This window comes from Streptomyces sp. NPDC045287, assembly GCF_056432325.1.
In genome coordinates this window covers 58,456-107,266 of sequence record NZ_JBWKJG010000006.1, presented here as the reverse complement: position 1 = coordinate 107,266, position 48,811 = coordinate 58,456, and the positions used below count along the sequence as shown (strand labels likewise).

Sequence of the window (48,811 nt, the reverse complement as noted above, 5' to 3'; positions counted from 1 at the left end):
CGCGGGCCGCGGCCCCCCACCCCCCCCGGCCCCGGGGGGCCCAACCTCTGCGCGGGGACCCCCCGGGGCGGGGGGGGCGGCCGGCCGCCCGGCCGGGCCCCCCACCGCCCGTGCCGCCGGGAGCGGCGGCGCCCACGCCGCCGTCGGGGGCGGCCGGCCCGTCGCGCGACCCGTCCCGCCCGGGGCGCCACCGGCGCCGGGCCCGTGCCGGCCGGGGACGAACGGCGGGCCTCCCGGGGCCGGCCGGGGCCGGCCGGGGCGGGGCGCGGTGCTTCCGGCCGGTGGGGTCCGGCCCGGCGGTGCGGACGCGGACCGGCGGCGGGTTCGGGCCGGCGGCCGGCTCGGTCAGGGCGCGGCGGCCCGTGCTTCCCGCGCCCTGCCCCCCCCGCACGCCGTAGCCGTCCGCGCGCCGTGGCCGTTCGGACGCCCTGCTCGACGACGACGCCGACGTCCCCCGCCCCGACGTCCCCCGCCCCGGCGGGCCCGCCGGGGCCGACGCGCGCCCGCACCCGTGCGCGGGGGCCACGGCGATGCGGCCCGGCGACGAGGCCCGGCGGGGCGCGGTGCCGCCCCGCGGGACGGCGCCCGCGCCCCGTGCGTCCCGTAGGACGCCACCGACGCCGACGCCGACGGGGCGTCACCCCGCAGCGGGGAGGAGAGCGTCCGCGCCTCCTCGCCCCGGCGGTCCTTCCGCGTCGGCGCGGGAGCCGGGGCCGGAGCCCGGGCCGGTGCCCGCCGTCCCCCTGTCGGCGGCGCCCGCTACAGTGCCCGTGCGCATGCGTGTTCGGGACGCGTGTGGCGGAGCGAAGGGGAGGCCATGCACACGCGACTCAGGGATCTGGCCGAGGAGTTGGCGGCGGTCCTGTGGCGGGAGCACACGCTGTACCGCGAACGGTCGGGCGGCGTCGTCATCCGGGGCGAGCACGTCCGGCGGTGGATCAGCCTCTCGCCCCGCGGCACCCGCGACGACGTGCTCATCCGGGCGGGCCGCATCCTCGACGGCGGCACCACCGCGCCCGCCCGCTCCGAGGTGGTCGTGAGCCTCTCCGCGGGCCGGGACGAGCTGGCCGCCGTCTGCCGCCGCCTGCTGGCCGAGGCCGCCGCCGACGCGGAGCCGTCCGCGGCGGCACGGGCCGAACCCGCCCGCGCGGGCGGGCGGGCCGGGCGGCGCGCCGGCCGCGGCGAGGGCGGCGCCCCCGCGGGGCGTACGGGCGCGTCCCGCTCCGGCAAGGGCCGTTCGCGGCACACGGGCCTGACGTCCTGGGTCGTCCTCCTCGGCGTGATGGCGCTCGTCGGCGTCTACGCCTACCACGCCTCCGCCGCGTACCGCTGACCCCCCGCCGCACCGGCCGCCCGCGCCCGCCGCCCGCCCGGCCCTCGGCCGCGGCGGGAGGCCCGGCCCACGACCCCCGCCCCGGTCGAGGGCGGGGGCGCCGTGCTCGACCGGACCACCAGTTCCGTCGCCAGCTCCACCGGTAAACCGTCCGTCGGCTCGCCCGCCGCCAGCCGCACCAGCAGCGCCAGCGCCGCCCCGGCCATCTCCGCCAGCGGCCGACGCACCGTCGTCAGCCCCGGCACCGCCCACCGCGCCTCCGGCAGGTCGCCGAAGCCCACGACGGCCACGTCGTCCGGCACGCGCAGCCCCCGCTCGGCGAGCGCCCCGTACACGCCCGGCGCCATCGCGTCCGAGCAGACGCACACGGCCGTCGGCGGCTCCGGCAGGTCCAGCAGCTCCAGCGTCCGGCGCCGCGCCCCGTACTCCTCCGGCTCGTCGGGCCCGGTGCGGCGCACGTATTCCGGCCGGTGCGGCAGCCCGGCCGCGGCGAGCGCCTCGTGCCAGCCGGCGCGCCACGCGCATTGAACGTGCCCGGGCGCGTGCCCGTCGACCAGCGCGATCCGGTCGTGCCCCAGCGCCAGCAGGTGCCCGGCCGCCGCGCGCCCGCCCTGCCGGTCCGCCGCGCCGACCGACACGGAGCCCGGCGACGGTCCCTGCTCCGGATCGATCAGCACGTACGGCACCCGGTGCCGGTTCAGCCACGCGTGCTGGGCCGGGGTCAGCCCGTCGCCGTGGAACAGGATCCCCGCCGTGCCCCGGGCGGCCAGCCGGTCCAGCCGCTCCTGCCCCAGGTGCCGGCCGGCCGACACGACGACCTCCAGGCCCTCCGCGTGCGCGGCCCGCTCCACGCCGTGCAGCACCGCCGCCCCGGAGCCGTCCAGCGCGGACAGCACCAGGTCGACCATGCCGTGCGGCTTCGGGGGCCCGGTCCGGCGGCGGCGCACGTAACCCAGCCGGTCCAGCACCTCGGTGACCCGGCGGCGGGTCTCGGGCGCCACGTCGTCACGGCCGTTGACGACCTTCGACGCGGTCGGCACCGACACCCCGGCCTCGCGGGCGACCACCGCCAACGTCGGTCCGGCGGTGCTCACCGTGCGCGTCATGACGCTCCCTCCGAACAGCGTAGTAAGCGCTTCCTACCCTAGGTGTGCCCCATCTCGGCGGGAAGACCCGCGCCCCCACCGATGATCTCGAACGGCGGGGCCCGGCTCATCCCCGCAGCCGCTCCGCCACGGCGGCGACGGCGTCCGGACCCACCCGGCAGCAGCCCCCGACCAGCCGTGCCCCGGCCCGCCGCCACTCCTCCGCGCGGTCGGCCGAGAACGTGGGCCGGCCGGACCAGCGCCGCGCCGCCGCGTCCCACGTCTCGCCGCTGTTCGGGTACGCGACCACCGGCTTGCCCGTCACCCGCGCCGCGACCTCCACCGCCCGCCGCGCGTCCTCGGGCGCGCAGCAGTTCACCCCGACCGCGACGATCTCGTCCGCGTCGGCCGCCAGGCCGAACGCCTCCTCCAGCGGCTGGCCGGCCCGCGTCCGCCCCCCGCTGACGGTGTACGACAGCCAGGCCGGGACGCCCAGCCCGCGCACCGCGCGCAGCAGGGCACGGGCCTCCTCGGCGTCCGGCACGGTCTCCAGCGCCAGGACGTCGGGCCGGGCCGCGGCCAGGACCTCCAGGCGGGGGCGGTGGAACGCCTCCAGCGCGGCGGCGTCCAGCCCGTACCGGCCGCGGTACTCCGACCCGTCGGCGAGCATCGCCCCGTACGGGCCGGCGGACGCGGCCACCCACAGCGGTCGGGTGACGCCGCCCGCGCGGGCCTGCCGGGCGGCCTCGCGGACCAGGTCCACGCCGAGCGCCAGCAGTTCGGCGGCGCGGTCGCGGCCGATGCCCCGGCGGGCGAACCCTTCGAACGTGGCCTGGTAGCCGGCGGTCGTCACCACGTCGGCGCCGGCCTCGTAGTACGCGCGGTGTGCCGCGACGAGCGCGCCGGGCTCCTCGGCGAGCAGCCGCGCCGACCACAGGTCGTCGCCCAGGTCGTGCCCGGCGGACTCCAGTTGGTTGGAGAGCCCGCCGTCGAGGACGAGGGCGGCGGAGGGGGAGGCGAGAACGGCGGAGAGCGGGGGAGCGGGGGTGGTCATGGGCGCAAGGTAGCGAAGTCCGTCACTCCCGCCCCGTTGACCTCTCCGTAACGCGCCTTTACCGTTTCGCCGTTCGGAATTGCAGATGCTGTTCGATATGACGAACGGAAGGCGAGCGAACCTCACATGAGCCGCAGTCACGCCCTCAGCCGCCGACTCCTCCTCCAAGGCGCCCTCGCCGCCGGAGCCCTCACCGCCGCGCCCACGGCCGTCGCCCGCGCCGAGGAGGCCGCCGGCCCGGCCTCCCCCGGCGCCGCGGACGCCGCCGACCGGGCCGTCGCGGCGCAGGCCCCCGGCGCGCTGCACGGCCGGCCGTACACCAACCCGCTCGTGCGCAACCGCGCCGACCCGCACATCCACCGCCACACCGACGGCCGCTACTACTTCACCGCGACCGCCCCCGAGTACGACCGCATCATCCTGCGCCGCTCCCGCACCCTCCGCGGCATCGCCACCGCCGACGAGGCGGTCGTCTGGCGCCGGCACGCGAGCGGCGACATGGCCGCCCACATCTGGGCCCCGGAGATCCACCACATCGACGGCCGCTGGTACATCTACTTCGCCGCCGCACCCGCCCACGACATCTGGCGCATCCGCATGTGGGTGCTGGAGAACCGGCACCCCGACCCCTTCCAGGGCACCTGGACCGAGCGGGGCAGCATCACCACCGCCTGGGACACCTTCTCCCTCGACGCCACCACCTTCACCCACCGCGGCAGCCGCTACCTCGCCTGGGCGCAGCACGAGCCCGGCATGGACAACAACACGGCCGTCTTCCTGTCCCGGATGGCCGACCCGTTGACCCTGACCGGTCCCCAGGTCCGGCTCACCACGCCCGAGTACGACTGGGAGTGCGTCGGCTTCAAGGTCAACGAGGGCGCCGCGTTCCTCCGCCGCAACGGCCGCGTCTTCATGACGTACTCGGCCAGCGCCACCGACAGCAACTACTGCCTGGGCCTGCTCACCGCCGACGACACGAGCGACCTCATGGACCCGGCCTCCTGGACGAAGTCCCCGACCCCCGTCTTCACCAGCAACGACTCCACCCGCCAGTACGGGCCGGGCCACAACTGCTTCACCGTCGCCGAGGACGGCCGCACCGACGTGCTCGTCTACCACGCCCGCCAGTACAAGGAGATCACCGGCGACCCGCTGCACGACCCCAACCGCCACACCCGGATCCAGAGGCTCGGCTGGAGGCCCGACGGCACCCCCGACTTCGGGGTCCCCGTCGCCGACCGCACCTGACCCCTCCGAAGGAGCCTCCCCATGGCCAGGACGAGACGCCTCGCCCTGCTCGCGACCGCCGCCACGGCCGCCACCACCCTGACCGGCCTCCCCGCGGCTCCCGCCGCCGCCGACGGCCCGTACGGGCAGGGCCTGCGCCACTGCGCCGGCACCACCACCGTCACCTGCCACTACGACGTGGCCCCCGGCACCTACGACGTGACCCTCACCCTCGGCGGGGACACCGCCGCGACCACCACCGCCACCGCCGAGACCCGCCGCACGGTGCTCGCCGCCACGGCGACGGCGGCGGGGGAGCGGACCACCCGCACGTTCACCGTCGACGTCCGCACCCCGGAGGGCGAACCCACCGGGCCCGACGGGACGCCCGGCCTCGACCTGGTCGTCACCGGCGCCGACGGGGCCGCCCCGGCGCTCGCCGCGGTCCGCGTCACACCGGCCCCCCGCGCCCGGCAACTGTTGCTGATCGGCGACTCCACCGTGTGCGACCAGCCGGGCGACCCGTACAGCGGCTGGGGCCAGCAACTGCCCCGGTTCCTGGGCCGGGGCACGGCCGTCGCCAACCACGCCGACTCCGGCGAGTCCACCGTCAGCTACCTGGCGGACCCGGCCCTCTTCGACCGCGTCCGCGCCCGGATCCGCCCCGGCGACCCCGTGCTCGTCCAGCTCGCCCACAACGACAAGCAGACCGACGCCGCCACCTACCGCGCGAACCTCACCGCCCTCGTCGAGGGCGTCCGGGCCGAGGGCGGACGCCCCGTCCTCGTCACCCCCGTCGTCCGCCGCTGGTTCAACCGGGACGGCACCCTCGACAACGGCACCGCCCTCCTCGTCAACGGGCTCGGCGTCGACCACCCCGCCGAGATCCGCGCCCTCGCCGCCCGGCTCGGCACCCCGCTCGTCGACCTGACCGCGCTCACCAAGGCGCGGGTCGAGGAGCTCGGCCCCGAGGCGTCGAAGGCCCTCTACCTGACGGACGAGAAGCGCGACAACACCCACACCTCCGTGCGGGGCGCCACCGAGTACGCCCGGCTGGTCGCGGAGGAACTGGAGGCGCGGGGGCTGCTCGGCCACCGGACCGCGTCCTGACCCGCGCCCCGACGCGCGGTCCGTGAACCGCGGGCCACGGCCCGCGAACCGGTTCGCGAACCGGCCCGGCCCTTGGGGTCCGGGCCCGGAACGGCCGGTCCGGCGGGGGGAGCGGTCTCCTCCGGCCGAACCGGCCGTACGCCGGGGCGCGCGGTCGGTCACCCGGCGGCGGGTGCCGAGACGGTGCACGCCGCCCCGTTCAGGGTGAAGGCGGCCGGCGGCGTGTTGGCACCGGACCAGGCGCCGTTGAAGCCGAACGTCACCGATCCGCCGGCCGCGACGACCGCGTTGTACGGCAGGTTCGCGGCCGTCACCGACGTCCCCGACTGGCTGACGGAGGCGTTCCACGCCTGGGTGACGCTCTGTCCGGCCGGCCACGTCCAGCCGACCCGCCAGCCGTTCACCGGGGCGGTGCCCGTGTTCCGCACGGTCACCTGGGCGGTGAAGCCGCCGCTCCACTGGTTCTGCACCGCGTACGTCACGGCGCAGCCGCTCACCGGGTCGGGGCCCGGGCCCGGCCCGGGCGTGCCGCTCCAGCCGAGGGCCTCGGCGATGCCGTAGTAGGCGGGCTTGGGCCGGAAGCCCTCGTCGTACGGGGTGGCCGCACCCTCGCCCGGGAAGAAGTCGGGGATCCACGAGTCGGAGTCCGTGAAGCCCCACACGGTCACGCCCGTGCAGCGGGCCACCGCGACGCACGCCTGCGTGACGGCCTTGAAGTCGGCCTTCTGCTGGGCCAGCTTCGCCTCGGTCGCCGGGAGCTGCATCCGGATGTCGAGCTCCGTGATGGCCACGTCCACGCCGAGGTCGGAGAACCGCTTGATGTTCGCCTGGAGCGTGGACGGCACCTGGCCGACGATCAGGTGCGCCTGGAGGCCGACGCCGTCGATGGGCACGCCCTGCGCCTTCAAGGAGCGGACCAGGGCGTACATGGCGTCGCTCTTGGCGTTGATCCCCTCGACGTTGTAGTCGTTGAGGTACAACTTCGCCGTGGGGTCGGCGGCGCGGGCGGCGCGGAACGCGTCGGCGATGTAACCGTCCCCGAGGACCCGCTGGAACACCGACTGGCGGCGCGTGCCGTCCTCGTTGAACGGCTCGTTGACCACGTCCCAGTGGTGGATGCGGCCCTTGTAGCGGCCCGCCTCGGTGGCGATGTGGTCCGTCATCACCGTGCGCAGCGCGTCGGCGGTCCACGAGCCGTTCTCCACCCACGACGGGAGCTGGCTGTGCCACACCAGCGTGTGGCCGCGCACCTTCTGCCCGTTCGCCTCGGCGAAGTCCACCACGGCGTCGGCGCCGGACCAGCGGAAGTCGCCGCGGACCGGTTCGACCGAGCCCCACTTCATCTCGTTGCCGGGCGTGATGGAGTCGAACTGCCCGGCGGTCACGGACGCGTAGGTGCCGGTCAGCTTGGACGCGGTCACGGCGGTCCCGTAGTAGATGCCCTTCGCCGCGGCGAGGTCCCGCAGTACGGGGTCCGCGGTCTCGGCGGCGTGCCCCGGCACTGCGGCGCCGGTCACCAGCAGGGCGGCGGCCGACAGGCCGAGCACGGCTCTGCGTAAGCTCTGGAGCTTCATGGACGTCCCTCTCATGACGGCTTCCAGTCTCCCCAGAATTTCCGGAAGACTGCTGCAAGGTTTCGAGAGTGCGTCCGGAACGGTAGAGGCGTACGGGGCAACCGTCAACGGAGGTGGGGGAATTGGCAGAGGGCAAGACGTCCGGGGCCGCCCGGGGAAAGGTCACCATCACGGCCATCGCGCGGGAGGCGGGGGTCTCCGTGCCGACCGTGTCGCGGGTCGTCAACGGCAGGTCGGACGTGTCGCCCGCCACCCGCGCGCGCGTGGAGGACCTGCTGAGGGAGCACGGCTACCGGCGCCGCCCCGCCGCGCCCGGTGACCGCGCGGCCCTCCTCGACCTCGTCTTCAACGACCTGGACAGCCCCTGGGCCGTCGAGATCATCCGGGGCGTCGAGGAGGTCGCCCACGCGGCCGGCATGGGCACCGTCGTCTCGGCGATCCACGGCCGCAGCGGTGACGCCCGCCAGTGGATGCGCAACCTGCGGGCCCGCGCCTCGGGCGGCGTCATCCTCGTCACGTCCGTCCTGGAGCCCGTCCTCCACGAGGAGCTACGGCGCCTCGGCGTCCCCCTGGTCGTCGTCGACCCGGCCGGCTCCCCGGCCCTGGACGCCCCGACCGTGGGCGCCACCAACTGGGCGGGCGGCCTCGCCGCCACCGAGCACCTGCTGGGGCTCGGCCACCGCCGGATCGGCTTCGTCGCCGGGCCGCCCCGGCTGCTGTGCTCGCGGGCGCGCCTCGACGGCTACCGGGCGGCCCTGGAGGGCGCGGGGATCGCCGTCGACGACTCCCTCGTCGTGCAGGGCGACTTCTACCACGCGTCCGGCTTCACCGGCTGCACCGCCCTCCTCGCCCTGGAGGCCCCGCCGACGGCGCTGTTCGCGGCGAGCGACCAGATGGCCCTCGGCGCCATCGAGGCCCTGCGCCGGCGCGGCCTGCGGGTACCGGAGGACATGAGCGTCGTCGGTTTCGACGACCTTCCGGAGGTCCGCTGGTCGGCGCCGCCGCTGACGACCGTGCGCCAGCCGCTCGCCGAGATGGGAAAGACGGCCGTCCGCACGGTCCTGCGGCTCGCCCGCGAGGAGGAGCTGGACTCCGCGCGCGTGGAGCTCGCCACGGAGCTGGTCGTACGGTCCAGCACGGCCCCGCCCGCGAAGTGAGGGGCCCGGTCGGTCCGCCGCCGGAACCGGCGGCGGGGCGGAGGAGACGGTTCTGAGGAGCTCCTCGTACCGGAAAGATTCCGGTAATTACCGGAAGCGCGTCGCCCCGCCCTCCGGGGCGCCACCCGCGGCCGGGAAACCCCTCGCGCCCCCCTCCCCGGCCGACGCGTCCTGCCACAGCCCCTGTCCGCACCGGTTTCCGCCGGTCGGAGCGCCCGGAGCGGCCGCTCCTCCCGCTCGGTCACGGCCTGGCCGCACACGGCGTTCGCCCGGGACCCGCCGGGCCCCGTCGCCGCCCGCGCCGCGACGCCGCGGCCACCGAGCGCCGTCCCGGCCGGGCTCGTCGTCCCCCTGCGGCCCCGCACGCGGGGGAGTGCCCCCATCAGGCCGCCTGGGCCCCGGCCCCGGAGCCCGCGGCCCGGCGCGCGGGGGAGCGCCGGTCAGAGCCGGGATTCGACCCCCGGCACCGTCCAGGCCGGCGCCGTGCCGGTGAGCTGGCAGACCATGAGGTACAGCGGGATCGGCGGGGTGTACGGGGAGGTGGCGTCCGGCCGCCGCATCAGGCGCGGACGCCGGTCCGGGACGTAGCCGCCGGGCGCGTAGCAAGAGGGCATCGGCCAGCGCAGGTCCGCGTCGGAACCGGCCGGGACGAGCCACCACCACCAGTCGGAGTCGGCGAACACGCAGCCGTTCCCGGGCAGCCTGCTCATCAGCCGCAGCCCGTGCCGCGCGGGCACCCCCACCGCGTCGCAGCCCAGGGTGGCCGGCAGGTGCGGCGGCGGGGAGAGCTGGACCTCGCCCAGCGACTCCTCCCACGGCGCGCCGGCCTTCTGGCGGTCGTGCGGTCCGCGCAGGGACAACAGGGTCACCATCGACCTCAGCATGGTTCCGCCGTGTCGTGGACCAGCTCCGCCCAGACGACGCGCCCCGCCCCGTGCCGGGCGTCGTGGGTGCCCCACGCGCTGCACAGCGCGTCGACGAGGATCAGCCCCCGGCCGCACTCCTCCCGCTCGGCCGCGCGCAGCCGCGGCCCGGTCACCCGGCAGCCCTCGTCGTGGACGGCGATCCGCACGTGCTCGCCCCGGTCCCGCAGCTCGCAGACGACGCGCCCGCTCGCGGTGTGCACCACGGCGTTGGTGAACAGCTCGGAGACGACCAGCTCGGCCGTGTCGCGCACGTCCCCGCCGGCGCCCCACAGGGCCAGGCGCTCCACGACGAGCCGGCGGGCCCGGCCCACCGACTCGGCGCGCGCGGGCAGCTCGAAGGCGAAGCGGCGGACGTCGGGGGTGCCCGGCCGGGACGCGTGCGCGCAGGGACGCGGGGCGCGGGGCAGGCCGTGGGGGTGTGGAGCGGGGGTCACCGGTCGAGCGGCTATGAGCTGGGGGGTGAGCGCATTACCAGGTGCCACGACCGATTCCTCACATGGGAGCGGCGCCGTGCGCCGCATCTCCCCGGGGCAGAGCGCGCGGCAGCCGCGTGAACTGGTTCACCGACTGGTTCATCGGAATACTTTCCTCCCGTCGCGGACACTTGGCAAGCGGCACTCTGAAATTTGCAGAGTGCTGTGTCCTCTCTGGCGTTCGCATGGCACACTCAACGAAAAAGCGCGTGGGGAGGTCAGAAGTGAGCGAGCCGCGGTCCGCCCCCACGGTGGGACAGGTCGTACTCGGCAAGCGACTCCAGGATCTGCGGGAGAGGGCGGGCCTGAAGCGGGAGGAGGCCGCCAAGGTCCTCCACGTGGCCCCGGCCACGATCCGCCGCATGGAGACGGCGGAGGTGGCCCTGAAGATCCCCTACGTCCAGTTGCTCCTCCAGGCGTACGGCGTCGGCCGCGACGAGGCGGACGGCTTCGTGCGGCTCGTCGAGGACGCCAACAGGCCCGGCTGGTGGCAGCGGTACCACGACGTGATGCCGGGCTGGTTCAGCATGTACGTCAGCCTGGAGGGCGCCGCCAGCCTCATCCGGGCCTACGAACCGCACTTCGTGCCCGGGCTGCTCCAGACCGAGGACTACGCCAGGGCCGTCCTCCGCGCCGGCGCCGTCGGACGGGTCAGCCCCGAGGACATCGAGCGCCACGTCGCGCTGCGGATGGAGCGGCAGGCCCTGCTGACCCGCCCCGACCCCCCGAAGTTCTGGGTGATCATGGACGAGACGGTGTTGCGGCGCCGCCCGCCCGGTGCCGACCCCGCGCTCATGCGCGCCCAGCTCGACCGGCTGGCCGAGGCGGCGGAACTGCCCCACGTCACCCTCCAGGTGGCGGAGTTCGCGACGGGCCACCACCCCGGCACGTACGGCCCCTTCGTGCTCTTCCGGTTCGCCGTGTCCGAACTCCCGGACATGGTCTACAGCGAGTACCTGACCGGCGCGGTCTACCTCGACGCGCGTCCCGAGGTGGCCTCCCACCTGGAGGTCCTGGACCGCATGGCGGCGCAGGCCGCCACCGCACCACGTACGAAGGAAATCCTCCGGGCTTTCCGCAAGGAGCTGTGAATGGTTCGCATATACAACGGCATGCCCGCCGCCGACCTCGGTGCCGAGGGGTGGCACAAGCCGTGGAGCGGCGGCAACGGCGGCAACTGCATCGAGGCCATGAAGCTGGCCGACGGCAGGGTCGCGGTGCGCCAGTCCGCCGATCCAGACGGCCCCGCCCTCATCTACACCCCCGGGGAGATCGCCGCGTTCATCCAGGGCGCCAAGTCCGGGCAGGCCGACTTCCTGCTCACCTGACCCGGGGTCATACAGTGTCGCCCACCCGGGAGTCGGCCGAGCGGCCGGCCCCGCGCACCGGAACACCCCCAGCCACCGAGCACGTCCCGACCCCAGACCCCCGACCCCTGGAGCAGCCGATGACCGGGAACGACACCGCCACCGACGGCGCGTCCGCCGCAGGCGTGCGGATCGACACCAGCAAGCCGCATCCCGCCCGGATGTACGACTGGTTCCTCGGCGGCAAGGACAACTATCCGGTCGACGAGGAGATGGCCCGCCAGCTCCTGACCATCGACGCGCGCGGCCGCGACATGGCGCGCGTCAACCGGGCGTTCATGCACCGCGCGACCCGCTGGCTCGGCGGGGCCGGCGTCCGCCAGTACCTGGACGTCGGCACCGGCATCCCCACCGAGCCGAACCTCCACCAGATAGCCCAGCAGGTCGCGCCCGAGTCGCGGATCGTCTACTGCGACAACGACCCGATCGTCCTCGCCCACGCCGAGGCGCTGCTGCGTTCCACCCCGGAGGGCGCCACCGCGTACATCCAGGCCGACGCCCGCGACCCGCAGACCATCCTGGAGCGCGCCGGCGAGGTCCTCGACTTCACCCGGCCCGTCGCGCTGTCCCTGCTCGCGCTGCTCCACTTCGTCGACGACGAGGACGGCGCGTACGAGCTGGTGTCCCGGCTCGTCGAGCGGCTCGCGCCGGGCAGCTACCTCGTCCTGTCGCACGTCACCGGCGAGTTCGACCCCGAGGGCGCGGCGAAGGCGCGCGCCATGTACCGGGGGCGCGGCCTCACGCTGCGGCCGCGCACCCGCGAGGAGCTCACCCGCTTCTTCGACGGCCTGGAGCTGGTCGAGCCCGGTGTGACGCTGACCGCCGAGTGGCACCCGGAGCTGGGCGAGCCCGTCCAGGTCGCCGGCGACGGCCCCATCCCGGGGTACGCCGGCGTCGCCCGCAAGCCGTGACGGAGTCCCCGCCCGCGCGGGCGGAGTGAACCGCCGGTCCGCCGCACCCGCCGGTCCCGCCGGGCGGCGGTCGGCCGCCCGGAGCGGCTCCCGGACAGGCAAATGTCCCATTTGCCCCATTATCCTGGCAGGGTGGATTCCTCTCCGACGTCTGTGGGGGCCGGTCCCGGTCGGCCCCCCGGCGGGGTGCGCGCGGAGATACGGGCGTCGTGGGAGCGGTCGCGCTCGCTCGGCATCGACGTCGAGGGCGTGGCACTGCCCATCGAGAGCGACCTGGACCCGGACTCGCGGCTGATCAGGGCCGCCGCGCCGGTGCTGGAGCGGCTGTGCGCGCGCTTCTCCGGGCTGCCGGTCACCGTGACGCTGGCGGACGCCCGCGCCAACATCATCGACCGGCGCGGCAACCCCGTGGGACTCGACCTGATGGACGAGGCGTCGCTGGTGCGGGGCGCCAACGTGGACGAGCGGTTCATGGGGACCAGCAGCGTCAGCATGGTCCTCAGCACCCGGGCGCCCTTCGTGGTCGTCGGGCACGAGCACTTCCTGCACAACCTCAAGACGCTGACCTGCATGGCCGCACCCGTGCGCGACCCCGTCGGCGGCACCGTGCGGGGGGTGGTCAACCTCTCCGTCCCCGAGCGGCTGGCCAGGCCCGGAATGGCCCTGGTGCTCCAGGACGCCACCGACCTCATCGGGGAACGGCTGCTGGAGCTGAGCACGGCCCGGGAGCGCGAGCTGGTGACCTCCTTCCTCCAGGACAGGGAGCGCGGCCGGCACACCGGGCTCCTCCACGTCGGTACGGGCGAACTGGCCGGGTACGGCGGCACCGCGCCCCTGCTGGACCGGCAGGAGCGGTCCGTGCTGCTGGACGCCGCCGTCGACCTGATCGGCTCGAACGAGGAGTCGTCCGCCGAGGTCGCCCTGGCGGGCGGCCGCGTCGCCACGCTGCGCCGCAGGCCGCTGCGCCACGGTGACGCGGAGGGCGCCGCCGTCGAGGTCGTCTTCCACGGGTCCCGCGGCGCGCCCCCCGCCCGCATCACCGCACCGGGTACGGCGGTGCGGGGACCGGCGGCCCGGCCCGGCGGCCCCGCGAGGGGCACCGCGACGGCGCCCGACGGGCGGGAGGTGCCGCTGCTCACCGCGGGCGGGACCGGCACCGCCCCGGACAAGGGCGGCGGGAACGGGACCGGCACCGCTCCAAAGGAGGAGGCCGCAAACAGGGCCGGCACCGCTCCAACGGAGGACGGCGGAAACAGGGCCGGCACCGCCCCGGGCAAGGGCGCCGGGAACGGGACCGGCACCGCCCCGGAGGAAGGCGGCGGGAACGGGACCGACGCGTGGCTGCTGCTCGTCGGCGAGTCGGGTGTCGGCCGCCTGGCCGCCGAGGCGCGCGGGCGGCTCTCCCTGCTGAACGAGGCGGGCGTCCGCGTCGGCACCACCCTGGACATGCGGCGCACCGCCGAGGAACTGGCCGAGATCGCCGTACCGCGCTTCGCCGACCTCGCCGTGGTGGAGCTCGTGGAGGGCGTCCTCGCGGGCGAGGAACCGCCGCCCGGCCCGCTCGGCCCCGACACGGCCCTGCGCCGCGCCGCCCTGCGCACCGGCGTCCCGACCGACGGCACCGGCGCCTTCGCCGACCCCGGCCCGGTCCGGTACCCCGCGGGCGCCCCCCAGGCGCGGTGCCTGCACACGGGGCGGCCGGTGGCCGACTCCGTACCGGCGGCGGCCGCCGCCGCGCCCGCCGTCGGCGGCGCCCACCCGGTCGCCCTGCTGGGCGGGGGCGTCCACGCCTACGTCGCCGCCCCGCTGTACGCCAGGGGCCGCGTCTTCGGGCTGGCCGGCTTCTACCGGCGCGGCGAGGACCGCCCGTACGAGGAGGACGACCTGACCCTCGCCGGCGAACTCGCGGCCCGCGCCGCGATCAGCGTGGACAACGCCCGCCGCTTCAGCCGCGAGCACGACGCCTCGCTCATGCTCCAGCGCAGCCTGCTGCCGCACGCCCTGCCCCGCCTCACCGCCGCCGACCTCGCCTCCCGCTACCTGCCGGCGGACGGGCGGACCGGGGTGAGCACGGAGGTGGGCGGTGACTGGTTCGACGCCATCCCGCTGTCCGGGATGCGCGTCGCGCTGGTCGTCGGGGACGTCGCCGGCCACGGGCTGCAGGCGGCCGCCACCATGGGGCGGCTGCGCACGGCGGTGCGCACCCTCGCCGGTCTCGACCTGCCTCCCGAGGAGGTGCTGGCCCACCTGGACGAACTGGTCGGGCGCCCCTCCGGCGACCCCGCCGAGGATCACGACCCCGCCACGGCCACGACCTGCCTGTACGCGGTGTACGACCCGGTCACCTGCCGCTGCACCGCCGCCCGGGCCGGCCACCCCCCGCCGGCCGTGGCACCGCCCGGCGGCGAGGCGCGACTGCTCGACCTGCCGTCCGGGCCGCCGCTGGGGCTCGGCGGGCTCCAGCCGTACGAGTCCGCCGCCGTCGACCTCGCCCCCGGCAGCCTCCTGGCGCTGTACACCGACGGGCTCCTCAAGGAGGGCCTCGGTTACGGCGACACCGAGGCGGCGACCGGCCGGCTGCTGTCCGCGCTGGCCGCCCCCGGCCCGGCGCGCGGTCCGCAGCGCGACCCGGAGCGGGTCTGCGACCGGATCACGGACGCCGTGCTGCCCGGCGGCCCGCGCGACGACGTGGCGCTGCTCGTGGCCCGGGTGCGCGCCCTGCCCGCCGACCAGGTGGCCGCCTGGGAGCTGCCCGCCGCCCCGTCCGTCGTCGCCGACGCCCGGGCGCTGGTGCGCCGGAAGCTCACCGAGTGGGGACTGGCGGACATGGAGTTCACCACCGGCCTGGTGGTCAGCGAACTGGTCACCAACGCCGTGCGGTACGGGGGCGGCGGCCCCGTGTCGCTGCGGCTGCTCCGCGACGAGACGCTGATCTGCGAGGTGTCCGACCACAGCAACTCGTCGCCCCGCATCCGGCGGGCGGCCACGACCGAGGAGGGCGGGCGCGGCCTGTTCCTCGTGGCGCAGTTCACCAGGAGGTGGGGCGCCCGGTTCATGCCGCAGGGCAAGACGGTGTGGGCCGAGCAGGTGCCGCACGCGGACCGGCAGACCCCGGAGGCGGACGAGCACGCGCTGCTGGCGATGTTCGACGATGTGGTGTGAGCCCCCGGGGGCCGGCGCACGCCCACGCCGCACGGTCACGCGTCGGCCGCCGCCCCGGTGGGCGGCGCTTTCCCGCGGCCCCTAGACGAGGTACGCGAGCCCCGGGTGCTCCGCCCGGTACGCGTCCAGCAGCCGCCGCGCCACCGCGACCGAGTCGACCAGCGGGTGCAGGGCGAACGCCTTCACCGCCGTCTCCCGCGACCCGCTCTCCGCCGCCGCGAGCACCTCCCGCTCCACCGCCTTCACCGCCGCCACCAGCCCCACCGCGTGGTACGGCAGCGGCGCCACGGACACCGGGTGCGCGCCGTTCGCGTCCACCAGGCACGGCACCTCGACCACCGCGTCCGCGTCGAGCCCCGGGAGCGCCGACCGGTTGCGGACGTTCAGGATCAGCGTGGCCCGCTCGTCGCGGGCGACGGCCCGCATCAGCGCGAGTGCCACCTGCTCGTACCCGCCCGGCTCCAGGTCCTCCTCGGCGCGGCCCCCGGTGTCGCCGGCCGCCGCCCGGTTGGCGGCCATGTACGTGGCCTCCCGCTCGGCGAGGGTGCGCCGCCACGCGTCCAGGGCCCGCACCTCCGGCCGGACGGCCGCCGCGTAGAACCCGGCCTGCTGGTCGCGCAGGTACGCGCCGCGCGTCCGCTCGGCCTCCCGGTAGGCCCGCACCGTCTCGCGGTTGGCGTAGTAGTAGTGCAGGTACTCGTTGGGGATCGCGCCCAGCGAGCGGAGCCACCCGGCGCCGAACAGCCTGCCCTCCTCGAACGAGCCGAGCGCCGCCTCGTCCGCGAGGAGCCGCGGCAGCAGGTCCCGCCCGCCGACCCGCAACCCGCGCAGCCAGCCCAGGTGGTTGAGGCCCGCGTAGTCGACCCACGCCTGAGCCGGGTCGGCGCCCAGCACCCGCGCCACCCGCCGGCCCAGCCCCACCGGCGAGTCGCAGATGCCGATCACCCGGTCGCCCAGCACCCGCGACATCGCCTCCGTCACCAGGCCCGCCGGGTTGGTGAAGTTGATGACCCAGGCGTCCGGGGCCAGCCGCGCCACGCGCCGGGCGACGTCCACCGCCACCGGGACGGTCCGCAGCCCGTACGCGATGCCGCCCGCGCCCACCGTCTCCTGCCCCAGCACGCCCTCGGCGAGCGCCACCCGCTCGTCGGCGGCCCGGCCGGCGAGGCCGCCGACGCGGATCGCCGAGAAGACGAAGTCCGCGCCGCGCAGCGCCTCGTCGAGGTCGGTCGTCGCCGTCACGGCGGGCGCGCCGGCGACACCGGCGGCCTGCTCGGCCAGCACGCGGCCGATCGCCGACAGCCGGTCCGCGTCCACGTCGTGCAGGACGACGCGGGTGACCCGGCCCTCGCCCCGGTCGGCCAGCAGCGCCCGGTACACCAGCGGCACCCGGAACCCGCCGCCGCCCAGAATCGTCAGCCTCATGCCCGTACGCTACTGCCTCGCCCTCACCCCAGGTCGAGCGCGTTCGGCAGGCCCAGCCGGTACCGGACGCGGTCGTGCCGCTTCAGCGCCTCCAGCTCCGGCGGACGGAACAGCGGGACGACCGTGCAGCGCGGCGCCGTCGAACCCGCCTGGTCCAGCAGGGCGTTGACGGCCTGCCGGGCCGACGCGTTGGCGCCCTCCATGGTCGCCAGGTCGATGTCGACGGACACGTAGTCCCCGGCGAGGAAGAAGTTCGGCACCTGCGTCCTGGACCGGGGACGGTCGTAGAAGGTGCCCACCGGGTGGACGAGCAGTTCGTCCTCGTTGGTGGGGTGCGGCGTGCCCAGGCCGTCGACACCAGGGTCCAGGAACCACGAGTGGAGCGCGCCGTCCTTCAGCGCCGGGCTCCCCGTGTCGTTCAGGGCGGCCTTCAGTTGCGCCCACACCTCCCGCGCCACCTGGTCGCGGGTGCACTGCTTGGCGGTCTTCCCGTACAGGATGCCGGGCCGGTCCCACTCCGAGACGTCGACCGACAGGCAGTCCACGACCGCGCCGTCGCCGTACTCGGCGGCGAAGTCCCGTCCCGCCCAGTGGTGGGCCTGCGCGATGCACGTCAGCGCCCAGGGCGAGTCGACGCAGTTCACGTGGCCGCGCACGAGCGGTGGCCGCTCGGTCAGGTAGAACTGGATGCCCGTCATCCAGTCCGTGCGGAGGCGGTCGCACCGGGCGAGCTGCGGGTCGGCCGCCCGCAGCCGCGGCCCCCAGGTGCGGCGGGCGTGCTCCACCGGCAGCGCGCTGATGTAGTGGTCGGCGGTGACCTCGTGGCGCGCCCCGCCCGGGTCGTCGACCAGCGCGGCGGTGATCCGACCGTCGCCGTACCGCATCTCCCGCAGCGTCCAGCCGACCTTGAACTCCACGCCGAGGGAGCTCAGGTGGGCCGTCCACGGGTCGATCCACGCCTCGTTGGTCGGCGCGTCGAGGATGCGGTCCGGCGGGCCGTCCGCGCCCCGGCCGAGCGCGTTGAACACGAACGCCTCACCGATGGTGCCCACGGTGCGGGTGCTGGCCTCCTCCGCCTTGGTGGCGACGATGTTGCGGGTGAGGCCGATGGCGAGGAGCCGCTGGTAGTCGAGGGACATCCGGCCGGCGCGGATGAACTCCCACCACGGCGTGCGCTCCCACACCTCGTCGCGCCGCTCCGGGCAGCTGGTCATGAAGACGAGGGCGCGGTTGGCGAAGTACGCCGCCTCGTGAGGGGGCAGCCGGAGCGCCGTGTCGAGCAGCGCGGTCAGGGAGCGGCGCAGCTCGTCGAGGGTGAGGTGCTCCGGCTTCTGCCCCGGCCAGGGGATGGGGAAGCGCAGGTCCTCGCGGCCGGTGCGGGCGAGCGCCATCTCGCGGGGGGCGACGAGGTTGTCGTACACGCCGTTCGGCTTCCCCGGGAACGGGATGCGCCGCATCGTGTCCGGCAGGTTGTGGTAGATGCCCGGGATGAACCGGAAGCCGTGCTCGCCCGGGAGCGGCCTGCGTCCGCCCCGCGCGCTGCCGGGGACGTCCATGCTGCGCGCCTTGCCGCCGAGGGCCCGCCGCTCGTACACGGTGACGCGGAAACCCCGCTCGGCCAGCTCGTGCGCCGCCGTCAGCCCCGCGACCCCGCCGCCCAGGACCGCGACGGTGCCGCCGTCGGCCGCGGAGCGCGCGGGGCGGGGGGCTGCGGCCCGAGCGGGGCCGGCGGCCCCCGCCCCGGCGACGGCGCCCGCGCCCGCCACGAACGCACGCCGTGTCGTACCCTTACGCTCCATGTTCGCTCCTTCACGGACGGTGACGAGCGCGTCCCGTTCAGGAGGATAGGGCGGCCCCTCGGGGGCTCGGAAGCACCGCGCCCGCGGGCCGTGCGCCCTGGCCGGAACCCGCCACGAGGTGGCCGCCGGGCAGAATGGCCCCATGCCGCGACGCAAGCCCCGCCCGAAGCACGCCCCCGCCGCCCCCGCCGCACCTGCCCCGGCCGTCCGGCCGGAGGACCCGTGCCCCTGCGGGCTGCCCGCCCCGTACGCGCAGTGCTGCGGCCGCTTCCACACGGGCGGCGAGACGGCCCCGACCGCGGAGCGGCTGATGCGCTCCCGCTACAGCGCCTTCGTGGCGCGCGACGAGCCGTACCTGCTGCGCACCTGGTCACCCGCCACGCGACCGCGCACCGTCGACTTCGACCCGGACACGCGCTGGACCGGCCTGGAGATCCTGGACACCACCGACGGCACCCTGTTCCACACGACCGGCACGGTCGCCTTCACCGCCCGCTACACCCACCGCGGCGAGCCGGGCGCCCTGCGCGAACGCAGCCGCTTCGAGAAGGCGGACGGCCACTGGCTGTACGTGGACGGCACCTTCGACTGACCGGTCAGTGGACACCGCCGCCGGGGCGGAGCACCAGGCCCGGGTGGTAGGCGGCGAGCACCTTGTTCGCGCGGGCCAGCGCCGCCAGGGCGTGTTCCCGGTCGGCCTGGTCCTCCTGGCACATGGGGCCGCGGAAGCGGCGCACCTCACGGGCCGCGCACTCGGCGTCGATCTCCGCCTGAAGGACGCCCGCCGGCATGCAGGACCCGATCAGGGCGGCGACGTGGTCGGGGATCGGGACGGGGATGAGGCGCGACACGGTCACGAGAGGTCCTTTACTGCCGTCCTGCTTGTGGCAGGGGCCGGGTGCGGGGTGTACCTCCCTATGGTGACGGCTCGCGGGTGCCGGTTCTCATCCGGGTCTGTATCCGTCCTGCAACCGTTTCGGCGTTTCCTTCCCCCGCGAGGGGTACCCGAGCGGGCCGGAGGTGATCGCATGCCCGAGCCAGGCAGCAAGAAGTACGACATCCACCGCGCCCGGCTCCGCAAGGAGGCCGAAGGCCGGGGCGTCTCCGACCAGGAAGCCAACGACGAGGCGAACGCGACGCTGCAGAGGTCGCCCGGATGGCGCTCCCGCGGCCCCCGCACCGAACGCGGCCGTGGCCCCAAGGGCGAACGCCAGGGGGAGTGACCCCGTCGGACGGCGGGGCGGGCGCGGGCCGCGACCACGGGGCCCGCGCCCGCCCCGTGGTCACGGCCCCGACGTGGTCACGGCCCCGACGTGGTCACGGGCCCGACGGCCCACCGGCAGGTCCACGGCACGACTCCGCGCCCGAGCCGGCCCGATGTGCGCGTCGTGCGCGCTCCGCCTACCGTGGCGCCCATGGGAGAAGCGGTGGAGCTGGGGGCCGGGAGGCGGACCGTGCGCCCGTCCGGTCCCGACAGGGTGTGCCCCGCAGCCGAGCCGCGCCGAGAAGGAGTGACACGTCCATGCTCACCACCCGATTCGTCACCGGGTCCCCCGTCTGGGTCGACCTCGGCACGCCCGACCTCGACGGGGCCCGGTCGTTCTACCGGTCCCTGTTCGGCTGGGAGTTCGCGCCGGCGGGTCCCGAGGCCGGTGGCTACGGGATGTTCACCCGGGAGGGCAGGACCGTCGCGGGCGGCGTGCCCGTCCCGCCCGAGCGGGGCGGATCGGTCTGGACGCTGTACTTCCGCACCCCCGACGCCGAGGCCGCCGCGACCGCCGTGCGGGCGGGCGGCGGCAGCGTCGCCGTCGACCCGACGGACGTCTTCGACCTCGGCCGCACGGCCCTGTTCACCGACCCCACCGGCGCGGGCTTCGGCGTCTGGCAGCCCGGCGCGCACCAGGGCCTCGACCTGGCCGGCGAACCCGGCGCGCTGAGCTGGACGGAGCTGTACACCCCCGACCCCGTGGCCGACCTGTCCTTCTACGACATGGTCTTCGGCATGGAGGCCCACACCGCCGGCGCGTACACGCTGCTCCAGCCGTCCGGCACGGGCCTGGCCTCGCCCGGTGACGCGTTCGGCGCCGTCGTCCCGCTCGCGGGCGACCCGTCCGAGGCGGCCGGCGGCCCGTCCTGGACGCCGTACTTCGAGGTCGACGACCTCGACGCGGCCGTCGCGGAGGCCGAACGGAACGGCGGGAAGGTCCGCAAGGGCCCCGCCGACCTGGCGGGCCTCGGCCGCTGCGCCAAGCTCACCGACCCGTACGGCGCCCGGTTCGCGGTCCTCCACCGCGACCGCGGCGGATCGTGACACGCCCGGCCGGGCAACTCCTTGTCCTGTCACCGTGCGCGGGTCCATCCTGACGGGGAGCGACCGCTTCGACGGGCGTTGATCCGTCGTTGACGAGCCGTTTATCGGTCTTGGGCACGGTGGTCCGCATGCCGACGTACCGCACCGAGGACCGCCCCGCGGTCCGCACCGAAGACCGTTCCGCGGTCCGCACCGAGGACCGTCCCGCCCGCCGTGCCGCGCTCCGCCCCGCCCCGGCCGACGCCGAGCTCTCCTGGCAGGAGGCCGCCCTGTGCGCCCAGACGGGGCCCGAGCTGTTCTTCCCCGAGCCGGGTTCGTCGACCCGCGAGGCGAAGTTCCTCTGCGGGATGTGCGAGGGCCGCGAGGCGTGCCTGGAGTACGCGCTCACGCACGACGAGCGGTTCGGCGTCTGGGGCGGGCTGTCGGAGCAGGAGCGGTACGCGCTCAAGCGGCGGCGCGCCGGCCGCCGCTGAGCCCGGCGCCCGGCGGGGACCGCCGGGCCCCACCGGCCGTCAGCGTCCGGCGCGGGCCGCCATCCGGGCCTTGCGCGCGGCGAGCTTCTCGTCGAACTTCGACGCCTCCGCGTCCAGCCCGTTCATGTACATGCCCAGCTCCTCCTGCGCCTTGAGGCCCTCCGGGCCGAGCCCGTCGATCTCCAGGACCTTGAGGAACCGCAGCACCGGCTGGATCACGTCGTCGTGGTGGATGCGCAGGTTGTAGATCTCGCCGATGGCCATCTGGGCCGCCGCCCGCTCGAAGCCCGGCATGCCGTGCCCGGGCATCCGGAAGTTGACCACCACGTCCCTGACCGCCTGCATGGTGAGGTCGGGAGCGAGCTCGAAGGCCGCGCCCAGCAGGTTCCGGTAGAAGACCATGTGCAGGTTCTCGTCCGTCGCGATGCGCGCCAGCATGCGGTCGCACACCGGGTCACCCGACTGGTGCCCGGTGTTGCGGTGCGAGATCCGCGTCGCCAGCTCCTGGAACGCCACGTACGCCACCGAGTGCAGCATCGAGTGCCGGTTGTCCGACTCGAAGCCCTCGCTCATGTGGGCCATGCGGAACTGCTCCAGCTTGTCCGGGTCCACCGCCCGCGAGGCGAGCAGGTAGTCCCGCATCACGATGCCGTGACGGCCCTCCTCGGCGGTCCAGCGGTGCACCCACGTGCCCCAGGCGCCGTCCCGGCCGAAGAGGGTGGCGATCTCGTGGTGGTAGCTCGGCAGGTTGTCCTCCGTGAGCAGGTTCACCACCAGGGCGATCCGGCCCACGTCGGTCACCTTCGACTGCTGCGGGTCCCAGGGCTCGCCGTCCTCGAAGAAGCCCGGGAAGTTCCGGCCGTCCGACCACGGCACGTACTCGTGCGGCATCCAGTCCTTGACGACCTTGAGGTGGCGGTTCAGTTCCTTCTCGACCACCTCTTCCAACGCGTGCAGCAGCCGGGCATCGGTCCACTCCGCCGAACTGCCGAGGTAGGGAGAGGTAAGGGTCACGGGTGCTCCTGGAAGAACGATCAGTACCTACGGATTCGTAGGTTACGAGACCGTAGGTTAAGCGGGCCGTAAGGCCCCCGCCAAGCCTGCTCGCGGCGACGGACGCTCACGTTCCGTTCCCGGGTGGGGTGAGGGCGTCCAGGTCGAGCCGGCGCGTGACGCCGATGGCCTCCAGGAACGGCACGTCGTGGCTCGCCACGAGCAGCGCCCCCTCGTACGCCTCCAGCGCCTGTGTGAGGCTCCGCACACTCGCCGTGTCCAGGTTGTTCGTCGGCTCGTCCAGCATGAGCAACTGCGGCGCGGGTTCGGCCAGCAGCAGCGCCGCCAGCGTCGCCCGGAAGCGCTCGCCGCCCGACAGCGTCCCGGCCCGCTGGTCGGCCTTCGCGCCGCGGAACAGGAACCGCGCGAGTCGCGCCCGGACGCGGTTCGGCGTGGCCTCGGGCGCGAACCGCGCCACGTTCTCGACGACGGTCAGCCCGTCGTCCAGGACGTCCAGCCGCTGCGGCAGGAAGCGCAGCGGCACCCGTACGGCCACCTCGCCGGCCCGCGGCTCCAGCTCCCCGGCGATCGTCCGCAGCAGCGTCGACTTGCCCGAACCGTTCCGCCCCACCAGGGCGATCCGCTCCGGTCCCCGCACCTCGAACTCCCCGTCCAGGCGGGCGCCGTGCCGCAGCGCCAGGTCGCGCAGCAGCAGCACGCCCCGGCCCGGCGGCACGGCCGTGTGCGGCAGCTCGACCCGGATCGCCTCGTCGTCCCGTACGGCCTCCACGGCCTCGTCCAGCCGCTCCCGCGCCTGCTCCAGCCGTTTGGCGTGGACGGTCCGCTGCTTGCCGGCCGACACCTGCGCGGCGCGCTTGAGGTTGCCCGCGACGATCGGCGGCACGGCCTTCTGCGCGGCGCGCTTCTCCCCGTACCTCTTGCGCCTCGCCAGCTTGGTCTGCGCCTCGGTCAGTTCGCGCCGCTGCCGGCGCACGTCGGACTCGGCGGCGCGGACCGTCCGCTCGGCCGCCTCCTGCTCGGCGGCGACGGCCTCCTCGTACGCGGAGTAGGGACCGCCGTACCAGGTCACCTCGCCGTCGCGCAGCTCCGCGACGCGGTCGACGCGCTCCAGCAGCTCCCGGTCGTGGCTGACCACGACGAGGACGCCCGGCCAGGCGTCGACCGCCGCGTACAGGCGGCGCCGGGCGTGCAGGTCGAGGTTGTTCGTCGGCTCGTCGAGCAGCAGGACGGCGGGCCGCGCCAGGAGCAGGGCGGCGAGCCGCAGCAGCACGCACTCGCCGCCCGAGACCTCACCCGTGGTGCGGTCCAGGCCGATCCGGTCGAGCCCGAGCTGGTCGAGCGCGGCGCGCGCCCGTTCCTCCACGTCCCAGTCGTCGCCGACGGCCGCGAAGTGCTCCTCGCTCACGTCGCCCGACTCGATGGCGTGCAGGGCGGCCCGCGTGCCGGCGATGCCCAGGGCCTCGTCGACCCGCAGCCGGGTGTCCAGGGCGGCGTCCTGCGGGAGGTAGCCGACGTCCCCGGCGGCGCGGACGGTCCCGGCGACCGGTGCCAGCTCGCCGGCCAACAGTTTCAGCAGGGTCGACTTGCCCGACCCGTTCCGGCCGATGAGGCCGGTGCGGCCGGGGCCGACCGCGAGGTCCAGCCCGTCGAGGACGGGGGTGCCGTCGGGCCAGGCGAAGGTCAGGCCGGTGCAGGAGAGGGCGGGGTGGGTGGGGGGAAATGACATGAGCGTCTCCCGGTTGCGTGAGATGAGGGGTCAGGGCAACGGGTGAGACACCGGGGAGGCGACCGGGAGGGGCGGAGGCACACCGCGCCGGAGACCGCCGAAGCAGCGGTGCGGGAAGGCGGGGGACGGGCTCGTACGCCGAGGTCGCACACGGGCGGCACGCACGGCGCGCAGGGGCGCGGCGGTGCGGCGGCACGGTGTCTCAAGACCTCAGACGAGCAATGTCCTACTCCGATCGACGGCTACGGGGCCGGGAACCACGTTAGGGCGGGCCGGGCGCGGACGGCAAACGATTTACGGTCCCCGCCGTCCCGCGGTCCCCGCCGTCCCGCGGCCCCCGCGCTCCTTGCCGTCCCGCCGGTCAGGACGCGTCGCGCAGCAGCCGGGCCAGGTCGCGGTCCAGGTCGAGGAAGAGGGGCTCGCACCCGAAGGGCACCACGTGTTCGGTGCGGTGCAGGAAGCGGCGGACCTCGCCGGTGCGGACGTGGACCACGGCGACGCCCTCGGCGGCGCGGAGCTCCACCACCGTCCGGTCGTGGCCGAACGGCCGGATCCGCACGTCACCGACGCCGGCGGGCGCGTCCGTCCCCGCCGCGAGCAGCTCGCGGGAGAACTCCCAGACGGCCTCCGCCCCGTCGAGGGTCGCCGGGGCGGGGAAGACCATGCGGACCGCGAAGGGGTCGGCGAGGTCGTAGCGGAGGACGGCCGGGACGACGTCCGCACGGGGCGCGGACGCGACGAGGCGGGCCCGCAGGGCCTGTTCGATGACGGTGGACACGTCCGGCTCCCTCGTAGGTCTCCTCTTCACCCAGGAGGACGGTGGATCCGGCCGCGGCGTGCACCGCCCGCCGCCGTGACCCGCGTCACGCGAGGGCGCCGGGCGGACGGGGCGCCCGGCGGCCCCGCCACCGGTCCGTGCGGTTCCGGGCCGCCGCACCCCCGGCTCCCGGTGCCGGACCTCGGCCCCCGGCTCCGGTCCGTACGGGCTCCGGACCGCCGCGCCCCGACTACGGGTCGTCGCGCCCCCGGCCCCCGTCACCGGTCCGTGCGGCTCCGGAACCCGGCGGGCAGGGGCGTGCGGCGCGGACCGCCGTGGGCGGGGGTGCCGATCGCGTCCGGGCGCCCTAGGCTGACGGGCACTATGACGATCATCGACACCCCCGCCGGCTGGCCCGCCGACGAGGCCGGGGCCCTGGCCGTCCAGGACGAACTGCGCGCCCGCGTGGTGCTGGACGAGCCGGGGCCCCCGGTCGGCACGGGCCTGGTGACCGGGGTCGACGTGGCGTACGACGACGAGCGCGACCTCGTCGCCGCTGCCGCCGTCGTGCTGGACGCCCGCACCCTCGACGTGGTCGACGAGGCCACCGCGGTCGGCCGGGTCTCCTTCCCGTACGTGCCGGGGCTCCTGGCGTTCCGCGAACTCCCCGCCGTGCTCGCCGCGCTGGACGCCCTGACGGCCGGACCGGGCCTCGTCGTCTGCGACGGCTACGGGCAGGCCCACCCGCGCCGCTTCGGCCTCGCCAGCCACCTGGGCGTGCTCACCGGCCTGCCGGTGCTCGGCGTCGCCAAGAACCCGTTCGCCTTCACGTACGAGCAGCCCGGCCCCCGGCGCGGCGCCACCAGCCCGCTGCTCGCCGGGACGGAGGAGGTGGGGCGCGCCCTGCGCACCCGGGACGGCGTGAAGCCGGTCTTCGTCTCGGCCGGGCACCGCGTCACCCTGGAGGGGGCCTGCGCCCACGTGCTGGCGCTGACGCCGCGCTACCGCCTGCCGGAGACCACCCGGCACGCCGACGCGCTGTGCCGCCGCGCCCTGCGGGAGGCCGCGGCCCGGCAGGGGAGCGGCGTGTGATCGGCCGCCTCCAGTGCGTGGTCCTCGACTGCCCGGACCCCCTGCGCCTCGCCCGTTTCTACGAGGGCGTGCTGGGCGGCGCGGTGAACCGGCCCGACCCCCGCTGGTCCCTCGACGACGACTGGGCGACGCTCCACCTCGACGACGGGCGCGTCCTGGCCTTCCAGCGCGCCGCCCGCCACCGGCCGCCCCGCTGGCCCGACCCGGACCACCCCCAGCAGTTCCACCTCGACGTCGGCGTGGCCGACCTGGCGCGGGCCCGCGACGAGGCCGTGGCGCTGGGCGCATCGGTCCTGGACGCGGGCGGCCCGGAGCGGAGCTGGATCGTGTGCGCCGACCCGGCCGGCCATCCGTTCTGCCTCGTACGGGAGTGACCGGCGCGCCCCGCCCGCGCGCCGCGGCTCAGCGGGCGTCCGCGACCCGGAAGCGGATGCCCGCCGCGCGGAGCCGCGCCAGGAGCGCGTCGCCCATCGCGACCGCCGTCGTCACCTGCCCGGCCGTCCTCGGCAGGCCGTCGTCGAAGGCGAGGCACAGCGCCGACTCGGCGAGCATCTTCGCCGTCTCGTCGTAGCCCGGGTCACCGCCCGACACCTCCGTACACACCCGCCGTCCGCCGCCCTCGCCGACGAACCGCACCCGGAACCAACTGCGCCGCCTGCGCTCCGCGTCCGGCCCGCCGCCCGGCTCGTAACGACCCATCAGCCACCGCCGGGCGGGCGGCGACTGCGCCAGCGCGAAGCACGCGCCCACGGCCGCCACGCCGCCCAGCGCCGTCGGCAGCGTCCGCACCGCCGCGTAGTGCCGGTACCGGAAGTCCGGCCCGTACACCGGCAGCGCCGCCGCCGACCGGGCCACGATCCGCGGGTCCAGCGTCGGCAGCGGCAGCGCCCACGCGCCCGTCTCCCGGCTGAACCGCGGCCCGCCCAGCGGCGCCTCGGCCCGCCGCCCCACCCGCCGCGGCTCGTGCAGCCGCCGCTCCCGCGCCGCCCGCGCCGCCTGCCGGCTCCGGCCCAGGACGGTGAGCGCGGAGGCGAACGTGCCGCCGGAGAAGAAGGCGTTCGTCCGGACGAACCCGTCGACCCGCAGCGGCACGTCCCGCGGCAGCTCCCGCACGGTGAAGTACACGCCCAGGTCGTGCGGGACCGAGTCGAAGCCGCACGCGTGCACCAGCCGCGCCCCCGTCTCCCGCGCCCGCGCGTCATGGCGTACGTACATCAGGTCGACGAACTCCGGCTCACCCGTCAGATCGACGTAGTCGGTGCCCGCCTCGGCGCAGGCGGCGACGAGCGGTTCGCCGTACCAGACGTACGGGCCGACCGTCGTGGCGACCACCCGCGCCGACTCGGCGAGGCCGCGCAGCGCGCCCGCGTCGCCGGCGTCCGCCACCAGCAGCGGCAGCCCGGCGCACGCCGGGTGCTCGGCGGCGAGCCGGTCGCGCAACCGCTCCAACTTGTCCCGGTCCCGTCCGGCGAGCGCCCAGCGGCAGCCGGCCGGCGCGTGCGCGGCGAGGTACCGGGCGGTGAGCTCCCCGACGAACCCGGTCGCCCCGAAGAGAACCACGTCAAACGCCCGTGCCGTGCCGTTCCGCGTGTCCATCCCGTCTCCTTCGCCGCTGCTTGGGTGGGCTGCCGTGAGGAGGCAGAGGCTAGCGCCCGCGCCGCCCCCGCCTTCCCGGGGCGCCGTCCGCGCGGGCCCGCCCGCAGGGGTTGTGCGCGAGGGAACCCGTTCTTAACATCATCACTGTTACAGCGGAAGTGTCACAGTGGCGTGGCGAGGGGGCCGGATGACGGCGGCGACGGGGAACGGCCCGCTCTTCGGGGTGCGCGTGGTCGAGCTGGCGGGCATCGGGCCCGGCCCGTACGCGGCCATGCTCCTCGCCGACCTCGGCGCCGACGTCGTCCGCGTCGACCGGCCCGGCGGCGCCGACCTCGGCATCGACCCCGCGTACGACCTCGCCAACCGCAACAAGCGCTCCGTCCTCGTCGACCTCAAGGCCGACGACGGGCCCGCGACCGTCCTCGACCTCGTCGAACGCGCCGACATCCTCATCGAGGGCTACCGCCCCGGCGTCGCCGAACGCCTCGGCGTCGGCCCCCGCGAGTGCCTCGCCCGCAACCCGGGGCTCGTGTACGGGCGGATGACCGGCTGGGGCCAGGAGGGGCCGCTCGCCCACCGCGCCGGCCACGACATCACGTACATCGCCGTCACCGGCGCCCTCTCCGTGATCGGCGCGCCCGGAGAGCCGCCGGCCGTCCCCGCCAACCTGCTGGGCGACTACGCGGGCGGCTCCCTCTACCTCGTCGTCGGCGTCCTCGCGGCGTTGCACCACGCCCGCGCGGAGGGCGGCACCGGCCAGGTCGTCGACGCCGCGATCACGGACGGCACCGCCCACCTCACCACGATGATCCACGGCATGCTCGCGGCCGGCGCCTGGCAGGACCGGCGCGGCGCCAACCTCCTCGACGGCGGCTGCCCCTTCTACGGCACGTACGAGACCTCCGACGGCGGCCACATGGCGGTCGGCGCGCTGGAGCAGCGGTTCTACGACGAGTTCGCCCGCCTCCTCGGCCTCGACGGGCACACCGCCGCCGCCCGCCGCGACCCGGCCCGCTGGGACGAGCTGCGCACCGTCGTCGCCGCCCGGTTCCGCACCCGCACCCGCGCCGAGTGGACCGCCCTGTTCGAGGGCACCGACGCCTGCGTCGCCCCCGTCCTGTCGCTGCGTGAGGCCCCCGACCACCCGCACCTCGCCGCCCGTGGCACGTTCACCGGGCACGGCGGGATCACCCAGCCCGCGCCCGCGCCCCGGTTCTCCGCGACGCAGGGCTCCGTGCGCCGCCCGCCCGCCCGGCCGGGCGCCGACGCCGACGAGGTCGCCCGCGACTGGGACGTACCGAGCATCCACCCCGCCGACAGGAGGCCGATGTGAAGCGCCGGATCTTCGACGCCGAGCACGACGCGTTCCGCGACACCGTCCGCGCCTTCCTCGCCAAGGAGGTCCTGCCGCACTACGACCAGTGGGAGAAGGACGGCATCGTCGCGCGCGACGCCTGGCTCGCCGCCGGCCGCCAGGGACTCCTCGGCCTCGCCGTCCCCGAGGAGTACGGGGGCGGCGGCAACCCCGACTTCCGCTACAGCGCCGTCCTCGCCGAGGAGTTCACCCGCGCCGGAGCCCCCGGCCTCGCCATCGGCCTGCACAACGACATCGTCGGCCCGTACCTGGCGAACCTCGGGACCGACGGGCAGAAGCGCCGCTGGCTGCCCGGCTTCTGCACCGGCGATACCGTCACCGCCATCGCCATGACCGAACCCGGCGCCGGATCCGACCTCCAGGGCATCCGCACCACCGCCGAGGACCGCGGCGACCACTGGCTGTTGAACGGTTCCAAGACCTTCATCTCCAACGGGATCCTCGCCGACCTCGTCGTCGTCGTCGCCAGGACGACCCCCGAGGGCGGCGCCCACGGCCTGTCCCTCCTCGTCGTCGAACGCGGCATGCCCGGCTTCGAACGCGGCCGCAACCTCGACAAGATCGGCCAGAAGGCCCAGGACACCGCCGAGCTGTTCTTCCACGACGTCCGCGTCCCCCGGGAGAACCTGCTCGGCGAGGTCAACGGCGCCTTCGGCCACCTGATGACCCACCTCGCCCAGGAGCGCCTGGCCATCGCCGTCGCCGCCGCGGCGGGCGCCGAGCACCTCCTGGAGGCCACCACGGCGTACGTTAAGGAGCGCGAGGCGTTCGGCCGGCCCCTCGCCAGGCTCCAGCACGTCCGCTTCGAGATCGCCGAGATGGCCACCGAGTGCGCCGTCACCCGCGCCTTCGTCGACCGCTGCATCGAGGACCACGCGGACGGCGGACTCGATGCCGTCCACGCCTCCATGGCCAAGTGGTGGGCGACCGAACTCCAGAAGCGGGTCGCCGACCGCTGCCTCCAGCTCCACGGCGGGTACGGCTACATGAGTGAGTACCCGGTCGCCCGGGCGTTCACCGACGGGCGGATCCAGACCATCTACGGCGGCACGACCGAGATCATGAAGGAGATCATCGGCCGTTCGCTGCTCGGCTGACCCCCACAGACGTTGAAGCGACCCCCGCGACGCGAAAGGCTCGACCAGTGACCACCGAAGCGTACGTGTACGAAGCGATCCGCACCCCGCGCGGGCGCGGCAAGGCCAACGGCTCCCTGCACGGCACCAAGCCCATCGACCTCGTCGTCGGCCTGATCCACGAACTGCGCGACCGCCTCCCCGGACTCGACCCCGCCGCCGTCGACGACATCGTGCTCGGCGTCGTCTCCCCCCTCGGCGACCAGGGCTCCGACATCGCCAAGATCGCGGCCATCGTCGCCGGACTGCCCGACACCGTCGCCGGCGTCCAGGCGAACCGCTACTGCGCCTCCGGGCTGGACGCGGTCAACACGGCCGCCATGAAGGTCCGCTCCGGCTGGGAGGACCTCGTCCTCGCCGGCGGCGTCGAGTCGATGTCCCGCGTGCCGATGGGCTCCGACGGCGGCGCCTGGATGTCCGACCCGATGACCAACCACGACACCCGCTTCGTCCCGCAGGGCATCAGCGCCGACCTCATCGCCACCGTGGAGGGCTTCTCCCGGCGCGACGTCGACGAGTACGCGGCGCTCTCCCAGGAGCGCGCCGCGACCGCCTGGAAGGAGGGCCGCTTCGACCGGTCCGTCGTCCCCGTCAAGGACCGCAACGGGCTCGTCGTCCTCGACCGCGACGAGCACATGCGCCCCGGCACCACCGCCGACGGCCTCGCCGCGCTCAAGCCGTCGTTCGCCGGCATCGGGGAGATGGGCGGCTTCGACGCCGTCGCCCTGCAGAAGTACCACTGGGTCGAGAGGATCGACCACGTCCACCACGCCGGCAACTCCTCCGGCATCGTCGACGGCGCCGCCCTCGTCGCCGTCGGCTCCCGCGAGGTCGGCGAGCGGTACGGACTGGCGCCGCGCGCCCGGATCGTCTCCGCCGCGGTCTCCGGCTCCGAGCCCACCATCATGCTCACCGGCCCCGCCCCCGCCAGCCGCAAGGCGCTCGCCAAGGCCGGGCTCACCATCGACGACATCGACCTCGTCGAGATCAACGAGGCGTTCGCCGCGGTCGTCCTGCGCTACGCCCGGGACATGGGGCTCTCCCTCGACAAGGTCAACGTCAACGGCGGCGCCATCGCCCTGGGCCACCCCCTCGGCGCCACCGGCGCGATGATCCTCGGCACCCTCGTCGACGAGTTGGAGCGCCAGGACAAGCGGTACGGCCTCGCGACCCTCTGCGTCGGCGGCGGCATGGGCATCGCCACCATCGTCGAGCGTCTTTGACCGTCCCGTCCGAACCCCGTCACGGAAGAAGCACCCATGACCGCCATGCCGACGCGTTCCACCATCCGCTGGGAACAGGACGAGACCGGCGTCGTCACCCTCGTCCTCGACGACCCCGACCAGTCCGCCAACACCATGAACGAGGCGTTCCGCAGGTCGATCGCGGCGATCGCCGACCGGGCGGAGGCCGAGAGGGACTCCATCCGCGGGATCGTCTACACCTCCGCCAAGAAGAGCTTCTTCGCGGGCGGCGACCTCAAGGACATGATGAGGGCCGGACCGGCCGACGCCCAGCGGGTCTTCGACGCCGCCTGTGACGTCAAGCGCTCCCTGCGCCGCATCGAGACCCTCGGCAAGCCCGTCGTCGCCGCGCTCGGCGGCGCCGCGCTCGGCGGCGGCTACGAGATCGCCCTCGCCTCCCACCACCGGATCGCCCTCGACGCGCCCGGCTCGAAGATCGGCCTGCCCGAGGTCACGCTCGGCCTGCTCCCCGGGGGCGGCGGCATCGCCCGCACCGTACGGCTCATGGGCGTCACGGACGCCCTGCTGAAGGTGCTCCTCCAGGGCACCCAGTACCCGCCGCGGCGCGCCCTGGAGAACGGCCTGGTCCACGAGGTCGCCGACACGCCCGAGGAGATGCTCGCCAAGGCCCGCGCCTTCATCGACGCGCACCCCGAGTCGCGCCAGCCCTGGGACGAGCCCGGCTACAAGATCCCCGGCGGCACGCCCGCGCACCCCAAGTTCGCGGCGAACCTGCCCGCCTTCCCCGCCAACCTGAAGAAGCAACTGAACGGCGCCCCCTTCCCGGCGCCGCGCAACATCCTCGCGGCGGCCGTGGAGGGCTCCCAGGTCGACTTCGAGACGGCGCTGGTCATCGAGTCCCGCTACTTCACCGAGCTCGTCACCGGGCAGACCGCCAAGAACATGATCCAGGCGTTCTTCTTCGACCTCCAGGCCGTCAACGCCGGCCGCAGCCGCCCGCGGGGGGTGGAACCGCGCACGGTCCGCAGGGCCGCCGTCCTCGGCGCCGGCATGATGGGCGCGGGCATCGCGTACGCCTGCGCGAAGGCCGGGATCGAGGTCGTCCTCAAGGACGTCTCCGAGGAGGCCGCCGCCAAGGGCAAGGCACACTCCGAGGAGCTGTGCGCCAAGGCGGTGGAGCGGGGCCGCACCACACGGGAGAAGGCCGACGCGCTGCTCACCCGGATCCGGCCGACCGCCGACGTGGCGGACCTCGCCGGCTGCGACGCCGTCATCGAGGCCGTCTTCGAGGACACCGCCCTCAAGCACAAGGTGTTCCAGGAGGTCCAGGGCGTCGTCGCGCCCGACGCCCTGCTGTGCTCCAACACCTCGACGCTGCCGATCACCGCCCTCGCGGAGGGCGTGGAGCGGCAGGCCGACTTCATCGGCCTGCACTTCTTCTCCCCCGTCGACAAGATGCCGCTGGTCGAGATCATCAAGGGCGGGCGGACCGGCGAGGAGGCGCTGGCCCGGGCGTTCGACCTCGTCCGGCAGATCGGCAAGACGCCGATCGTCGTCAACGACTCGCGCGGCTTCTTCACCTCGCGGGTCATCGGCCAGTTCCTCAACGAGGGCGTGGCCATGGTCGGCGAGGGCGTCGAGCCCGCGTCGGTCGAGCAGGCGGCGGGCCAGGCCGGGTACCCGGCGAAGGTGCTGTCCCTGATGGACGAGCTGACCCTGACCCTGCCCCGCAGGATCCGCGACGAGACGCGGCGGGCGGTGGAGGAGGCGGGCGGCACCTGGCGGACGCACCCGGCGGAGGCCGTCATCGACCGCATGGTCGACGAGTTCGGCCGGCCGGGCCGCAGCGGCGGCGCCGGCTTCTACGACTACGACGACAACGGCCGGCGGACCGGCCTCTGGCCGGGGCTGCGGGAGCACTTCACCACGCCGGACGCGGCCGTCCCGTTCGAGGACATGCAGGAGCGGATGCTGTTCTCCGAGGCGCTCGACTCGGTCCGCTGCCTGGAGGAGGGCGTCCTCACCTCCGTCGCCGACGCCAACATCGGCTCCGTGATGGGCATCGGCTTCCCCGCCTGGACCGGCGGCGTGCTCCAGTACATCAACGGTTACGAGGGCGGGCTGCCCGGCTTCGTCGCGCGGGCGCGCGAGCTGGCCGAGCGGTACGGCGAGCGGTTCGAGCCGCCGGCGCTGCTGGTGGAGAAGGCCGCGCGGGGCGAGACCTTCACGGACTGACCCCTCCGGCCCGTCGCGCCTCCGGGGCGCCGGGAGCGGACGCCGGGCGGCCGCTCCCGGGGACGGCCGCCCGGGAAACCCGGAACGCGGCCCGCAACTCGTCCGTCAGGGACCGCTGGAAGGCCGTGACCAGCGCCTGCACCACCAGCGGCTGCATGTGCGCGGACAGCGACTTCATCGCCTTGACGTGCTGCGGGTCCTCCGGGTCCGCCTCCCGCTCCCGGTACGGGCTCCACACCTCGTCCCGGAACAGCCGGGTCAGTTCCTGGGCCGCCTCGCGGGTGTGCTCGACCAGCACCTCGCGGGCGGCCACGATCGTGGCGCGCGGGATCGGCACGTCGAGCAGTTGCAGCCCGAGCCGCAGCAGTCCGGGGTCGACGCGGAGGAGGCCCTCCTCGTCGGGGCCGGCGAGCACGTCCATGGCGGTGAGCAGTTCCATGTCCGCGTCGGTCAGCTCGCGCCCGGCCCGCCGCTCCAGCTCGGCGCGCGTCAGGCGCTCCGCGGCGTCCGGCGACCAGGTGGCCACGAGGGCCCGGTGGATGGCCAGGTCGTGGGCGTTCACGTCCGGCGGGAGCTGCTCCAGGTACCGCTCGATCGCCGCGAGGGTCATGCCCTGGTGCTGGAGCTCCTCGATGAGCGCCAACCGCGCCAGGTGCTCGGGCCCGTACCGGCCGACGCGGCGGGGGCCGATGACGGGCGGCGGCAGCAGCCCGCGCGTGCTGTAGAAGCGGATCGTGCGGACGGTGACGCCCGCGCGCGCGGCGAGCTCGTCCACGGTGAACGGCGGCTGCTGCGTCTCGGTCGCCACGGGGCCCTCGTTTCCACTGCGGTGTCGCACTGCTGCCACAGTATTGCTGTCTCACCACCGCTGTGAAAGTGCGCGGCATCCCGGTGACGGTCTACGACCACGACGGCTGAGCCGGCCGGCCCGCCGTCAGCGCGGCCCGACGGCCGGGGCGATCAGCAGGAGCACGGCGGCGGGGAGGAAGAGGGCCGTCCCGGCCATGGCGCCCACCAGCGCCCACAGGCAGAGGGCGAGCTCGAGCAGGAAGCACGTCCAGGAGAAGGCGCGCGGGTACCGGCCCAGCAGGAGCGGCAGCGGTACGGGCAGGGCCGTCAGGAGGAACAGTCCGCCCAGGTGCGTGTCCAGGCCCGTGAGGAGCGGGGGCAGGGCGGCCAGCACGGCCAGCGCGACCACCGCGCGCGGGAGCCCGCGCACCCGGGGCCGCGCGTTCGCTGCGGCGTTCACGGCGCCCCCTCCCGGCCGGACTGAACGCGTTCAACCCACCGTGTGCCCGCCGGCCGGCAAATCCCGTTGCCGGCCGCCGTGCGCGGATGGTCGGGTGTCCCCATGGACAACGCGGAGGTACTGGCCCTGTTCGACCGGCGGGTGCGGCGGGAGGCCCGGCCGGACGGGCCCGGGTGCCGGGTCGAGCGGGCCGGGAACGTCGTCCGGCAGACCGGCCCGGCGGAGGCGTGGAACGGCGTGTTGTGGACCGGCCTCACGGCCGCCACGGCGGACCGCGCGATCGAGGAGCAGGTCCGCCACTTCACCGCTCTCGGCCGGGAGTTCGAGTGGAAGCTGTACGAGCACGACGAGCCGCACGACCTGGGCGACCGGCTCCGTGCCGCGGGCTTCGCGGCCGGACCGCGCGAGGCCCTCATGGTCGCCGAGACGGCCCGGATCGCCGCCATCGCCGCCCCGCCGCCCGACGGCGTGGAGCTGGTTCCCGTGACGGACGCCGCCGGGGTGGACCTCATGGTGGACGTCCACGACCGGGCGTTCGGCACGGACGGCTCCCACCTGCGGCAGCGGCTGCTCCGGCAGCTGGCCGAGCGGCCCGGCACGGTGGTCGCCGTCGTCGCCGTGGCGGACGGCCGGCCGGTCAGCTCGGCGCGCATGGAGACGGTGCCCGGCACCGGCTTCGCCGGCCTGTGGGGCGGCGGCACCGTACCGGAGTGGCGGGGCAGGGGCCTCTACCGCGCGCTCGTCGCCCACCGGGCCCGGATCGCCGCCGCCCGCGGCTTCCCCTGGCTCCAGGTCGACGCGTCCGACGACAGCCGCCCCGTCCTGGGCCGCCTCGGCTTCGCGGTGCTGTCCACCACGACCCCGTACGACTACCGCCCGGACGCCACGACCGGGTAGTGGTCCGACAGGTCGGTGTACGTGTAGGTCCGGCCCCAGCTGGTCACCGTCCAGGGGGCGCTCCGCTCCTTGACGACCAGGTTGGTCCAGCCGGCCGGGCGGGCGTGCCCGGCGCGGTGCAGCACGTGGTCGAGGTCCTCGCGCGGGTCGTCGGGGTAGCGCTCGGCGGCGATGGAGTTCTCCGCCGTGTCGAAGGAGTACGGGTGGCCGGTGCGGGCGTCGACGTCGGCCAGGCCCGCGTCGGCGAGCATCGTCGCGTACTCCGGGGTGCGGGAGTCCACGTTGAGGTCGCCCGCCACGATCACCTGCTCCGACGCGGGGATGCCCTTGCCGTCCAGGAAGGCGTCCACCGCCCTGAACTGCCGCGCCCGGACCCGCGCCGCCTCGCCCGCCGAGCACCCCGGGTCGGTCGACTGGGCGTGGGTGCCCACCACGTGGACCCGCGTGCCCCCCACGTCCAGCACCGCGTACACGAAGCCCTTGTTGGAGTACCGGTCCGCGCCGCACGCGTCCTGGTAGACGTACTGCTCCTTGCGCAGGACCGGCCACCTGCTCAGCAGCGCCACCCCGCCGTCCTCCGGGGTGGTCGGGGAGTAGGCCCCGCCCGTCGCGTCCCAGCCGGACGTGCCGCGGCCCATCACGGGCGTCCGGTACGGGTACGAGGAGGCCGCGTTCTTCAGCAGTGCGTCCGACGCGGTGTTGTCGAACGCCTCCTGGAGCACCACCACGTCGTTGCCCTGGAAGAACGGTGCCGCCGGGATGGCCTTCGCGCGGTGGTCCTGCCCCCAGTTCGGGTAGAGGGCGCGGCTGAAGAGGAAGGCGTTGTACGTGAGGACCCTGAGGTTCGGCGCCGCCCCGGCCGCGGCGGGGGAGGCGACCGCCGGGGGCGCCGCCGCGGCCAGTGACACGGCGGCGAGCGCGGCGGACACCGCGGCGGACAGGACGGCGCGCGGGACGCGGCGGAGCACGGAACACGACGGGGGAAGGGGCACGGCGACTCCCTCGGGGGGACGGACGGGGCGCCGCACATCAAAGCAGCCGCGGTTACTCTCGGGTAGATACCGGGTGGAGGAAAACTTGCGGAGAACGGGCGGCCCGGCGAAAATCCGCCGACGGAACCCCATCGACCCCGCCACACCCTTCACCGCCGCCGCTCGCATACGGGAAGTCCACCGGGCGGACACCGGCCCGCCACCTCGCACCTTTGGAGCAGCGCCCATGACCGAGGCCCCCCGCCACCCCGCGCCACCGCCCCCCGGAGGGGTCCTGTGGAGCCTCGCGGGCGACGTGCGCGGCCTGTTCATGCTGCCCTCGGCGCTCGCCCTCCAGGTCGCCCACCCGGCCGTCGGCGCGGGCGTCGACGAGCACTCCGTCTTCCGCACCGACCCGTGGGGCCGCGCCGAGCGCTCCCTGCGCTCGCTCCAACTGTGGGTGTACGGCGGGGAGGCCGCCGCCGAGGAGGGCCGGCGCCTGCGCCGCCTCCACCGCGCGATCCGGGGCACCGACGCCCGCGGCCGCCCGTACCACGCCCTCGATCCGGCCTTCTACGCCTGGGTCCACGCCACCGGCTTCCCCGTCCACCGCCACGCGGCCCGCTACCTCTTCCGCCCGATGACCGAGGAGCAGGAGCGGCGGTTCTACGCCGAATGGCTCCAGGTCGGCCGGATCCTCGGCATCCGCGACCGCGACATGCCGCAGACGATCGAGGAGTTCTGGCCGTACTACCGCAAGGTCCTCGCCGACGAGATCGAGACGACCGCCGTCGTCCGCGACCTGCTGGCCACCGACGTCCCGCTCCCGCCGCCCGACCGCGGCCCCCTGCCGCTCCGGCTCCTCCTGCGCCTCCTGTGGCCCCTGCTGTGGCCGCGCGTCGCCCGCTTCCGCGCCTTCGCCATCGCGGGCTTCCTGCCGCCCGAGGCACGCGAGGCGATCGGCGTGGAGTGGTCGGACGCCCAGGAGCGCGCGCTGCGCCGCCTCGCCCGGGTCGTGCGGGCCGTCGTGCCCGCGCTCCCCGAGCGGCTGCGCTACCTCCCCCTGGCCCGGGAGGCGCGCCGCGCCCACCGCCTCAGCCGGGCAGTCCGCCCCGCGCGATGACGTCCGCGTACCAGCGGGCGCTGTCCTTGGGCGTGCGCCGCTGCGACGCGAAGTCGACGTGGACGACGCCGAACCGCTTGCCGTAGCCGTACGCCCACTCGAAGTTGTCCAGCAGCGACCACAGGAAGTACCCGCGCACGTCCGCGCCGTCCGCGAGGGCCCGGTGTACCGCGGTCAGGTGCTGGCGCAGGTACGCCACCCGCTCCGGGTCGTGGACGTCGCCGGACGGGTCGGCGTAGTCGTCGTACGCCGCGCCGTTCTCGGTGATCATCAACGGGACGTGCGGCAGTTCGTCGCGCAGCCGGGTCAGCAGCTCGTACAGCCCGTCCGCGTCCACCGGCCAGTCCATCGCCGTGCGCGGCCCCGGCGCGGGCGCGAACCGGACGTGCTCCTCGGCGCCCGGCCAGGGCGACGGCCCCTCGTGGGAGCCGGCCGCGACGACGGTGGGGGAGTAGTAGTTGATCCCCAGCGAGTCCACCGGGGTGGCGGCCACCGCCAGGTCGCCGTCCCGGACGAACGACCAGTCCGTCAGCGCCGCCGTGTCCGCGACCAGGTCCTCGGGCAGCCGCCCGTGGAACACCGGGTCCAGGAACACCCGGTTGCCGAGCGCGTCGATGCGGCGCGCCGCGTCCCGGTCCGCCTCCGAGCCGGTCAACGGCCGCACCGCGTGCAGGTTCAGCGTCAGCGACACCTCCGCCGACGCGGGCAGCGCCGCCCGCAGCGCCCGTACGGCGAGGCCGTGCGCCAGGTTGAAGTGGTGCGCGGCGCGCAGGGACGCGGCCGGGTCCGTACGGCCCGGGGCGTGCGCCCCGGAGGCGTACCCGAGGAACGCGGCGCACCACGGCTCGTTCAGCGTCGTCCAGGTGGCGACCCGGTCGCCCAGCGCGTCCGCCGCCAGCGCCGCGTACTCGGCGAACCGCCCGGCCGTGTCCCGGTGCGGCCAGCCGCCGGACCCGCCGGCCGACGGGGTCTCCAGCTCCTGCGGCAGGTCCCAGTGGTAGAGGGTGGCGACCGGCCGGATGCCCGCCGCGCGCAGCTCGTCCGTCAGCCGGCGGTAGAAGTCCAGGCCCTTCTGCGAGGCCGGGCCGCGCCCGGTGGGCTGCACGCGGGACCAGGAGACGGAGAAGCGGTAGTCGGTGACGCCGAGGTCCCGCATCAGCGCGACGTCCTCGGCCATCCGGTGGTAGTGGTCGGCGGCGATGTCGCCCGTGTCGCCGTTGCGCACCTTGCCGGGCGTCCGGCTGAAGGTGTCCCAGATGGACGGGGTCCGGCCGTCCTCGGCGGCGGCGCCCTCGATCTGGTAGGCGGCGGTGGCGGTGCCCCAGCGGAAGCCGGCGGGGAAGGCGAGCCCCGTGGCCGGGCGAAGCCGTGCGTCGACAGCGGTCATGAGGAGGGAACTCCCGAGAGTCGGAGGAGGAAGGGGAGGAGAGGGCGAGGAGGGTGGGGAGGGGAGAGAAGGGAGATGAAGGGGAGAGGCGCAGGGGAGAGAAGGGAGATGAAGGGGAGAGGCGCAGGGGTGAGGGGGCGTCAGCCCTTGACCGCGCCCTGCATGATGCCGCCGACGATCTGCCGGCCCAGCAGGCCGAAGACCAGCAGCACGGGCAGGGTGCCCAGCAGGGTGCCCGCCATGATCACGGACTGGTCGTGGACGTAGCCGCCGCCGAGTTGACGCAGCGCGACCTGCACGGTCGGGTTCTGCGACGACAGGGCGACAATCGGCCAGAAGAAGTCGTTCCAGGCGGCCATGAACGTCAGCAGTCCGAGGACGGCCATGCCGGGCCGCGCGATCGGCACCACGATCGACCAGAAGATCCGCGCGGTCGACGCCCCGTCGACCCGCGCCGCCTCGATCAGCTCGTCCGGCAGCGTCTGCACCAGGAACTGCCGCATGAAGAACACCCCGAACGCCGAGACCAGGCCCGGCAGGATCACCGACTGGAGCTGGTTCACCCACTGGAGCTCGGCGATCACCATGAACAGCGGGATCACCCCGAGCTGCGGCGGGATCATCATCGTGCCCACCGTGACCGCGAGGAGCGCGCCCCGGCCGCGGAAGCGCAGCTTGGCGAAGGCGAACCCGGCGAGCGTGCAGCACAGCACGGTGCCGACGGTGATGGATCCGGACACGACCAGCGAGTTGATCAGCGCCGTGCCGATGTCGGCCTCCTCGACCACCGCCTCGATGTTGCGGACCAGGTTCGGGCCCGGCAGCAACACCGGCGGCACCTGCGCCAGGTCGGCGTTGGACCGGCTGGCGGCGACGACCGTCCAGTAGAACGGGAAGGCCGAGACGAGGACGGCGAGGACCAGGATCGCGTACGTGATCCTGCCGCCGTGCGACGTGCGCCCCGCGCGCGTGGTCATCGGCCGGCCTCCTTGCGGGAACGGCGGCGCGCGAGCAGGGCGTTGGCCCCCACGAGCACCACGATGAGCAGGAACATCACCCAGGCGATGGCCGCGGCCCGCCCCAGGTGGAAGAAGCCCCAGCCCTGCTCGTACAGGTAGAGGCCGAGCGTCTGGTACTGGTGTGAGACGCCGCCGGAGACGGAGCCCTCGTAGAGCAGCGGCTCACCGAACAACTGGGTGGCGCCGATCGTCGACACGACGACCGTGAAGACGATCGTCGGCCGCAGCCCGGGCAGCGTCACGTGCAGGAACTGCCGCCACCGGGAGGCCCCGTCCATCTCCGCGGCCTCGTACAGCTCGCTCGGGATGGACTGCATGCCGGCCAGGTAGATCAGCGCGTTGTAGCCGGTCCAGCGCCAGACGACGATCGACGAGACGGCGATCTGCGAGGCGACCGTCCCCGTCTGCCAGTCCACCGGGCCGATCCCCACCAGCCCGAGGGCGTAGTTGACCAGTCCGAAGTCGCGGCCGAAGAGCTGCGCGAAGACGAGCGTCGCCGCGGCGACGGAGGTGGCGTACGGCAGGAGCATCGCCGTGCGGAAGAAGGTCCGCCCGCGCAGCTTGTAGTGGAGCAGGTGTGCCAGCCCCAGTGCCATGACGAGCTGCGGGACCGTGGAGAGCACGCCGATGGTGAACGTGTTGCGCAGCGCGGTCCAGAAGAACTCGTCGGCGAACAGCGCCGTGTAGTTGCCGAGCCCGCGCCACTCCATGTCGCCGGGGGTCTGCAACTCCACCCGGTAGAGCGACACGAAGGCGGTGTACACGAGCGGGAAGAGCCCGAAGGCGGCGAAGAGGGTGAAGAACGGGGCGATGTAGGCGTACGGCGAGACGGTCGCCCAGGCCCGGCGCACCGCCGAGGGGCGGGCGGCCTCGGCGGGGGGCGGGGACGGCGGCGCGGCGGTGCCCGCCGGAGCGGTCAGGGTCACGGTGCGGCCCTTCGGGGGTCGGTGGGGCGGTGGGACGGCGGGTCGGCGGGGTCGGTACGGGGGAGGGGCCGCCGGGCGGGCAGCGCCCGGCGGGAGCGGCGCCCCGTGTCAGCCCATGACGTTGTCGACGCCCTTCTTCGCGTTGGCCCAGGCCCTGTCGGGGGCGGTGCCCTTGCGTTCGACCTCGCTCAGCGCGTTGGTGATCTGGTCGGCGACGTTCTTGTCGTGCACGCCGAGCACCTGCACCGGCGCCTCCTTCGCGGCGTCGCCGAAGATCCGGCCGATGGGCGCGTCGGAGAAGTACGGGTCCTTGGCGTCGGCGACCTCGGCGATGGCGCCGGTCGAGGAGGGGAAGTTGCCCTGCTTCTCGAAGAGCTTGACCTGCTGCGCCGGTGCCGTCAGCCACTCGATCAGCTCGTACGCCTCCTTCTTGTGCCGGGCCGCGCGCGGCACCGCCAGGTAGGAGCCGCCCCAGTTGCCGGCGCCGCCGGGCAGCTCGGCGATGTCCCACTTGCCCCTGCCGGCCTCACCGGCCTGGCCCTTGATGTAGCCGAGCATCCAGGCGGGGCACGGGAGGGTGGCGAAGGAGCCGGCGGCGAACGCCTGGTTCCACTGCGGCGACCACTGGTCGAGCTTGGCGCTCAGGCCCGCCCGGGCGGCCTCGGTCGCGGCGTCCCAGGCGGCCTTGACGGCCGGGTTCTCCTCGTAGATCAGCTTGCCGGAGGCGTCGTAGTACCGCTCCTCCTCCTGGCCGATCATGATCGTGTAGAGGCTGCCGACGCTGTCCAGCCAGGCGCTCCCGGCGGGGGCCTTCGCCTTGTACTGCCTGCCGAGCTCCAGGTAGCCGTCCCAGGTGGCCCACTTCCCGGCGAGCTCCTCGCGGTCCGTGGGCAGCCCGGCCCGCTCGAACAGGTCGGTGCGGTAGCACATGGCCTCCGGGCCGACGTCGGTGCCGAGACCCAGCACACGGCCGTCCCCGGTGGTGGCCGCCGACCACTTGGCCCGGGCGAACTGGTCCTTGAGGTCCTTCGCCCCGTACTTCCCGAGGTCCTCGAACTTGTCGGCCTGCTGCCGGGTGACGGAGGCGATGCGGCCGACCTCGATGCCCTGGACGTCGGCGAGCCCGCCGCCGCCCGCCAGCCGGGTCTGGAGGGACTTCCAGTAGTCCTGCTCGTCCTCGGTGTCGGTCTGCTTGATCGTGACACCGGGGTGGAGCTTCTCGTACTCGGCGTACAGCCCGGCCTCCTTGTAGCCGAACGAGCCGAACAGGTCGACGGTGATCGTGACCTTGCCGCCCGCGGCGTCGGACGAACCGTCCGGCGCGCTGGACCCGCAGGCGGCGAGCAGGGCTCCGGCGAGCGTGACCGCGCCGAGTCGGACGGCGGCCCTTCTGGCGGCTCGGGCGATGGGCATGAGAAGCCTCCCTTGGCTTCGATCGAGCGGTGAACACCCTTGAGAGCGCTCTCACAAATGTGGGGGGAGCGTGCCCCGGCGGGCCGCGCCGCGTCAAGCCCCGAACGGACAACTGCGGTGCCGCCCGCCAAATCCCGGGCCTGCCGCCTGTATTGACAGCCCTGTTTCAGGAGTTTTACGTTCCAGGCAGTTGAGAGCGCTCTCGATACTCTCCCCCCCCACCCTCACCACTGAGGTGACCCCCATGAGAACCCCCCGCTCAGGCCTCGTCGCCCTGGCGGCGGCCCTGGCCGCCGTCGGCCTCACGGGCCCGGCCGCCGCCCCCGCTTCCGCCGCCACCGTCCCGGTCGGAGCCGGCAGCCACTCCGACACCCGCCCGCCCGGCACCACCGGCCCGACCACCAACACCGGCACCCCGGTCACGCCCAAGGTCACCCCCGCGGCCCAGGGCAAACCGGTCCCCACCAACGACTGGTGGTCGTCCCTCGCCTTCCAGCGCTACGGCGACAACCCGTACTCCACCCCCATGTACGGCCACCCGCTCACCTACCAGGCCACCGCCGCCGGCCTCGACATCGGCTACCCGACCACCCCGGCGGTCGTCGGGGACGGACGGCAGTACGAGTTCGCCCACAAGCGCGACCTCACCCTCGGCCTGACCGGCCTCAACGCGCCCGACGCCAAGGCCGACGCCTGGTCCGACTGGACCGTCACCCCGTACTGGTCCGACGGCGCCCGCACCCTGCGCGCCACCATCGGCCACGGCCTGCCCTTCGTGTACGCCAAGGGCACCGGCGGCGACGCCCGCGTCACCACCGCCTCCGCGCCGACCGTCTTCGCCGACCGGGGCAACGTCCTCGGCATCACGGTCGCCGGCCACCACTACGCGCTGTTCGCGCCGACCGGCGCGGACTGGACGGTCTCCGGCTCGACCCTCACCGCGGGCCTGGCCGGCAAGGACTACTTCTCGCTCGCCGTGCTGCCCTCCACCGGGGCGCTGGACGCGTTCGGGAAGTACGCCTACAGCTTCGTCACCGGCTCCCAGGCGAGCTGGAGCACGAGCGGCGGCACCGTCCGGGCCACCTACACGCTCACCACCCAGCCGCAGGAGGGCACCGAGACGGGCACCCTCCAGGCGCTCTACCGCCACCAGTGGCTGCACACCACGGACCCGCTCACCGCGTACACGTACGTCTCCCCGCGCGGCACCATGAAGGTCCGCGAGTCCCGCACCTTCACCACCAGCCAACGCGCCGCCCCCGTCCTGCCCGCCCTCCCGAAGGCGTCCGGCACCGACGCGGCCCGGCTGCGCGGTTACCTGAACGAGGTCGTGAGCGCCTCCGACCCGTTCTCCGGCGCCACCGACACGTACTGGACCGGCAAGGCCCTCGGCCGGCTCGCCCAACTCGTCCCGGTCGCCGAGCAGGCCGGTGACACCGGCGTCCGCGACCGGCTCCTCGGGCTGCTGAAGGGCCGCCTCCAGGAGTGGTTCACCGCGGGCGGCGCGTCGGAGTTCAGCTACGACCGCACCTGGCGGACCCTGATCGGCTACCCCGCCTCGTACGGCAGCGACAGCGAGCTCAACGACCACCACTTCCACTACTCGTACTACGTGTACGCGGCGGCCGTCGTCGCCCAGTACGACCCGGCCTGGGCCGCGGACTCGGCCTGGGGCGGCATGGTGAAGACCCTCGTCCGGGACGCCGCCAACCCCAGCCGCACCGACTCCGCCTTCCCCTTCCTGCGCGGCTTCGACGTGTACGCCGGGCACAGCTGGGCCTCCGGCCACCAGGGCTTCGCCGCGGGCAACAACCAGGAGTCGTCGTCGGAGTCCACCAACCTCAGCGCCGGACTCGTCCTGTGGGGCGCCGCGACGGGCGACACCGCCCTGCGCGACCTCGGCACCTACCTCCTCACCACCGAGTCCGAGGCGATCAGCCAGTACTGGTTCGACGCCGACCAGCAGGTCTTCCCCGCCTCCTTCGGCCACGACACGGTCGGCATGGTGTGGGGGAGCGGCGGCGCGTACTCCACCTGGTGGACCGCCAACCCCGAGGAGATCCACGGCATCAACGTCCTCCCGGTGACCGGCGGCTCCCTGCACCTGGCCGCCCGCAAGGACGCGATCCGCCGCAACCTCGCCGAGATGGAGCGCGAGAACGGCGGCCCGGCCGTCGAGTGGCGCGACGTCCTGTGGGAGTTCCAGTCGCTCGCCGACCCGGCGACCGCCAAGGCGAAGTGGGACGCCGGCCACGCCGCGTACACCCCGGAGCAGGGCGAGTCGAAGGCGCACACGTACCACTGGCTGACCACCCTGGACACCCTCGGCGCGCCCGACCCGTCCGTGACGGGCGACCTGCCGACGTCGGCGGTCTTCACCAAGGGCACGGTACGGACGTACGCGGCGCACAACCACGGCCCGGCCGCCCGCACCGTCACCTTCTCCGACGGCGCGAAGCTCACCGTCCCGGCCCGCTCCACCGCCACCGGCACCGGCACGGGCGGCACGGACCCGGGCCAGCCCGGACCGTCCACCGGCAACACGTTCCAGTTGCGCACCGGCGGCACGCTGACCACCGCGACCGGCGCCGCGGCCGGCGCCGACACGATCGCCTCCGCCTGCGGAGGCAACCACGACGGCACCCCGCACCTGCCGCTCGTCTACGAGGCGAAGGGCGTCAACGGCACTCTCCAGCCGGGCGCGGCCACGGCGTTCCGTCTCCAGGTCGACGCGGGCACCGGCGTCGCGCTCGGCCAGCAGGCGCGGATCAGCTACGACCTCACGGGCGACGGGACGTTCGACCGCGTGGAGACGTACCACTACTTCGCGACGGACCCGGTGCCGGGCTGGGAGGAGTACACGCAGGCACGCGGACTGAAGGCGGTCACCGGCGCGCTCGGCGACCTCCGGAACGGCACGGTCCGCCTGGAGGTGTGGCACGCCATCGGCAACGGCACGGCCCGCCTCCAGACGGGCACGGACCGCTCGGTCCTGGTCATCCCGTACGCGTGAGGCCCACCCGCGCGTGCGCCGCGCCCGCGGCCCGCGCGCGCTGCGCCCGCGATCCTCGCGTGGGGCTCGTCGCGACCCGCGCGCGAGGATCGCACGACCCCCGCCCGCGCCTCGCCCGCGTCCCGCGCGTGAGGCTCACGCGGACGCCCGGCGGACCAGCTCCGTCGGCGTGATCACCGACCTCGGGGCGGAGTGCGCCGCCCCGGGGTCGCCGTCCTGGCTGAGGGCGCGCATCAGCAGCCGCACCATCAGCCGGCCCATGCCCTCGATGTCCTGCCGGACCGTCGTCAGCGGCGGGTCCGTCACCTCGGCGACCGACGCCATGTCGTCGAAACCGACCAGCGCCACGTCCCGCGGCACCCGCAGCCCCCGCTCGCGCAGGACGCGCAGGGCGCCGGACGCCATCAGGTCGTTGCCCGCGAACACCGCGTCCAGCCCCGGCCGCCGCTCCAGCAGCTCGGCCATGGCCCGGGCGCCGCTCTCCTCCGTGAAGTCGCCCTGCGCGACCAGGTCCGGGTCGGCGTCCAGCAGGACGTCCCGGTAGCCGGCCAGCCGGTCCATCGCCGAGGTCTGGTCGCGCGGCCCCGCGATGTGCGCGATCCGCTCGCGGCCCTGGCCGACCAGGTACCGCACGGCCTCCCGGGCGCCGCCGCGGTTGTCGGCGTCCACGTACGGCACGGCCAGCTCACCGGTCGCGCCCGGCCAGCCGGGACGCCCGCCGAACACGGTGGGCACCTGCACGCGGCGGACGATCGACGGCAGTTCGTCGTCGTCGTGCACCGAGAAGGCCAGGGCTCCGTCGACGTGGCCGCCGCCCAGGTAGCGGGCGATCCGCTCGTAGTCGCCGGCGCCCTCCACCCACAGCAGCACCAACTGCGAGTCGTGCGCGGTCAGCTCGCGGCTGATGCCGCGCACCTGCTGCTCGAAGAACGGGTCGGAGAAGACGCGGAACTCCGGCTCCGCGATGATCACCGCGACGGCGCCGTTGCGCCGGGTCACCAGGGTCCGGGCCGCGTGGTTCGGGATGTAGCCCAGTTCCTCGACGGCCCGCCGCACCCGCTCCACCAGCGGCTGGCGCACCCCCGCCCCGCCGTTCACGACGCGCGACACCGTCGCCCGGGACACCCCGGCACGGGCCGCGACGGCTTCGAGCGTGGGACGGGCCCCCGGGCTCGGATCGGGCAAGGCGGACTCCTCAGGGCGGTTGCGGCAAGGCGTACGCCGGTCAGAATATCCGGTCCTCACGGTCATGAGAGCGCTCTCACGCGGCTGTGGGGCAGCTCTGCCCCGCCCCCCGCCGCGACGGACCCGGGCCCCCGTCCCGGGGAGGGGCGGCGACCCGGGCGGTGGGGCCGGACGCGGGGCTAGGGCGTGTCCTGTCGATCTGACTGGCTGAGTAAAACCAGGTGCGGCCGGTCGCCGCGATGGTGTGCGATGCGGGACATGACGATCGTTCTGAACGAGCCCGGCGTCGACGGGCTGGCCGGGGCTGTGGATGCCCTCCGCGTATGGCAGGACGACCGCACGCCGCTGCAACTCCATCCAGGAGACCTCGGCTGGGCCTGGGCGCTGGGCGCGGAGAGGCTGGCCGCGGCCGTCCGCACCTGGAGCGTGGACGGACGGATCATTGCCGTCGGATACCTGGACGCCCCTGATGTGCTGCGTCTGACGACCGCGCCGGACCTGCGACGGGACGGTGATCTGGCGCGCCGACTGCTGGCGGACCTCAATGATCCGGAGCGCGGGGTCCTGCCGCCCGGGAAGGCCGACCTCGAAATCCCCAACGGCGCCCTGCTCCGCGAGGTCCTCTTGGAGGCGGGCTGGAATCCGGGCGAGCCGTGGACGCCCCTGCGTCACGACCTCGCCGAGCCGGTGAAGGACGCCGGCCTGCGGGTCGAGGTAGCCGGTCCGGAGACGGCGGGGGTGCGGACCGCAGTGCACCGCTCGGCGTTCGGCAGCCCGAGGTTCACCGAGGAGGTCTGGCACGTCCTCGCGGCCGGGCCGGTCTACGCCGACGCCCGCTGCCTGATCGGCTACGACGACCAGGACAACGCGGTGGCCGCGGCGACGGTCTGGTCGGCCGGGCCCGGCAAGCCCGGCCTGCTGGAGCCGGTGGGCGTGCACGCCGACCATCGCGGTCGCGGCTACGGGACGGCGATCAGCGCCGCCGCTGCGGCGGTGCTGCGTGAACTGGGTGCGTCAAGCGCACTCGTCAGCACCCCGAGCTCAAACGCTGCCGCCGTCGCCACCTACAGGGCGGCCGGATACGAGCCGTCGTCCGAACGGCTGGACGTCAGCCGAGCCGCCTGAAAATGATCAGGCGGCGGTATCGGGCAGGCCGCGTCGCTGCCCCTGGCCGGGGCCGAACGCCCTTTGAGGACATGGGGTGGGTCGGGGTTCGATGATGGTCGGATGATTCGTCGTGGCGAATTGACCGATGTGGCCTGGGCGCGGATCGTGCCGCTGTTGCCGCGCTCCAACGGGCGTCGTGGCCGGTGGCGGGATCATCGCCAGGTCATCGACGGGCTCTTGTGGAAGGTGCGCACGGGTGCGCCGTGGCGGCACCTGCCGGAGCGGTACGGGCCGTGGGAGACCTGCCGTGAGCGGCTGCGCCGGTGGACGGCGGATGGGACCTGGGATCGGATCCTCACGCAGGTCCAGGTGCACGATGATGCGGTGGGGGCGATCGAGTGGGTGGTGTCGGTCGACTCCAGCATCGTCCGGGCCCATCGGCATGCGACAGGGGCCCGGAAAAGGGGGGGGCACGTGGCCGGTCGCGCCGGTCGGCGGCGAGGCACTGGGACGATCCCGCGGCGGGTTGAGCACCGAGGTGCACCTGGCTGTGGACGGGCGCGGCCGTCCACTGTCGATCCTGCTGACGCCCGGGCAGGCCGGTGACGACCCGCAGTCGGTGCCGCTGCTGGAGGCGATCCGGGTGCCCCGGCCGGGACCGGGCACCCCCGGTCGCGGCCGGATCGGGTCATCGCGGACAAGGCGTACTCGCATCCGCCTACCCGCGCCGAGCTACGCCGGCACCGGATCGCCACCGCCCTCCCCGAGCGTGCCGATCAGAAAACCCGGCGCCGCGGCCGGCCACCGTGCTCCGACCGCACCCTCTACCACGACCGGAACGTAGTCGAGCGCTGTTTCGACCGGTTCAAGCGGTGGCGGGGGGGGGGCCCCCCCCCCCCCCCCCCCCCCCCCCCGCAAAACTCGCGCAAAAAGAAAAGGAGCCCGAAAAATTGTTGTCCGGCGGGGGTATAACGGAAGTGAGAAAAGCCGCGAGAACC

42 protein-coding genes and 2 pseudogenes are annotated in these 48,811 nt (G+C 74.8%); 24 read left to right on the top strand and 20 right to left on the bottom strand.

What is annotated here, in order from left to right; all coding sequences use genetic code 11:
- The first annotated feature begins 817 nt into the window (after positions 1 to 817).
- Positions 818 to 1,333: a hypothetical protein gene (locus AC07D6_RS12470; protein ID WP_479043699.1), complete on the top strand. Its 516-nt coding sequence runs from the start codon at positions 818 to 820 to the stop codon at positions 1,331 to 1,333.
- Here the strand turns inward: AC07D6_RS12470 and AC07D6_RS12465 are convergent.
- Complete coding sequence (locus AC07D6_RS12465; RefSeq protein ID WP_479043696.1) at positions 1,306 to 2,439, bottom strand: LacI family DNA-binding transcriptional regulator; 1,134 nt, start codon at positions 2,437 to 2,439, stop codon at positions 1,306 to 1,308. The two genes, AC07D6_RS12470 and AC07D6_RS12465, sit on opposite strands and share 28 nt — an antisense overlap.
- Before the next feature lie 106 nt (positions 2,440 to 2,545).
- Positions 2,546 to 3,472: a homocysteine S-methyltransferase gene (gene mmuM, locus AC07D6_RS12460; protein ID WP_479043693.1), complete on the bottom strand. Its 927-nt coding sequence runs from the start codon at positions 3,470 to 3,472 to the stop codon at positions 2,546 to 2,548.
- A gap of 126 nt (positions 3,473 to 3,598) precedes the next feature.
- Between mmuM and AC07D6_RS12455 the strand changes: the two genes are divergently transcribed.
- Together AC07D6_RS12455 and AC07D6_RS12450 are read left to right on the top strand one after the other, a co-directional pair.
- Entirely contained in the window at positions 3,599 to 4,720 is a 1,122-nt protein-coding gene (locus tag AC07D6_RS12455) for a glycoside hydrolase family 43 protein (RefSeq protein ID WP_479043691.1), read from the top strand.
- Positions 4,721 to 4,741: 21 nt separating this feature from the next.
- Positions 4,742 to 5,809, top strand: a complete 1,068-nt coding sequence (locus tag AC07D6_RS12450; protein WP_479043689.1) for a rhamnogalacturonan acetylesterase — start codon at positions 4,742 to 4,744, stop codon at positions 5,807 to 5,809.
- A gap of 158 nt (positions 5,810 to 5,967) precedes the next feature.
- Here the strand turns inward: AC07D6_RS12450 and AC07D6_RS12445 are convergent, their stop codons facing one another.
- Positions 5,968 to 7,398, bottom strand: coding sequence for a glycoside hydrolase family 10 protein (locus tag AC07D6_RS12445; RefSeq protein WP_479043687.1), 1,431 nt, complete (start codon positions 7,396 to 7,398; stop codon positions 5,968 to 5,970).
- A gap of 107 nt (positions 7,399 to 7,505) precedes the next feature.
- Here AC07D6_RS12445 and AC07D6_RS12440 point away from each other — a divergent pair, with 107 nt between their 5' ends.
- Positions 7,506 to 8,540: a LacI family DNA-binding transcriptional regulator gene (locus tag AC07D6_RS12440; protein WP_391654588.1), complete on the top strand. Its 1,035-nt coding sequence runs from the start codon at positions 7,506 to 7,508 to the stop codon at positions 8,538 to 8,540.
- A 440-nt stretch (positions 8,541 to 8,980) separates the two neighbouring features.
- On the opposite strand, the gene AC07D6_RS12435 is transcribed toward AC07D6_RS12440, so the two are convergent.
- Positions 8,981 to 9,424 (bottom strand): hypothetical protein, encoded by a 444-nt coding sequence (locus tag AC07D6_RS12435; RefSeq protein ID WP_391654394.1) that lies wholly within the window; start codon positions 9,422 to 9,424, stop codon positions 8,981 to 8,983.
- The gene (locus AC07D6_RS12430) at positions 9,418 to 9,948 is read right to left on the bottom strand and encodes an ATP-binding protein (protein WP_391654396.1); all 531 of its coding nucleotides are present in this window, start codon (positions 9,946 to 9,948) and stop codon (positions 9,418 to 9,420) included. The genes AC07D6_RS12435 and AC07D6_RS12430 overlap by 7 nt, the downstream gene beginning before the upstream one ends.
- A gap of 215 nt (positions 9,949 to 10,163) precedes the next feature.
- Here AC07D6_RS12430 and AC07D6_RS12425 point away from each other — a divergent pair, with 215 nt between their 5' ends.
- The 4 genes from AC07D6_RS12425 to AC07D6_RS12410 all read left to right on the top strand — a co-directional run bounded on the left by AC07D6_RS12425 (position 10,164) and on the right by AC07D6_RS12410 (position 15,379).
- On the top strand, positions 10,164 to 11,030 hold the full coding sequence (locus AC07D6_RS12425) for a helix-turn-helix domain-containing protein (protein WP_315881170.1): 867 nt from the start codon (positions 10,164 to 10,166) through the stop codon (positions 11,028 to 11,030).
- A complete protein-coding gene (locus AC07D6_RS12420) occupies positions 11,031 to 11,267 on the top strand; it encodes a DUF397 domain-containing protein (protein ID WP_023590865.1) in 237 nt (78 codons plus the stop codon).
- 119 nt (positions 11,268 to 11,386) lie between these two features.
- Positions 11,387 to 12,217: an SAM-dependent methyltransferase gene (locus AC07D6_RS12415; protein WP_315881171.1), complete on the top strand. Its 831-nt coding sequence runs from the start codon at positions 11,387 to 11,389 to the stop codon at positions 12,215 to 12,217.
- Between the two features lie 186 nt (positions 12,218 to 12,403).
- On the top strand, positions 12,404 to 15,379 hold the full coding sequence (locus AC07D6_RS12410; RefSeq protein WP_479043681.1) for a SpoIIE family protein phosphatase: 2,976 nt from the start codon (positions 12,404 to 12,406) through the stop codon (positions 15,377 to 15,379).
- Positions 15,380 to 15,460: 81 nt separating this feature from the next.
- Here AC07D6_RS12410 and AC07D6_RS12405 read toward each other — a convergent pair whose 3' ends face one another.
- Positions 15,461 to 16,804 (bottom strand): 6-phospho-beta-glucosidase, encoded by a 1,344-nt coding sequence (locus AC07D6_RS12405; RefSeq protein ID WP_479043679.1) that lies wholly within the window; start codon positions 16,802 to 16,804, stop codon positions 15,461 to 15,463.
- Between the two features lie 23 nt (positions 16,805 to 16,827).
- Positions 16,828 to 18,603: a hydroxysqualene dehydroxylase gene (locus AC07D6_RS12400; RefSeq protein WP_479043677.1), complete on the bottom strand. Its 1,776-nt coding sequence runs from the start codon at positions 18,601 to 18,603 to the stop codon at positions 16,828 to 16,830.
- A gap of 142 nt (positions 18,604 to 18,745) precedes the next feature.
- Here AC07D6_RS12400 and AC07D6_RS12395 point away from each other — a divergent pair, with 142 nt between their 5' ends.
- Positions 18,746 to 19,195, top strand: a complete 450-nt coding sequence (locus tag AC07D6_RS12395; RefSeq protein ID WP_479043675.1) for a YchJ family protein — start codon at positions 18,746 to 18,748, stop codon at positions 19,193 to 19,195.
- A gap of 4 nt (positions 19,196 to 19,199) precedes the next feature.
- Here AC07D6_RS12395 and AC07D6_RS12390 read toward each other — a convergent pair whose 3' ends face one another.
- A complete protein-coding gene (locus AC07D6_RS12390) occupies positions 19,200 to 19,460 on the bottom strand; it encodes a hypothetical protein (protein ID WP_315881176.1) in 261 nt (86 codons plus the stop codon).
- A 171-nt stretch (positions 19,461 to 19,631) separates the two neighbouring features.
- On the opposite strand from AC07D6_RS12390, the gene AC07D6_RS12385 reads away from it, so the two are divergent.
- The 3 genes and pseudogenes from AC07D6_RS12385 to AC07D6_RS12375 all read left to right on the top strand — a co-directional run.
- Positions 19,632 to 19,826 (top strand): hypothetical protein, encoded by a 195-nt coding sequence (locus AC07D6_RS12385; RefSeq protein WP_315881177.1) that lies wholly within the window; start codon positions 19,632 to 19,634, stop codon positions 19,824 to 19,826.
- 299 nt (positions 19,827 to 20,125) lie between these two features.
- Positions 20,126 to 20,914 carry a VOC family protein gene (locus tag AC07D6_RS12380; protein WP_479043672.1) on the top strand — a complete coding sequence of 263 codons (789 nt, stop codon included), beginning with the start codon at positions 20,126 to 20,128 and terminating at the stop codon, positions 20,912 to 20,914.
- Positions 20,915 to 21,159: 245 nt separating this feature from the next.
- Positions 21,160 to 21,387 (top strand): annotated as a pseudogene (locus AC07D6_RS12375) (WhiB family transcriptional regulator); the annotation flags it as partial.
- Positions 21,388 to 21,426: 39 nt separating this feature from the next.
- Here the strand turns inward: AC07D6_RS12375 and AC07D6_RS12370 are convergent.
- The 3 genes from AC07D6_RS12370 to ssgD form a co-directional block, all read right to left on the bottom strand.
- Complete coding sequence (locus tag AC07D6_RS12370) at positions 21,427 to 22,401, bottom strand: acyl-ACP desaturase (RefSeq protein WP_315881179.1); 975 nt, start codon at positions 22,399 to 22,401, stop codon at positions 21,427 to 21,429.
- Positions 22,402 to 22,507: 106 nt separating this feature from the next.
- The gene (locus AC07D6_RS12365; protein ID WP_479043668.1) at positions 22,508 to 24,127 is read right to left on the bottom strand and encodes an ABC-F family ATP-binding cassette domain-containing protein; all 1,620 of its coding nucleotides are present in this window, start codon (positions 24,125 to 24,127) and stop codon (positions 22,508 to 22,510) included.
- Positions 24,128 to 24,488: 361 nt separating this feature from the next.
- The gene (ssgD, locus tag AC07D6_RS12360; protein WP_479043666.1) at positions 24,489 to 24,905 is read right to left on the bottom strand and encodes a spore wall synthesis regulator SsgD; all 417 of its coding nucleotides are present in this window, start codon (positions 24,903 to 24,905) and stop codon (positions 24,489 to 24,491) included.
- A gap of 363 nt (positions 24,906 to 25,268) precedes the next feature.
- On the opposite strand from ssgD, the gene AC07D6_RS12355 reads away from it, so the two are divergent.
- Complete coding sequence (locus tag AC07D6_RS12355; protein WP_315881182.1) at positions 25,269 to 25,976, top strand: endonuclease V; 708 nt, start codon at positions 25,269 to 25,271, stop codon at positions 25,974 to 25,976.
- Positions 25,973 to 26,350 carry a VOC family protein gene (locus tag AC07D6_RS12350; RefSeq protein ID WP_479043663.1) on the top strand — a complete coding sequence of 126 codons (378 nt, stop codon included), beginning with the start codon at positions 25,973 to 25,975 and terminating at the stop codon, positions 26,348 to 26,350. The genes AC07D6_RS12355 and AC07D6_RS12350 overlap by 4 nt, the downstream gene beginning before the upstream one ends.
- Before the next feature lie 28 nt (positions 26,351 to 26,378).
- Here AC07D6_RS12350 and AC07D6_RS12345 read toward each other — a convergent pair whose 3' ends face one another.
- A complete protein-coding gene (locus AC07D6_RS12345; RefSeq protein WP_479043661.1) occupies positions 26,379 to 27,572 on the bottom strand; it encodes a saccharopine dehydrogenase family protein in 1,194 nt (397 codons plus the stop codon).
- A 187-nt stretch (positions 27,573 to 27,759) separates the two neighbouring features.
- Between AC07D6_RS12345 and AC07D6_RS12340 the strand changes: the two genes are divergently transcribed.
- From AC07D6_RS12340 to AC07D6_RS12325, 4 genes are read left to right on the top strand one after another with little or no spacing between them, the layout of a single operon-like run.
- On the top strand, positions 27,760 to 28,905 hold the full coding sequence (locus tag AC07D6_RS12340; RefSeq protein ID WP_479043659.1) for a CaiB/BaiF CoA transferase family protein: 1,146 nt from the start codon (positions 27,760 to 27,762) through the stop codon (positions 28,903 to 28,905).
- Complete coding sequence (locus AC07D6_RS12335) at positions 28,902 to 30,044, top strand: acyl-CoA dehydrogenase family protein (RefSeq protein WP_315881186.1); 1,143 nt, start codon at positions 28,902 to 28,904, stop codon at positions 30,042 to 30,044. The genes AC07D6_RS12340 and AC07D6_RS12335 overlap by 4 nt, the downstream gene beginning before the upstream one ends.
- A 47-nt stretch (positions 30,045 to 30,091) precedes the next feature.
- Positions 30,092 to 31,306 (top strand): acetyl-CoA C-acetyltransferase, encoded by a 1,215-nt coding sequence (locus AC07D6_RS12330; RefSeq protein WP_479043656.1) that lies wholly within the window; start codon positions 30,092 to 30,094, stop codon positions 31,304 to 31,306.
- 45 nt (positions 31,307 to 31,351) lie between these two features.
- Positions 31,352 to 33,523 (top strand): 3-hydroxyacyl-CoA dehydrogenase NAD-binding domain-containing protein, encoded by a 2,172-nt coding sequence (locus AC07D6_RS12325; RefSeq protein WP_479044029.1) that lies wholly within the window; start codon positions 31,352 to 31,354, stop codon positions 33,521 to 33,523.
- Here the strand turns inward: AC07D6_RS12325 and AC07D6_RS12320 are convergent.
- Both AC07D6_RS12320 and AC07D6_RS12315 read right to left on the bottom strand, forming a co-directional pair.
- Complete coding sequence (locus tag AC07D6_RS12320; protein ID WP_479043654.1) at positions 33,513 to 34,331, bottom strand: MerR family transcriptional regulator; 819 nt, start codon at positions 34,329 to 34,331, stop codon at positions 33,513 to 33,515. The two genes, AC07D6_RS12325 and AC07D6_RS12320, sit on opposite strands and share 11 nt — an antisense overlap.
- Positions 34,332 to 34,457: 126 nt before the next feature.
- On the bottom strand, positions 34,458 to 34,772 hold the full coding sequence (locus tag AC07D6_RS12315; protein WP_479043653.1) for a hypothetical protein: 315 nt from the start codon (positions 34,770 to 34,772) through the stop codon (positions 34,458 to 34,460).
- A 102-nt stretch (positions 34,773 to 34,874) separates the two neighbouring features.
- Between AC07D6_RS12315 and AC07D6_RS12310 the strand changes: the two genes are divergently transcribed.
- On the top strand, positions 34,875 to 35,669 hold the full coding sequence (locus AC07D6_RS12310) for a GNAT family N-acetyltransferase (RefSeq protein WP_479043650.1): 795 nt from the start codon (positions 34,875 to 34,877) through the stop codon (positions 35,667 to 35,669).
- Here AC07D6_RS12310 and sph read toward each other — a convergent pair.
- Positions 35,642 to 36,661, bottom strand: coding sequence for a sphingomyelin phosphodiesterase (gene sph, locus AC07D6_RS12305; RefSeq protein WP_479043648.1), 1,020 nt, complete (start codon positions 36,659 to 36,661; stop codon positions 35,642 to 35,644). The two genes, AC07D6_RS12310 and sph, sit on opposite strands and share 28 nt — an antisense overlap.
- A gap of 226 nt (positions 36,662 to 36,887) precedes the next feature.
- Here sph and AC07D6_RS12300 point away from each other — a divergent pair, with 226 nt between their 5' ends.
- Positions 36,888 to 37,763, top strand: a complete 876-nt coding sequence (locus AC07D6_RS12300; RefSeq protein ID WP_479043645.1) for an oxygenase MpaB family protein — start codon at positions 36,888 to 36,890, stop codon at positions 37,761 to 37,763.
- Here the strand turns inward: AC07D6_RS12300 and AC07D6_RS12295 are convergent.
- The 4 genes from AC07D6_RS12295 to AC07D6_RS12280 form a co-directional block, all read right to left on the bottom strand.
- On the bottom strand, positions 37,735 to 39,150 hold the full coding sequence (locus AC07D6_RS12295; RefSeq protein WP_315881194.1) for a GH1 family beta-glucosidase: 1,416 nt from the start codon (positions 39,148 to 39,150) through the stop codon (positions 37,735 to 37,737). The two genes, AC07D6_RS12300 and AC07D6_RS12295, sit on opposite strands and share 29 nt — an antisense overlap.
- 140 nt (positions 39,151 to 39,290) lie before the next feature.
- Positions 39,291 to 40,127 carry a carbohydrate ABC transporter permease gene (locus AC07D6_RS12290; protein ID WP_315881195.1) on the bottom strand — a complete coding sequence of 279 codons (837 nt, stop codon included), beginning with the start codon at positions 40,125 to 40,127 and terminating at the stop codon, positions 39,291 to 39,293.
- Positions 40,124 to 41,095: a carbohydrate ABC transporter permease gene (locus tag AC07D6_RS12285; RefSeq protein ID WP_391654408.1), complete on the bottom strand. Its 972-nt coding sequence runs from the start codon at positions 41,093 to 41,095 to the stop codon at positions 40,124 to 40,126. Before AC07D6_RS12285 ends, AC07D6_RS12290 begins: the two co-directional genes overlap by 4 nt.
- Positions 41,096 to 41,203: 108 nt before the next feature.
- Positions 41,204 to 42,508 carry an ABC transporter substrate-binding protein gene (locus tag AC07D6_RS12280; RefSeq protein ID WP_479043642.1) on the bottom strand — a complete coding sequence of 435 codons (1,305 nt, stop codon included), beginning with the start codon at positions 42,506 to 42,508 and terminating at the stop codon, positions 41,204 to 41,206.
- A 244-nt stretch (positions 42,509 to 42,752) separates the two neighbouring features.
- Here AC07D6_RS12280 and AC07D6_RS12275 point away from each other — a divergent pair, with 244 nt between their 5' ends.
- On the top strand, positions 42,753 to 45,521 hold the full coding sequence (locus AC07D6_RS12275; protein WP_479043639.1) for a glycosyl hydrolase: 2,769 nt from the start codon (positions 42,753 to 42,755) through the stop codon (positions 45,519 to 45,521).
- A 135-nt stretch (positions 45,522 to 45,656) separates the two neighbouring features.
- On the opposite strand, the gene AC07D6_RS12270 is transcribed toward AC07D6_RS12275, so the two are convergent.
- Positions 45,657 to 46,706, bottom strand: coding sequence for a LacI family DNA-binding transcriptional regulator (locus AC07D6_RS12270; protein ID WP_315881198.1), 1,050 nt, complete (start codon positions 46,704 to 46,706; stop codon positions 45,657 to 45,659).
- 258 nt (positions 46,707 to 46,964) lie between these two features.
- Here AC07D6_RS12270 and AC07D6_RS12265 point away from each other — a divergent pair, with 258 nt between their 5' ends.
- The 3 genes and pseudogenes from AC07D6_RS12265 to AC07D6_RS12255 form a co-directional block, all read left to right on the top strand.
- On the top strand, positions 46,965 to 47,831 hold the full coding sequence (locus tag AC07D6_RS12265; RefSeq protein ID WP_479043635.1) for a GNAT family N-acetyltransferase: 867 nt from the start codon (positions 46,965 to 46,967) through the stop codon (positions 47,829 to 47,831).
- Between the two features lie 102 nt (positions 47,832 to 47,933).
- Positions 47,934 to 48,419: an IS5 family transposase gene (locus AC07D6_RS12260; RefSeq protein ID WP_479043633.1), complete on the top strand. Its 486-nt coding sequence runs from the start codon at positions 47,934 to 47,936 to the stop codon at positions 48,417 to 48,419.
- A gap of 75 nt (positions 48,420 to 48,494) precedes the next feature.
- Positions 48,495 to 48,785 (top strand): annotated as a pseudogene (locus tag AC07D6_RS12255) (hypothetical protein); the annotation flags it as partial.
- Between the last annotated feature and the right edge of the window lie 26 nt (positions 48,786 to 48,811).

Excerpts from the sequence above, each read along its gene's own strand:
- AC07D6_RS12450 (WP_479043689.1), top strand. The coding sequence starts at position 4,742 with ATGGCCAGGACGAGACGCCTCGCCCTGCTCGCGACCGCCGCCACGGCC.
- AC07D6_RS12345 (WP_479043661.1), bottom strand. The coding sequence starts at position 27,572 with ATGGACACGCGGAACGGCACGGCACGGGCGTTTGACGTGGTTCTCTTC.
- AC07D6_RS12265 (WP_479043635.1), top strand. The coding sequence starts at position 46,965 with ATGACGATCGTTCTGAACGAGCCCGGCGTCGACGGGCTGGCCGGGGCT.
- AC07D6_RS12385 (WP_315881177.1), top strand. The coding sequence starts at position 19,632 with ATGCCCGAGCCAGGCAGCAAGAAGTACGACATCCACCGCGCCCGGCTC.
- AC07D6_RS12355 (WP_315881182.1), top strand. The coding sequence starts at position 25,269 with ATGACGATCATCGACACCCCCGCCGGCTGGCCCGCCGACGAGGCCGGG.
- AC07D6_RS12365 (WP_479043668.1), bottom strand. The coding sequence starts at position 24,127 with ATGTCATTTCCCCCCACCCACCCCGCCCTCTCCTGCACCGGCCTGACC.
- AC07D6_RS12325 (WP_479044029.1), top strand. The coding sequence starts at position 31,352 with ATGCCGACGCGTTCCACCATCCGCTGGGAACAGGACGAGACCGGCGTC.
- AC07D6_RS12380 (WP_479043672.1), top strand. The coding sequence starts at position 20,126 with ATGCTCACCACCCGATTCGTCACCGGGTCCCCCGTCTGGGTCGACCTC.
- AC07D6_RS12395 (WP_479043675.1), top strand. The coding sequence starts at position 18,746 with ATGCCGCGACGCAAGCCCCGCCCGAAGCACGCCCCCGCCGCCCCCGCC.
- AC07D6_RS12260 (WP_479043633.1), top strand. The coding sequence starts at position 47,934 with ATGATTCGTCGTGGCGAATTGACCGATGTGGCCTGGGCGCGGATCGTG.
- AC07D6_RS12295 (WP_315881194.1), bottom strand. The coding sequence starts at position 39,150 with ATGACCGCTGTCGACGCACGGCTTCGCCCGGCCACGGGGCTCGCCTTC.
- AC07D6_RS12415 (WP_315881171.1), top strand. The coding sequence starts at position 11,387 with ATGACCGGGAACGACACCGCCACCGACGGCGCGTCCGCCGCAGGCGTG.
- AC07D6_RS12470 (WP_479043699.1), top strand. The coding sequence starts at position 818 with ATGCACACGCGACTCAGGGATCTGGCCGAGGAGTTGGCGGCGGTCCTG.
- AC07D6_RS12300 (WP_479043645.1), top strand. The coding sequence starts at position 36,888 with ATGACCGAGGCCCCCCGCCACCCCGCGCCACCGCCCCCCGGAGGGGTC.
- AC07D6_RS12275 (WP_479043639.1), top strand. The coding sequence starts at position 42,753 with ATGAGAACCCCCCGCTCAGGCCTCGTCGCCCTGGCGGCGGCCCTGGCC.
- AC07D6_RS12280 (WP_479043642.1), bottom strand. The coding sequence starts at position 42,508 with ATGCCCATCGCCCGAGCCGCCAGAAGGGCCGCCGTCCGACTCGGCGCG.
- AC07D6_RS12400 (WP_479043677.1), bottom strand. The coding sequence starts at position 18,603 with ATGGAGCGTAAGGGTACGACACGGCGTGCGTTCGTGGCGGGCGCGGGC.
- AC07D6_RS12310 (WP_479043650.1), top strand. The coding sequence starts at position 34,875 with ATGGACAACGCGGAGGTACTGGCCCTGTTCGACCGGCGGGTGCGGCGG.
- mmuM (WP_479043693.1), bottom strand. The coding sequence starts at position 3,472 with ATGACCACCCCCGCTCCCCCGCTCTCCGCCGTTCTCGCCTCCCCCTCC.
- AC07D6_RS12465 (WP_479043696.1), bottom strand. The coding sequence starts at position 2,439 with ATGACGCGCACGGTGAGCACCGCCGGACCGACGTTGGCGGTGGTCGCC.
- AC07D6_RS12420 (WP_023590865.1), top strand. The coding sequence starts at position 11,031 with ATGGTTCGCATATACAACGGCATGCCCGCCGCCGACCTCGGTGCCGAG.
- AC07D6_RS12445 (WP_479043687.1), bottom strand. The coding sequence starts at position 7,398 with ATGAGAGGGACGTCCATGAAGCTCCAGAGCTTACGCAGAGCCGTGCTC.
- AC07D6_RS12435 (WP_391654394.1), bottom strand. The coding sequence starts at position 9,424 with ATGCTGAGGTCGATGGTGACCCTGTTGTCCCTGCGCGGACCGCACGAC.
- AC07D6_RS12290 (WP_315881195.1), bottom strand. The coding sequence starts at position 40,127 with ATGACCACGCGCGCGGGGCGCACGTCGCACGGCGGCAGGATCACGTAC.
- AC07D6_RS12340 (WP_479043659.1), top strand. The coding sequence starts at position 27,760 with ATGACGGCGGCGACGGGGAACGGCCCGCTCTTCGGGGTGCGCGTGGTC.
- AC07D6_RS12405 (WP_479043679.1), bottom strand. The coding sequence starts at position 16,804 with ATGAGGCTGACGATTCTGGGCGGCGGCGGGTTCCGGGTGCCGCTGGTG.
- AC07D6_RS12455 (WP_479043691.1), top strand. The coding sequence starts at position 3,599 with ATGAGCCGCAGTCACGCCCTCAGCCGCCGACTCCTCCTCCAAGGCGCC.